54 protein-coding genes and 2 pseudogenes (2 of these 56 only partly in view) are annotated in these 56,760 nt (G+C 63.3%); 27 read left to right on the top strand and 29 right to left on the bottom strand.

Translation table 11 applies throughout. The features are described 5' to 3' along the window. Positions 1–209, bottom strand: the beginning of a protein-coding gene (locus tag NE850_RS19860) for an alpha/beta fold hydrolase (protein WP_007181460.1). The gene continues 1,228 nt to the left of window position 1, outside the view; only the first 209 of its 1,437 coding nucleotides appear in the window; the start codon lies at positions 207–209; the stop codon falls past the left edge of the window. A 176-nt stretch (positions 210–385) separates the two neighbouring features. Here NE850_RS19860 and NE850_RS19855 point away from each other — a divergent pair, with 176 nt between their 5' ends. Continuing rightward, complete coding sequence (locus tag NE850_RS19855; protein WP_310699294.1) at positions 386–958, top strand: TetR/AcrR family transcriptional regulator; 573 nt, start codon at positions 386–388, stop codon at positions 956–958. A 1-nt stretch (position 959) separates the two neighbouring features. On the opposite strand, the gene NE850_RS19850 is transcribed toward NE850_RS19855, so the two are convergent. Then, entirely contained in the window at positions 960–1,877 is a 918-nt protein-coding gene (locus NE850_RS19850; RefSeq protein WP_035518563.1) for a LysR family transcriptional regulator, read from the bottom strand. A gap of 115 nt (positions 1,878–1,992) precedes the next feature. Between NE850_RS19850 and NE850_RS19845 the strand changes: the two genes are divergently transcribed. The 9 genes and pseudogenes from NE850_RS19845 (at position 1,993) to NE850_RS19805 (ending at position 10,946) form a co-directional block, all read left to right on the top strand. Then, complete coding sequence (locus NE850_RS19845) at positions 1,993–3,081, top strand: alkene reductase (protein ID WP_007181463.1); 1,089 nt, start codon at positions 1,993–1,995, stop codon at positions 3,079–3,081. 119 nt (positions 3,082–3,200) lie between these two features. Continuing rightward, positions 3,201–3,947 carry an SDR family oxidoreductase gene (locus tag NE850_RS19840; protein ID WP_310699293.1) on the top strand — a complete coding sequence of 249 codons (747 nt, stop codon included), beginning with the start codon at positions 3,201–3,203 and terminating at the stop codon, positions 3,945–3,947. 120 nt (positions 3,948–4,067) lie between these two features. Beyond that, positions 4,068–5,048, top strand: a complete 981-nt coding sequence (locus NE850_RS19835) for an alpha/beta fold hydrolase (RefSeq protein WP_007181465.1) — start codon at positions 4,068–4,070, stop codon at positions 5,046–5,048. Positions 5,049–5,141: 93 nt separating this feature from the next. Further along, a pseudogene (locus tag NE850_RS19830) lies at positions 5,142–5,600 on the top strand (S1C family serine protease); the annotation flags it as partial. 65 nt (positions 5,601–5,665) lie between these two features. Next, entirely contained in the window at positions 5,666–6,562 is an 897-nt protein-coding gene (locus tag NE850_RS19825) for a LysR substrate-binding domain-containing protein (RefSeq protein ID WP_035518564.1), read from the top strand. Between the two features lie 111 nt (positions 6,563–6,673). Beyond that, a complete protein-coding gene (locus tag NE850_RS19820) occupies positions 6,674–7,891 on the top strand; it encodes a CoA transferase (RefSeq protein WP_310699292.1) in 1,218 nt (405 codons plus the stop codon). A gap of 10 nt (positions 7,892–7,901) precedes the next feature. Then, the gene (locus tag NE850_RS19815; protein WP_007181468.1) at positions 7,902–8,678 is read left to right on the top strand and encodes an enoyl-CoA hydratase-related protein; all 777 of its coding nucleotides are present in this window, start codon (positions 7,902–7,904) and stop codon (positions 8,676–8,678) included. Positions 8,679–8,724: 46 nt separating this feature from the next. Then, positions 8,725–9,552 carry an enoyl-CoA hydratase-related protein gene (locus tag NE850_RS19810; protein ID WP_035518051.1) on the top strand — a complete coding sequence of 276 codons (828 nt, stop codon included), beginning with the start codon at positions 8,725–8,727 and terminating at the stop codon, positions 9,550–9,552. A gap of 23 nt (positions 9,553–9,575) precedes the next feature. Continuing rightward, the gene (locus NE850_RS19805; RefSeq protein WP_007181470.1) at positions 9,576–10,946 is read left to right on the top strand and encodes an MFS transporter; all 1,371 of its coding nucleotides are present in this window, start codon (positions 9,576–9,578) and stop codon (positions 10,944–10,946) included. Positions 10,947–11,050: 104 nt separating this feature from the next. On the opposite strand, the gene NE850_RS19800 is transcribed toward NE850_RS19805, so the two are convergent. From NE850_RS19800 to NE850_RS19790, 3 genes are read right to left on the bottom strand one after another with little or no spacing between them, the layout of a single operon-like run. Then, a complete protein-coding gene (locus tag NE850_RS19800) occupies positions 11,051–11,665 on the bottom strand; it encodes a hypothetical protein (protein WP_310699291.1) in 615 nt (204 codons plus the stop codon). 50 nt (positions 11,666–11,715) lie between these two features. Continuing rightward, the gene (locus NE850_RS19795) at positions 11,716–12,489 is read right to left on the bottom strand and encodes a molybdopterin-dependent oxidoreductase (protein WP_165186233.1); all 774 of its coding nucleotides are present in this window, start codon (positions 12,487–12,489) and stop codon (positions 11,716–11,718) included. A 2-nt stretch (positions 12,490–12,491) separates the two neighbouring features. Continuing rightward, positions 12,492–13,085, bottom strand: a complete 594-nt coding sequence (locus NE850_RS19790) for a cytochrome b/b6 domain-containing protein (protein ID WP_165186230.1) — start codon at positions 13,083–13,085, stop codon at positions 12,492–12,494. Positions 13,086–13,673: 588 nt separating this feature from the next. Here NE850_RS19790 and NE850_RS19785 point away from each other — a divergent pair. Beyond that, the gene (locus tag NE850_RS19785) at positions 13,674–14,249 is read left to right on the top strand and encodes a DUF308 domain-containing protein (protein ID WP_035518053.1); all 576 of its coding nucleotides are present in this window, start codon (positions 13,674–13,676) and stop codon (positions 14,247–14,249) included. 552 nt (positions 14,250–14,801) lie between these two features. Here the strand turns inward: NE850_RS19785 and NE850_RS19780 are convergent. The 5 genes from NE850_RS19780 to NE850_RS19760 form a co-directional block, all read right to left on the bottom strand. Beyond that, positions 14,802–16,532, bottom strand: a complete 1,731-nt coding sequence (locus NE850_RS19780; protein ID WP_007181474.1) for a cyclic peptide export ABC transporter — start codon at positions 16,530–16,532, stop codon at positions 14,802–14,804. Between the two features lie 66 nt (positions 16,533–16,598). Then, positions 16,599–18,620, bottom strand: coding sequence for a Fe(3+)-hydroxamate ABC transporter permease FhuB (gene fhuB / locus NE850_RS19775; protein WP_310699290.1), 2,022 nt, complete (start codon positions 18,618–18,620; stop codon positions 16,599–16,601). Then, a complete protein-coding gene (locus NE850_RS19770) occupies positions 18,617–19,570 on the bottom strand; it encodes an ABC transporter substrate-binding protein (protein WP_007181476.1) in 954 nt (317 codons plus the stop codon). The genes fhuB and NE850_RS19770 overlap by 4 nt, the downstream gene beginning before the upstream one ends. A gap of 1 nt (position 19,571) precedes the next feature. After that, positions 19,572–20,426, bottom strand: coding sequence for an ATP-binding cassette domain-containing protein (locus NE850_RS19765; RefSeq protein ID WP_007181477.1), 855 nt, complete (start codon positions 20,424–20,426; stop codon positions 19,572–19,574). Between the two features lie 18 nt (positions 20,427–20,444). Then, positions 20,445–22,640, bottom strand: coding sequence for a TonB-dependent siderophore receptor (locus tag NE850_RS19760; RefSeq protein ID WP_310699289.1), 2,196 nt, complete (start codon positions 22,638–22,640; stop codon positions 20,445–20,447). A gap of 258 nt (positions 22,641–22,898) precedes the next feature. On the opposite strand from NE850_RS19760, the gene NE850_RS19755 reads away from it, so the two are divergent. Beyond that, positions 22,899–23,708 carry a helix-turn-helix domain-containing protein gene (locus tag NE850_RS19755; protein ID WP_007181479.1) on the top strand — a complete coding sequence of 270 codons (810 nt, stop codon included), beginning with the start codon at positions 22,899–22,901 and terminating at the stop codon, positions 23,706–23,708. Positions 23,709–23,713: 5 nt separating this feature from the next. Beyond that, positions 23,714–23,926 (top strand): annotated as a pseudogene (locus tag NE850_RS19750) (hypothetical protein); the annotation flags it as partial. Between the two features lie 85 nt (positions 23,927–24,011). Here the strand turns inward: NE850_RS19750 and NE850_RS19745 are convergent. Both NE850_RS19745 and yghU read right to left on the bottom strand, forming a co-directional pair. Further along, the gene (locus tag NE850_RS19745) at positions 24,012–25,274 is read right to left on the bottom strand and encodes a multidrug effflux MFS transporter (protein WP_007181480.1); all 1,263 of its coding nucleotides are present in this window, start codon (positions 25,272–25,274) and stop codon (positions 24,012–24,014) included. A 382-nt stretch (positions 25,275–25,656) separates the two neighbouring features. Beyond that, positions 25,657–26,532: a glutathione-dependent disulfide-bond oxidoreductase gene (yghU, locus tag NE850_RS19740; RefSeq protein WP_007181481.1), complete on the bottom strand. Its 876-nt coding sequence runs from the start codon at positions 26,530–26,532 to the stop codon at positions 25,657–25,659. A 241-nt stretch (positions 26,533–26,773) separates the two neighbouring features. Between yghU and NE850_RS19735 the strand changes: the two genes are divergently transcribed. The 6 genes from NE850_RS19735 (at position 26,774) to NE850_RS19710 (ending at position 35,713) form a co-directional block, all read left to right on the top strand. After that, positions 26,774–29,122: a PAS domain S-box protein gene (locus NE850_RS19735; protein WP_165186219.1), complete on the top strand. Its 2,349-nt coding sequence runs from the start codon at positions 26,774–26,776 to the stop codon at positions 29,120–29,122. Positions 29,123–29,367: 245 nt separating this feature from the next. Continuing rightward, on the top strand, positions 29,368–30,378 hold the full coding sequence (coxB, locus tag NE850_RS19730; RefSeq protein WP_165187463.1) for a cytochrome c oxidase subunit II: 1,011 nt from the start codon (positions 29,368–29,370) through the stop codon (positions 30,376–30,378). Then, positions 30,375–33,026: a cytochrome c oxidase subunit I gene (gene ctaD / locus NE850_RS19725; protein ID WP_310699288.1), complete on the top strand. Its 2,652-nt coding sequence runs from the start codon at positions 30,375–30,377 to the stop codon at positions 33,024–33,026. The genes coxB and ctaD overlap by 4 nt, the downstream gene beginning before the upstream one ends. 16 nt (positions 33,027–33,042) lie before the next feature. Beyond that, positions 33,043–33,372: a hypothetical protein gene (locus NE850_RS19720; protein WP_007181486.1), complete on the top strand. Its 330-nt coding sequence runs from the start codon at positions 33,043–33,045 to the stop codon at positions 33,370–33,372. Further along, on the top strand, positions 33,369–34,319 hold the full coding sequence (locus NE850_RS19715) for a cytochrome c oxidase assembly protein (protein ID WP_007181487.1): 951 nt from the start codon (positions 33,369–33,371) through the stop codon (positions 34,317–34,319). Before NE850_RS19720 ends, NE850_RS19715 begins: the two co-directional genes overlap by 4 nt. After that, entirely contained in the window at positions 34,316–35,713 is a 1,398-nt protein-coding gene (locus NE850_RS19710) for a cytochrome c (RefSeq protein ID WP_007181488.1), read from the top strand. The genes NE850_RS19715 and NE850_RS19710 overlap by 4 nt, the downstream gene beginning before the upstream one ends. 240 nt (positions 35,714–35,953) lie before the next feature. Here the strand turns inward: NE850_RS19710 and NE850_RS19705 are convergent, their stop codons facing one another. After that, positions 35,954–36,358 carry an NUDIX hydrolase gene (locus NE850_RS19705; protein WP_051059009.1) on the bottom strand — a complete coding sequence of 135 codons (405 nt, stop codon included), beginning with the start codon at positions 36,356–36,358 and terminating at the stop codon, positions 35,954–35,956. Positions 36,359–36,576: 218 nt separating this feature from the next. Then, entirely contained in the window at positions 36,577–37,461 is an 885-nt protein-coding gene (locus NE850_RS19700) for a DUF72 domain-containing protein (protein WP_035518575.1), read from the bottom strand. A gap of 171 nt (positions 37,462–37,632) precedes the next feature. On the opposite strand from NE850_RS19700, the gene NE850_RS39515 reads away from it, so the two are divergent. Together NE850_RS39515 and NE850_RS19690 are read left to right on the top strand one after the other, a co-directional pair. Next, entirely contained in the window at positions 37,633–38,139 is a 507-nt protein-coding gene (locus NE850_RS39515) for a hypothetical protein (protein ID WP_007181491.1), read from the top strand. A gap of 15 nt (positions 38,140–38,154) precedes the next feature. After that, positions 38,155–38,427 carry a DUF2964 domain-containing protein gene (locus NE850_RS19690; RefSeq protein WP_405044867.1) on the top strand — a complete coding sequence of 91 codons (273 nt, stop codon included), beginning with the start codon at positions 38,155–38,157 and terminating at the stop codon, positions 38,425–38,427. Positions 38,428–38,451: 24 nt separating this feature from the next. Here the strand turns inward: NE850_RS19690 and NE850_RS19685 are convergent, their stop codons facing one another. The 3 genes from NE850_RS19685 to NE850_RS19675 all read right to left on the bottom strand — a co-directional run bounded on the left by NE850_RS19685 (position 38,452) and on the right by NE850_RS19675 (position 39,747). Further along, entirely contained in the window at positions 38,452–38,928 is a 477-nt protein-coding gene (locus NE850_RS19685; RefSeq protein ID WP_007181493.1) for a hypothetical protein, read from the bottom strand. Between the two features lie 35 nt (positions 38,929–38,963). Continuing rightward, the gene (locus NE850_RS19680) at positions 38,964–39,338 is read right to left on the bottom strand and encodes a DUF3564 domain-containing protein (protein ID WP_007181494.1); all 375 of its coding nucleotides are present in this window, start codon (positions 39,336–39,338) and stop codon (positions 38,964–38,966) included. Between the two features lie 73 nt (positions 39,339–39,411). After that, entirely contained in the window at positions 39,412–39,747 is a 336-nt protein-coding gene (locus tag NE850_RS19675) for a hypothetical protein (RefSeq protein WP_007181495.1), read from the bottom strand. Positions 39,748–39,973: 226 nt separating this feature from the next. Here NE850_RS19675 and NE850_RS19670 point away from each other — a divergent pair, with 226 nt between their 5' ends. Both NE850_RS19670 and NE850_RS19665 read left to right on the top strand, forming a co-directional pair. After that, positions 39,974–40,258, top strand: a complete 285-nt coding sequence (locus NE850_RS19670; RefSeq protein ID WP_085954203.1) for a DUF1488 domain-containing protein — start codon at positions 39,974–39,976, stop codon at positions 40,256–40,258. Positions 40,259–40,360: 102 nt separating this feature from the next. Beyond that, positions 40,361–41,347: a zinc-dependent alcohol dehydrogenase family protein gene (locus NE850_RS19665; protein WP_007181497.1), complete on the top strand. Its 987-nt coding sequence runs from the start codon at positions 40,361–40,363 to the stop codon at positions 41,345–41,347. Between the two features lie 75 nt (positions 41,348–41,422). Here NE850_RS19665 and NE850_RS19660 read toward each other — a convergent pair whose 3' ends face one another. The 7 genes from NE850_RS19660 to NE850_RS19630 all read right to left on the bottom strand — a co-directional run bounded on the left by NE850_RS19660 (position 41,423) and on the right by NE850_RS19630 (position 47,332). After that, positions 41,423–42,211, bottom strand: coding sequence for a helix-turn-helix domain-containing protein (locus tag NE850_RS19660; protein WP_007181498.1), 789 nt, complete (start codon positions 42,209–42,211; stop codon positions 41,423–41,425). After that, the gene (locus NE850_RS19655) at positions 42,204–42,635 is read right to left on the bottom strand and encodes a response regulator transcription factor (protein ID WP_007181499.1); all 432 of its coding nucleotides are present in this window, start codon (positions 42,633–42,635) and stop codon (positions 42,204–42,206) included. The genes NE850_RS19660 and NE850_RS19655 overlap by 8 nt, the downstream gene beginning before the upstream one ends. 216 nt (positions 42,636–42,851) lie before the next feature. Continuing rightward, on the bottom strand, positions 42,852–43,502 hold the full coding sequence (locus NE850_RS19650; RefSeq protein WP_007181500.1) for a response regulator transcription factor: 651 nt from the start codon (positions 43,500–43,502) through the stop codon (positions 42,852–42,854). Further along, the gene (locus tag NE850_RS19645) at positions 43,499–44,845 is read right to left on the bottom strand and encodes a PAS domain-containing sensor histidine kinase (protein ID WP_007181501.1); all 1,347 of its coding nucleotides are present in this window, start codon (positions 44,843–44,845) and stop codon (positions 43,499–43,501) included. The genes NE850_RS19650 and NE850_RS19645 overlap by 4 nt, the downstream gene beginning before the upstream one ends. 282 nt (positions 44,846–45,127) lie before the next feature. After that, positions 45,128–45,955: a universal stress protein gene (locus NE850_RS19640; RefSeq protein WP_165186209.1), complete on the bottom strand. Its 828-nt coding sequence runs from the start codon at positions 45,953–45,955 to the stop codon at positions 45,128–45,130. Beyond that, positions 45,952–46,458 (bottom strand): universal stress protein, encoded by a 507-nt coding sequence (locus NE850_RS19635; RefSeq protein ID WP_007181503.1) that lies wholly within the window; start codon positions 46,456–46,458, stop codon positions 45,952–45,954. The genes NE850_RS19640 and NE850_RS19635 overlap by 4 nt, the downstream gene beginning before the upstream one ends. 37 nt (positions 46,459–46,495) lie before the next feature. Next, positions 46,496–47,332 (bottom strand): universal stress protein, encoded by an 837-nt coding sequence (locus NE850_RS19630; protein WP_007181504.1) that lies wholly within the window; start codon positions 47,330–47,332, stop codon positions 46,496–46,498. A gap of 227 nt (positions 47,333–47,559) precedes the next feature. On the opposite strand from NE850_RS19630, the gene NE850_RS19625 reads away from it, so the two are divergent. Then, positions 47,560–48,075, top strand: coding sequence for a flavodoxin (locus NE850_RS19625; RefSeq protein ID WP_007181505.1), 516 nt, complete (start codon positions 47,560–47,562; stop codon positions 48,073–48,075). 83 nt (positions 48,076–48,158) lie between these two features. Here the strand turns inward: NE850_RS19625 and NE850_RS19620 are convergent, their stop codons facing one another. Both NE850_RS19620 and chrA read right to left on the bottom strand, forming a co-directional pair. After that, positions 48,159–49,790 (bottom strand): oleate hydratase, encoded by a 1,632-nt coding sequence (locus NE850_RS19620; protein ID WP_007181506.1) that lies wholly within the window; start codon positions 49,788–49,790, stop codon positions 48,159–48,161. Between the two features lie 157 nt (positions 49,791–49,947). Further along, a complete protein-coding gene (chrA, locus tag NE850_RS19615; RefSeq protein ID WP_310699287.1) occupies positions 49,948–51,165 on the bottom strand; it encodes a chromate efflux transporter in 1,218 nt (405 codons plus the stop codon). A gap of 252 nt (positions 51,166–51,417) precedes the next feature. Here chrA and NE850_RS19610 point away from each other — a divergent pair, with 252 nt between their 5' ends. The 3 genes from NE850_RS19610 to NE850_RS19600 are packed head-to-tail and all read left to right on the top strand — an operon-like array spanning position 51,418 to position 53,374. Further along, positions 51,418–51,771 carry a hypothetical protein gene (locus tag NE850_RS19610; protein ID WP_007181508.1) on the top strand — a complete coding sequence of 118 codons (354 nt, stop codon included), beginning with the start codon at positions 51,418–51,420 and terminating at the stop codon, positions 51,769–51,771. Positions 51,772–51,811: 40 nt separating this feature from the next. Then, on the top strand, positions 51,812–52,285 hold the full coding sequence (locus NE850_RS19605; RefSeq protein ID WP_007181509.1) for a universal stress protein: 474 nt from the start codon (positions 51,812–51,814) through the stop codon (positions 52,283–52,285). Between the two features lie 48 nt (positions 52,286–52,333). After that, positions 52,334–53,374 carry a zinc-dependent alcohol dehydrogenase family protein gene (locus NE850_RS19600; RefSeq protein WP_165186203.1) on the top strand — a complete coding sequence of 347 codons (1,041 nt, stop codon included), beginning with the start codon at positions 52,334–52,336 and terminating at the stop codon, positions 53,372–53,374. Between the two features lie 153 nt (positions 53,375–53,527). On the opposite strand, the gene NE850_RS19595 is transcribed toward NE850_RS19600, so the two are convergent. The 3 genes from NE850_RS19595 to NE850_RS19585 all read right to left on the bottom strand — a co-directional run. Beyond that, positions 53,528–54,163, bottom strand: a complete 636-nt coding sequence (locus tag NE850_RS19595) for an acetate uptake transporter (RefSeq protein ID WP_007181511.1) — start codon at positions 54,161–54,163, stop codon at positions 53,528–53,530. A 121-nt stretch (positions 54,164–54,284) separates the two neighbouring features. Continuing rightward, complete coding sequence (gene acs / locus NE850_RS19590; RefSeq protein WP_007181512.1) at positions 54,285–56,261, bottom strand: acetate--CoA ligase; 1,977 nt, start codon at positions 56,259–56,261, stop codon at positions 54,285–54,287. A 333-nt stretch (positions 56,262–56,594) separates the two neighbouring features. Next, a protein-coding gene (locus NE850_RS19585) for a nitroreductase family protein (protein WP_007181513.1) crosses the window boundary here: on the bottom strand, positions 56,595–56,760 show its 3' portion. Its footprint extends 521 nt past the window's final position; the window shows 166 of its 687 coding nt (coding positions 522–687); its start codon lies off the right edge, out of view; its stop codon occupies positions 56,595–56,597.

Below are 56,760 nucleotides of genomic sequence, written 5' to 3'. Positions count from 1 at the left end.
AAGCCCGGCAGATCGGGCGCGATGACGCGGTACTTGTCGGCGAGCCGTTCGATCAGGCCGCGATACTGATGGCTCGAGGTCGGGAAGCCATGCAGCAACAAGACGGTCGGCGCATCGGCTTGCCCAGCCTCGCGATAGAAGATCTTGAGCGCCGAACCGCTGCGGCGGTCCGTGACGGAAACGGTTTGAAACTTGGCAGAGGTCGACATGATAAAGCTCTCAGGGTGACAAGGAGAACGCGCGGTCGCACCGAACTATGCGATACTGAACCGAACGATCGGTACAGTATAGACAGAAGGCAGTGATCGTCAAGTGGATTTTCATGGGATAATTCTCGAAACCCTTGAACCGTACCGAATGATCGGTACTCATTTCGGAGCATTGAATGCCTCCTGCCGCAGTCTCGAAAGACGAAATCGTCGACCGGCTGTTCAACGTTTTCCGTGACCAGGGCTTCGAGGGCGCGTCGCTTGCCGACTTGTCCCGAGCAACGGGACTGGGCAAATCGAGCCTCTATCATCATTTCCCGAACGGGAAGGAGCAGATGGCGAAGGCCGTGCTCGAGCGCGCGACGGCGTGGATCGACGCCGAGATCCTGGCGGCGGCACAAGGCTCAGGATCGCTGAAGGCGCGCGTACGCAGGATCGTTGCCACGTTCGACAAGCTGTATTCGGGCGGGCGATCGCCCTGTGTTCTGGGTCAACTGGCGGGCTCGGAAATCGGCGCCGAGGCGCGTCAGGATCTGCGCAAGGCGTTTGCTCACTGGATCGGCGCGATCGAAGTGCTGGCGCGCGACAGCGGCATGCCGCCTGTGCGGGCGCGGCACTTTGCGGAAGATTGGGTGGCCCTGGTTCAGGGCGTGCTGACCCTGCAGGCGGCGAGCGGGGATGCGGGCCCGTTCAAACGGGCCATGAACACGCTGCTCGATCTGACGAAGGACGAAACGTCTCGTTCCTGATTCATGACGGTTTGGCAAACCGGGACAGGGATTCCCTGAGCCGGGGTGTCACGAAGTCGAGAAAGCGTCGCAGTTTGAGCGGCATCATGTTGCGGGAAACGTGGACGAGCTGGATCGGCACCGGATCGAATTCGAAGGCCTCCAGTACGATCTCGAGCTTGCCGGCTTCGATAGCCTCTGCGACGTGGTAGTGCAGCAACTGCGTGAACCCGAGACCGCGAACGGCGGCAGCGGCGGCCGAGTCGGGTGACGACACCCGGAGCCTTGGCGCAATCGGGATGGTGACAAGCCGTTCCGTATCGGGGCACCGGAAGGTCCAGTCCGGCGATAGCATCGGACCGTTGAACACAACGCACGGAAGTTCTGCCAGATCGGCAGGCACCCGGGGCACGCCGCGTTCTGCCAGCAACGCGGGGCTGGCGCACACAACCGGGCGAAACGCGCCGATTCGCGTTGCGATCATGCTGCTGTCGGGCAGCCTTCCGATACGCACCGCCAGATCGACATGCGCGTCGACCAGATCGACATTGCGATCCGACTGGGTCAGTGTGACGTCGATTTCCGGAAACAAGTCCAGAAAGTCCATGATCTCCGGCAGCACATAGAGTCGTCCGAGGAGTACCGGCGTTGTGATCGTGAGTTCCCCGCGCGGCGCCGTGAATTCTCCCGTCGCCTCACGTTCCTGTTCCGCAACCAGTTCGAGAATCTGTCGAGCCGTAGTCGCATAGGCGACTCCTGCATCCGTTAGCGCCAGCTTGCGCGTCGTACGCGTGAGTAGGCGCGTGCCGAGTTGTTCTTCAAGATCCGTGACCCTGCGCGTAAGCGTTGGCACCGGCACGTTCATTTCCCGCGCGGCGGCCGAGAAACTGCCTTTCTGAATCGCGGCGAGCAGCATCGTCATGGCTTCGAGTCGGTCCACGTCACTTGTCCATTTTTTGAGGAAATCAAAATCGATTTTAGTGGATTCAACATCAATGCGTTGGACGGCATGATGCGGCATTCGCGATAACGATTCGTTTCCAAAGGACTTGTTCATGCAGCCCTCCGATCTTTTCTCCCCCGGTGCGCTCGGTGGAATTCACATCCCGAACCGTGTCGCTATGGCGCCGCTTACGCGGGCTCGAGCCGATCTCGATGGCGTGCAGACATCTCTCGCCGCCGAGTATTACAGTCAGCGCGCATCTGCCGGACTTATCGTTGCAGAAGCAACTAATGTTTCGCGGCAAGGCCGAGGTTATGCCTACACCCCTGGCATCTACACGGAAGCACAAGCCAGAGCATGGCGTCAGGTGACCGATGCGGTCCACGATGCCGCCGGCACGATCGTGCTGCAGCTCCTGCATACCGGACGGATTTCGCACGTGACTCTCCACGAGGGGGCGCGTGCTCCCGTCGGACCCTCGGCGATTCAGGCTGGCGGCACCGTGTTGACCGCCGCCGGCATGCTGCCGCCGTCCATGCCGCGCGCGCTGCAGACGGACGAGATTCCCGGTGTGATCGACGAGTACCGACATGCGGCCCGGATGGCGGAGCAGGCCGGGTTCGACGGCGTCGAGATTCACATGGGTAACTGCTTCCTGCTCGAGCAGTTCCTGCGGGACGGCACAAATCGTCGGGACGATCAATACGGCGGTTCGGTCGAGAACCGGCTGCGTCTGCCTGTCGAGGTCGCGGAGGCCGTGGCCGAGATCTGGGGCGCCGGGCATGTGGGCGTGCGATTGTCTCCGGTCAAGACCACGATCGGTGAAACGCCGCTCGACAGCGATCCGCAGTCGACCTATGAGCGGCTTGCCGAACGGCTCGGCGCTCTGGGCCTGGCCTATCTGCATTGCATCGAGGAGCGTGCGCCGGCCGGAACGGCGGGAGCTTTCGACTTCCAGTCTCTGCGTCGCGCGTTCGACGGCGCGTATATCGCGAACGGCGGCTACGATCGCGCGCTGGCGGCCGCCGCGATCGCGACCGGCCATGCAGATATGGTCGCTTTCGGCAAGGCGTTTATCGGCAACCCCGATCTGGTCGATCGGCTGCGTCTGGATCGGCAGCTGACGGAAGCGTCTGCGAAGACATACTACGGCGGCGGTGCGAAGGGCTATACGGATTATTCCCGGTATCAGGCCGGCTGAGCCGGGATGCTTTGCGCGGCCGGCGGCCGCGACATGATTTCCTCGTCGTCACCCGAATGGCGGCATGTCCATTGAGGGATATCAGTATTCCTCTTTAATATCTGTATGAAGGAAGCAAAATGAAACTGAAGAACAAGGTTGCACTGATCACCGGCGGTACGTCGGGCATCGGCCTGGAAACCGCGAAGCTGTTCCGCGCGGAAGGCGCCTCGGTCATCGTGCTCGGCTCGAACGCGGAGCGCCTCGCGGCAGCCGGCAAGGAAATCGGCGGTGATGTGCTGCTGCTGTCCGCCGATCTGCGCAAGCCGGCCGATATCGAACGCGCCATCGAAGCCGCGCGCGCCAGTTTCGGCCGCATCGACGTGGTGTTCGCCAATGCCGGTGCCGGCAAGGTCGCGCCGCTCGAGGCCGTCACCCCGGAACTGATCGACGAACATTTCTCGCTGAATTTCACGGGCCTGTTCCTGACGGTGCAGAAGGCTGTTCCGTTCATGCAGAACGGCGGCAGCGTGGTGGTGACGACGTCGTTCCTCGACACCGTCGGCATGCCAGGCCTGTCTCTGCTGGCCGCAACGAAGGCGGCCGTCCGGTCGCTGGTCCGCACGCTGGGAGCAGAGCTGGCCCCGCGCGGTATCCGCGTGAATGCCGTGAGCCCGGGCGCGATCACGACGCCGTTCTACGGCAAGCTGGGTCTTACCGACGAGCAGCTCGCAGCAACCGCGGCCGCCATTCAGGCCAGGGTGCCGCTGCAGCGCTTCGGCGAGTCGATTGAAATCGCCAGGAGTGCGGTGTTCCTGGCCAGCGACGATTCGTCATACACGACGGGCGTTGAACTGGTGGTCGATGGCGGGCTGACGCAATTCTAAGAATCAGCTCGAATTCCCGATCGAAGCACGGGGCGGGTTCTGCTGGCATTTCCTGCTGGTGGTCCTCGTCGGAATCGTTCGGAGTTCAGGTAAAGCTTTTCAAACAGGCAGAACTTCAAGATGAAAGCGCGAATTCTTCTGGCAGCGGCGGTCGCATTGATGACAAGCCATGCGGTGCAGGCAGCACCCCTGGAGTCCATTTCGAGCACGACGTCCTATCATCGTGTCACAGTCGATGGGATACGGATCTTCTATCGGGAGGCCGGTCCGAAGGATGCGCCGACGATCGTATTACTGCATGGGTTTCCGTCGTCGTCGCGTGAATTCGACCCGCTGATTCCGTTACTGGCTGCGCACTATCACCTGATCGCGCCGGACTTTCCGGGTTTCGGGCAGAGCGATGCACCGTCTCCGACGGCATACACGTACACGTTCGACCATCTGGCACGGACGACCAGCGAGTTGCTCGATCAGATCGGAGTAAGTCGCTACAGCCTGTACCTTCACGACTACGGTGGGCCAGTCGGCTTCCGGATCATGGTGGCGCACCCCGAGCGCGTGCAAACGCTGGTCATCCAGAATGCGAATGCCTACAGGGAAGGGCTAGGCGTGAAATGGACGGGCATCGCCCAATACTGGGCCGATCCCAAGGCACACCCTGAAGTGCTGGATACGTTCATCTCGTTTGCTGCGACCGAGCAGCGGCACACGGCCGGGACGCTGCATCCCGAGCGATACGATCCCGATACGTGGACTGACGAGTATGCACATCTGTCGCAATCCGGTCAGCGCGAGATCCAGGGCGCTCTGCTGTACGACTACCGGACGAATGTCGCTTCGTATCCGGCCTGGCAGGCGTGGCTGCGTGAACACAAGCCGCCGACCCTGGTGGTGTGGGGCAAGAATGATCCGTCGTTTATCGCGCCGGGGGCTGAAGCCTACGGGAGGGATCTGCCCAGAGCGGAAATTCATCTGCTCGACGCCGGGCATTTCGCATTCGATGAACAGGTCGACGAGATCGCAGGCCTGATGCTCGATTTTCTGAAAAAAACGGCTACTGATCGTAGTCCGGACGCGGCGGCAAGCTTTGTCCTGCCTTAACGGCGCGAGGTCACCCAGATGGGCATACAGTTGCCACCAGGCATCGCACCGGGCAATCCACTCGCGCCGTTTCTCACGCGCCGTGTGATCGGCAACCGCCAGGAAGTCACCCTGGGCTCCGGCTTTATCGTCAGCGCCGACGGCAACATCCTGACCAATCGCCACGTAGTCGGCAACGCCGGTGTGGTCGACGTGAAACGGACCGACAAGCGGGAGTTCAGGGGACAAGTGATCGGCAGCGATGCGCTGTCCGATGTCGCAGGAATCAAGATTGACTCGGACAGCTTGCCGATAGTAACGACCGGCAACCCGAGTCGTGCTGACGTAGGCGATTAAGGACTGTCATTCGTGATACCGATCGACGTTGCATTGGATGTGAAGGACCAATTGTTAAAGGCTGGCCAGATGAGCCGCGGACGTCTCGGTGCCGCAGTTCAGGAAGTGAGCCAGTCGATTGCACGCTCATTCGGCTTGTCGAAACCGGACGGGGCGCTGATCAGCACGGTCGAGTCTGGTGGGCCGACGGCGAGGGCGGGGCTCCAGGCGGGTGACGAAACATTCCCAGCACACGCGATTTTGCGCCAGAATTCCGAATGCCGATTCCTCCCCCGATGTTCATGGACCGTTCCGCGCCGCTACCCTCCCTTAATTCCATACGTGCTTTTGAAGCAACGGGGCGTCTGCTGAGCGTATCGAAAGCAGCGAACGAACTCGCCGTGACACCGGCGGCTGTGAGCCGACAGGTGAAGACGCTGGAAGGCTTTCTCGGTGTGGCATTGTTCGAGCGCGTCAAAGGACGGCTCGAGCTGACTTCGGCGGGTGCGCGCTATCTCGCCGAACTGATGCCGTTCTTTGCGGGCCTGCGACAGGCGACCGACAGCATTCGTACGGCAGGGCGACGCTCGCAGGTACTCAAGATTCGTTGCCCCGCCACGTTCGCGGTCCGCTGGCTGATACCGCGGCTCGCCAGTTTTCACCGGCAGCATGACGACGTCGACGTGCAGCTCACCACTTCGTCGGCGCCGCTCAACTTCGAGCGCGAGGATATCGACGGCGGAATCCAGCTCGGCGATGGCAACTGGCCTGGTCTTTCTGCTCAGAGGCTCATTCCCAATGAACTCGTACCCGTCGCCGCGCCATCGCGCAAAGTGCGGGCGCGAAGCAGACTGCAGGGGGAGACGCTGTTGCACTCGCTCGCGCGCGCCGATGACTGGGCGCTATGGATGAAAGCGGCGGGGTTCGCGCTCGACGGGCGTCGTCGCGAAATGCGCTATGAGACCTCGCTGCTAGCGTATCAGGCCGCCATCGAAGGACATGGCGTGGCGATCGCGCAAAAGGCGTTGGTGCGGGCAGAACTCGATAACGGGCAACTGGTCGCGCCATTTCGCCTGGAGCTCGACCGTGGCGCTTATACGTATTACTTCGCATGGCCGGCCACGCGTCGCCCGTCCGCGGCATTAACGACCTTCCGCGACTGGCTGGTCTCACTCGTGCAGACCGCCGGCACCTTTTAACAAAAACTCAAAGCCCCGTTTCGAAAAAGTCGATTGTTCCTGTGATGGCGCGAATCTAATCTGCGCCTATGGTTCGACGCAACGTCGGACCCGGAGACAGGACCACGACGAATGATTCGAGACAGTTTGAAAGACGTGCGCGTGCTCGACTTCTCGCACGTGCTGGCGGGACCGGTGTGTTCGATGACGCTTGCCGACCTCGGCGCCCACGTCGTCAAGATCGAGCCGCCCGGCGGCGAAATCGGCAGGCAGATCGGTCCGCCGTGGCAGAACGGCGTGAGCCCGGCGTTCATGAGCGTCAATCGCGGCAAGTACAGTCTCGCCATCGATCTGAAGACCGATGCCGGACGGCGGACTATTACGACGATGGTGCGCAAGGCGGACGTGCTCATCGAGAACTTCCGGCCGGGCGTCATGGCCGCGATGGGACTCGGCTACGACGCGCTTCGCGCCGTCAATCCGAAGCTCGTCTATTGCTCGATTTCGGCGTTTGGGCAGCGCGGCGAGAGCACCGGGCGGCCGGGGGTCGATGGCGTGATACAGGCCGTCAGCGGGCTCATGAGCACGCTCGGTACGGCGCATGGCGATCCTCTGAAGGTGCCGGTGCCCGTCGCCGACATGATGGGCGGCTACCTCGCCACGATCGCCGTGCTCGGCGCGCTGCACACCGTGCGCACGAAAGCGGTGGGGCAGCACCTCGACGTGAGCCTCTACAACTCGACGCTGATGCTGCAGCAGATCGCGTTCGCGGCGTTTTTCGCTTCGGGGGCCGATCCGGAGAAGGTCGGGAGCGCGGCGCCCTATGCCTGTCCGAACGAAGCCTTCCGTACCCGCGACGGCTGGATGATGGTCGTGGCCTACCATCCAGGCCGCTGGAGCGCGTTGTGCGAATTGCTCGATGCGCCCGGTCTCGAAACCGACGCGCGCTTCGCCACCAACGATGCCCGCGTACTTCACCGTGCGCAACTGCACGGCATTCTCGACGCGCATTTCGCCCGGCGCAGCACCGCCGAGTGGATCGACATGCTGTCGGCGCGAGATATTCTCTGCGCGCCCGTGACGACTTACCGCGAAGTCATCGAGACGACGGAGTATCGGGAAAGCGGCATCGCCCGTACTGTCGCGCATCCGGTGGCGGGCCGCGTAAGAACACATGGCTTCGCACTCGGGCCTTCCGATGCGCCTGCGCCGGACGAAACACCGGCTCCGATGACCGGGCAGCATACGCTCGAAATGCTCGGCTTCTATGGGATAGACGAAGACGAAGTCGCGGCGCTGCTGAACGCCGGCGTGATACGCGCAAGCGCGGCTCATGCCGGGACGGCGTAGGAGAGCCAGCATGGAACGACAACTCATACGAAGCGAGCGGCGTGGAAAGGTCGCGCTCGTGCGGCTCGCGTCCGATAACACGTTGAACCCCCTCACGGACGCGCTGATCGACGCACTCGTCTTGGCGATGCAACACATCGAGTCCGATCCCGCCGTGCACGCGACCGTGCTGACGGGTTCGGAAAGGGCGTTCGCGGCGGGCGCCGATATCGTCGCCATGTCGAAGCTCGACTACGCCACGGCATTCTCCGAAGACTATATCGGCCGCAACTGGGACCACTTTCGGGCGCTGCGCAAGCCGGTCGTCGCGGCGGTCGGGGGTTACGCGCTCGGCGGCGGATGCGAGCTCGCGATGATGTGCGACATCGTGATCGCGGCGCGCAATGCGATGTTCGGTCAGCCCGAAATCAAGCTCGGGATCGTGCCCGGCGCGGGCGGTACGCAGCGCCTGCCGCGCGCGGCTGGCAAGTCGACGGCGATGCTCGCCTGTCTCACCGGCGAATCGTTGACGGCAAGCGAGGCGCTCGCGTGCGGACTGGTGTCGAAAGTGGTCGAGCAGGAAGTGCTGGTCGATGAAGCGTTGCGGATCGGCGAGCAGATTGCCCGGCATTCGCTGCCCGTCATTCTGGCCATCAAGGAAGCCGTCAATCGCTCGTTCGAATCGTCGCTGGCAGAGGGACTGTTGTTCGAACGAAGGCTCTTTCATGCCGGCTTCGCGCTCGCCGACCAGAAGGAAGGCATGGCCGCGTTTCTCGGCCGGCGTAACGCCGCGTTTTCCAACCGATGAAGCGCCACAACCCCGGATTCAACTCAGGAGGCAGACCGTGCAGGAAATGGGACTGAATGAAGCGCCGCTCGTGCGCTACTCAGTGGAAGAGGGCGTGATGACACTCACGCTCGATGGCGCCGCGAATGGCAATGCGCTCACGGTGGCGATGACCGAAGCGTTATCGGACGTGCTCGAAAACGTCAACCGGCGGGACGACGTGCACTGTCTCCTGTTGCGATCGTCGTCGAAGCACTTCTGCACGGGCGGAAACGTCAAGGACATGCAGAGCGGCAAGGATCTGATGGACGGCGGCATCGAACAGGTGCGTGAGCGCCTGCGCAGGAGTCTGCACCGGATCACGCGCGCGCTGAACGAACTGGAGGTGCCTTCGATCTGCGCAGTCAACGGTGCCGCGGTCGGCGCAGGCTGCGACCTCGCGCTGATGTGCGATATCCGGCTCGCGGGAACGCGGGCTGTCTTCGCGGAAAGCTTTCTTCGGCTCGGCCTTGTGTCGGGCATCGGTGGCGCATGGTTTCTGTCGCGCATCGTGGGGCCTGCGAAGGCGCTTGAATTGACGCTGACCAGCGAATTCATCGATGCCGAAGCGGCGAAGCGACTCGGCATCGTCACAAGCGTTTATCCCGATGACGCGCTTGAGCGCGAAGCGCTCGCGCTCGCGCAGCGCATCGCCGGCAGTCCGCCGCTCGCGCTGCGTATGGCGAAAAAGCTGGTGCGCGAGTCGTCGCAGTGTACGTTGTCCGCCGCGCTCGAAATGGCGGCGAACATGCAGGCCATTCTGCTTTGCGGGAGCGAGCACAAAGAGGCGGTATCCGGCTTCCTTGAACAGCAGGCTCGACAGAAATCGAAGCGGACTGAATGCGGCGCCGCCTGACACATTCATTGGAGGAGACAAACATGATCACCGGACCTCGCAAGGTTCATCGTCGTCCCGGCATGTTGCGGATCATCGTGACATCCAGTCTGGGAACGATGCTCGAGTATTACGACTTCTTCGTCTACGTCGCGTTGACCGCAACACTGACGCATCTGTTTCTTCCGTCCGCCGACAAGTCCGTGGCGGCACTCGCCGGTGTCGCCACCTTCGGCGTCGCCTATGTGGCACGCCCGCTGGGAACCGTGATCTTCAGTCCTATGGCCGACCGGGTCGGCCGCAAGAAGACCTTCGTGATCACCCTCGCGATCATGGGAGTCGCCACCGTCGGCATCGGTTGTCTGCCGACCTACGCAGCCGCCGGCATGGCCGCGCCTGTCGCGCTTCTCACACTGCGCGTCGTGCAGGGCGTCGCGATCGGCGGCGAGTACGGCTCGGCCGTCGTGTACGTCATGGAACATGCGCCCGAAGGCCGCAAGGGTATGGCGACCAGCGTCCTGCAGGGCACGGCGAGCATCGGCTTGCTGCTTGCGCTGGTCGTCGTGTCGGCGCTGAAGCTCTCGCTCGATGCGGCCAGCTTTCTGGCCTGGGGATGGCGTGTTCCGTTCCTGATCTCGGCGCCGATCGTGGCCGTCGCTACGTGGATACGGCTGGGCATGACGGAGACGCCGGTGTTCGCGGAGATGCGGGAGGCGGGCCGGCTGTCGAAGCGGCCCTTGCGGGAGACACTGTCAAACAGAACTTCCTGGAAAGCCATTCTGGTTGCGATGTTCGGCGCGCAGGGCGGCACGTCGGTGTCGCTCTACACGTCGATCGTCTACATGCTCTATTTCCTGCAAAACGTTCTCCAGGTCGAACCGACGCAGGCGAACCTGTGCCTCGGTGCCGGCATCCTGATTGCCGCGCCGCTGTACCCGGTGTTCGGCAAGCTGTCGGATATCTTCGGGCGCGCGCGCGTCATGTTGATCGGCATCGTCATGTGGATCGCCATTGTTTATCCGGCGTTCGCGGGCATCAGGGCAGGCGTGGCGTCGTCACAGTGGATCGCAGTCTCGCTGCTGATCGCCGTGCTTGCCGTGCTGACCGCAATGATCATGTCGCCGCTGCCCGCTTTTGTCGCCGAATGCTTTCCTCCACAAAGCCGAACGACCGGGTTCGGCCTCGCGCAACAACTCGGCAACGTGATGTTCGGCGGGTTTCTGCCATTGATCAGTCTGTCGCTCGTCAATCTGACGGGCAATCCGCTCGCGGGCGTCGGGTATTCGGTCGTCTCGCTGTTGCCTTGTCTCGTCGTGACGTGGATCTGGGGCCTGAAGCAGGATGCGCGGATGAGAAACGCGCATGGCGGCGGGATGCCGGCGCATCCCGCCGCTGAGACGATGACCACCCGCTGAGCCAGGCACGAGCCAGGCGCGAGCCGGTGGCCTGACGGGAAACACAGGTCCGAAGATTTCGGTCGAGCGGCGCCAGGCGGAAGCACGCCGCACTCCTTGCAGCGTTACATCGGCGGGGCGACGCCGTCCTTTTCGACAACGACGAGTTTGCCGTCATAGGTGCCGACGGTCTTCGGAGTGGCTACGACGAAAACCTTCTTGCCCGTTGTCAACTCAGCGCGGGTTGCCGGAATAAGCGTTACGACCGGTACGTTCGCCGGCACGGTGATCGTGTTGGTGCCGCCCTTGTACGACAGTTTGAGATCACGTCCGCTGGTGCCTTGCACCACAGTATCCACGTTGGCGTTCGTCATCGTGCTGTTGGCGCCCAGATCCCACGCGTAGTGGCCTTCGCCGGTCCCACGCGCGGCTTCCGGGAAGACCAGCACTTCCTTTGCTGTCAGCTTGCCATCCGGACCGGGCATGGCGGCCGCACCGACGTAAGAGCCCGGCTTGATATCGGAAAGCTGGATCGGCTTCACGGCGTTCACACCGGACGACTCCTGCATGTCGATGGTCACGGTGTCCCCGCTGCGCCGATGCACTTTGAGCGTGCTGCCTGCGAATGACACAATTTCGCCGCGGATTCGTTCGGGCTTGTCGGCGGGGGATTGGGCGAATGCTGCGCCGGCGAGCGTGAGCGCGGCAAAGGAAACGGCGAGCTTGAAACGTGTGGACATAAGTGCTCCGAGAGGTTGGTTGAGGTGAGAAGATATTTGCGACGTGTGGTTCAGGATCCACCGAACCAGTTGTAGCCCTGGTTTTCCCAATAGCCGCCGGGGAATTCGTTGGTGACGGAGATGGCGACGATGTGCTTCGGGTTCTTGTAGCCGAGCTTGGTGGGCATGCGAAGCTTCATGGGGAAGCCATACTTCGCGGGCAGAATGCTGCCGTCATAAGTCAGCGTGAGCAGCGTCTGCGGATGCAACGCCGTCGGCATGTCGATACTCGTCCAGTAGTTGTCAGCGCAGTGGAGCGCGACATATTTTGCGGTTGTATCGGCGCCGGCCAGCCGGAGAAAGTCGGCGAATCGCACGCCGCCCCATTTGCCGATCGCGCTCCAGCCTTCGATGCAGATATGCCGCGTCACCTGGCTCTGCTGCGGCAATGCATGCAGTTCGTCGAGCATCCAGACGCGTTTGCCTTTGACGAGACCACTGAGTTCGAGGCGGTAGGTGCGTGTGTCGACCTCCGGCACCTGGTCGATGTCATAGTAAGCATTGAACGGGAATGGCCGCGTGATCATCGATTCCGGATAGGTCGGGGCCAGGTTGCGCGGATCGAACAGCAGGGCTTGCGCGCTATCGTTGAATGAAGACATTCTGCGCAGCATGGTGTTGACCGATCTGTCGTTCGTCAGATCGCAGCCCGACAGCAGCGCGAGTCCGCCCAGGGTCAGGATTCGTTTGCCGAACAGGCGGCGCGCGGACGATTGGAGCTCCTTTTCTGCATCCTTGATGATGGATGCGGCGTCGGGTCGCTGTACGGATTTTCGTGAAGTCATGGTTAGCGGCCCCGAATCATGGTGAGCAAGGATCGCGGCACCAGCGCAACCATCACGACGTGTATCGTGAAGAAGCCGACCAGCACGCTCATCGCGACAAAGTGGACGATGCGGGCGTTGTCAAAGCCTCCCATCAAGGTACGGAGGAGCGGTAACTGAACCGGCTTCCAGATAGCCAGGCCTGATAACACCACGAGCACGATGTCGGTGATCACGACGAGATAGGCAAACTTCTGCACTGCATTGTATTGGCTGAGATCAGCATGACCGAGCTTGCCGCGCAGCGCGGCCACCAGGTCGGTGGCAATCGCGCGAAGGCCGAGGGGAAAGAATTTTTTGCGCAGGCGTCCCGTGATAACGCCGAGGATCAGATAGGCGGCAAAGTTTGCGACCAGTATCCACATGACCGCGAAGTGCCAAAGCAGCGCACCACCTAGCCAGCCGCCCAGCGTGATGGACTGCGGAAAGCGGATCGCCCTGAAGATGGGCGACGCCTCGTACACTTGCCAGCCGCTCAGGCACATAACGATGACAGCGGCCGCATTGATCCAGTGGAAGATGCGGACCCATACGGGATGTATCGTTGTGTGCTTCAAGGTAACCTCACTGTGGACGGTATTGAAAGTGGAAAGCGTGTCCTGCGGCTGTCGGCGGCGAGCGGAAAACAACTGCGCATCGCGCCTGTCCGCGCAGACTCAGCTCGAATCCGGGCTCGTGAAAGCGAATCACGTTGCGCGGTCGTCATCTGGATCCGTGTATCTTGGTTCCGGATAAGAATCGCATCCGGCGAGGCGCAACGGTATCGGTCAAATGACCGACCCGGGTGCAGTCTTCCGAGGCGCTGAGGGCAAGGTGCACGCGTGCTGATTGACCATAAGGCCGTGTTGGCGCATGGGCTCCGCACTGCGGCTGAGCAGACGGCGCCAAAGCCGAATTTGCGGACGGCCATAGGCTTTTGTTCGCAGACTGCCGACTGCACGGCGGCGAGCATTCCGGGATCGGTCATTTGACCGATCCCGTTGGGGCGGCAGACCTGAGACTATTGTCTTTCTCGGGCTCCCGGTAAGCCACGATGCGCCACAGTCGATACCCCAGGCGGTCGTTCGCAGCGCACCGATGCGCGCCGACAGCATGGGCAGATATCCATTTTTATTATCGTTCTACCGATCATTATTGGAGTGTGAATGATGGATCGTCACGCAGCTACTGCGCGGACTCACAACGAGCGTTGGTTGAAGCACTATTACTTTGTCCGGGCAGCGTTTTCGGCTGTTTGGGTTGTGCTTGCCTTTTCTGTCGGGCAGTATTCCCCGGGCATTGCGGCAGCTTTGCTCGTCGCCTACCCTGTATGGGATGCGCTGGCCAACTATGTCGATATGTCACGTAGCGGTGGTCCCTTCGAAAATCGCACGCAAGCACTCAACACGGCGGTGAGCCTGGCAACGGCGGTCGCCGTCATCGTCGCGCTGCGGCTAAGCATGACCGGTGTGCTTCAGGTAGTCGGCGTTTGGGCTGTGTTATCCGGTTTGCTCCAACTCGGAACTGCAATGCGGCGCTGGAAGAATTTTGGCGCGCAATGGGCGATGATACTGAGCGGTGCACAGTCGTCGCTGGCTGGCGTGCTATTCATAGTGCAAGCGCACAAGCCTACGCCTGCCGCGATCGTCAAGGTGGCCAGTTATGCCGCGGTGGGGGCCATTTACTTCCTGGTCTCGGCGACATGGCTGTCCGTGAGTGAAATGCGGCGGAAGGTTTCCTGACGCTCTGAGCAGCAGTCCACTGATGCGACGCTACCTGTCATTTGCGTCAGTGGACGCGCGCTGGATCTGTCTGCGCTGTTAATGGCTGCTAGCCCGCGCCGCGTCATCGACGCACGCCAAAGGCCCAAAACGTGGTCGTTTTTTTACGGTTTGACAACGAAAGATGGGTGCCCGATGCGTCGGCCGGGACTGTTCAGCCGCGCCCTACCCATTGCTGCGGGGCGCTTGCAAGCGGTCGGGCGCGAGGTTTTCTGGTTCGTGAGGATATGCACATTACCGATCGGAGCAAGGACGTCGTCAAATCGGGCGGCGAATGGATTGCGTCAATCGAACTGGAATGATTTAGACGATGACAGTACCGACATTTCTTCCTCGGAGGGCCTTGTCCGATACCGTCAATTTGATCGTTAGCGATGCCTCGCATTGGTAACGATCGACGCCCAGTCAGTTTTTCGTCCATCCGAATGCGTGGATCGATTTGACTGGGTGTGCAATTGAGACCGCTGCGCTGGGGATTTCGACCTATCGGTAGTGGGCGGCCGCCATACCGCATCACGATGCATTCGCGGCAATCTGAGCAGCGGCCTGCACGCGTAAGGGCCGAACCTCCTCGACGATGTGACCTTCTTCGAGCCGGATGTAGCGGTCGGCCGCACTGAAGTAGCGGTCGTCGTGCGAAATCACGATCAGGGTCTTGCCCTGGCGTTTCAGGTCAGGAAGGATTTCGGTGTAGAAGATGCGCCGGAAAGTCGGATCCTGGTCGGCGGCCCACTCGTCGAGCACCATCACCGGGCGGCGTTCTAGGTAGGCGTGCACGAGAGCGAGCCGCTTGCGCTGCCCGGTCGACAGATCGGTAGTCGTGAACGCGCCGTCGCGCACCGAGACCTTGTGCGCGATCTCGAAACGTTCCAGGTACTTCTGTGCGTCGGCGGTGAGGGTGGCTTCGCCGGGAATCAGCGTGTCGAACAGGTAATAGTCCGAGAATACCGCCGAGAAAAGCTGGCGATAGTCGTCGAGATGTTCGTCGCGCACCGCTTCGCCGTTGAGCAGCAACTGTCCTGCGTCAGGCTGATACAGTCCGAGCAGAAGCTTGATCAGCGTGGTCTTGCCGCAACCGTTCTCACCGACGATAAAAAGCGTCTCGCCGCGTTCGATCGTGAGGCTGACCGGCCCGAGTTCGAAGCCGCCGCCGACGCTATCCGTTCCGCTTGTTCCTCTATCCGCGGCAGAGGCGTCGCGTTCGTCCTGCGGTCTGGCGAAGCGATAGCGGGCACCGGCGAGCGCGATCGTATCGAGCACGTCGGCGAGCCGCCCGGGCGAGCCGGTTTCGTGGCCAGCGACGAGCGACGGCTCGCGGGTCGAAAACCGTGCGGAGAGCTCGGCGATGCGCTGAAACGCAACTTGCGCGCGGCCGATCGCCGGCAGCGCGCCGACAATCTCCTGGACCGGCCCTTTCATATACAGCAGGACCAGCACGAAGCCGGTGATGATCGTGCGATCCGCGCCCGGCGACCACGTCTGCAACGTCAGCATCAGACCGACCACGATAAAAAACAACAGCGAACCGAATGCATTCGCGCTGACGAAGACATTGGCGGCGCGCACGCGCAGCCGGAAGATCGCCTCGATGGTGCCGGACAGTTCGTGTTCGTAGACGAAGCTGCGGCGCTGGCCGTTCAGGCGCAGCTCCTTGGCGCCTTCTGTGATCGAACGATAGTATTTCTGCAAACGGTCTTCGGCTTCGCGCGCCGCGCCGAAGCGGCGAATCCCCACGCGCCGTGCCAACGTTTGCACGATCGAGCCGAGCGCGATGGCGACGAGCGCGATGACCAGCAACACGGGCGACAACACAAACAGATAACCGAGACAGCCGACGATCGTCGCGGTGGCGATGGCGAGGCTCGAGAACATGAAGGAAAACGAGCTGATCGTATCGATGTCCTGATTCAGTGCGGTGATCAGCCGATGGCTGCGAAACTGTTCGATCTGACCGATCGGGGCAGCCATGATTTTCTCGCACAGATTCTTGCGCAGCATCGCGATGACCCGCTGGCCGACGAGATTGTTGCCGATGTCCGAGATGACTTCGCCCGCGAGCACCAGCACGCACAGTCCGGCGAAGCTCCACAGCAGGGTCGGCAAGGCCGCGGCGCCGTCATGCAGCGTGCGATTCGTTACTGCCAGCAGGGCGGCGGTGGCGATGCCGCTCGCGGCGCCCATTGCCGTGGCGAGTACGGTAATCGGCCAGAGTCGCTTAAGCAATCTGAGCAGTTCCGCAAGCATCGTGTTCTCCTGGAATATCTGAAGTTCTGGTGCAAAAAGATTGAATGGTGGGCAGCGCGGCATGGCTTAGCGACGCCGGCCGAGCAGCCACATCAGATAAGGTGCGCCGATCAAGGTCGCGACGAGGCCCGCCGGCAGCTCGCGCGGCATCAGCAGCGCACGGCCGAGCCAGTCGGCGGTGACGATCGTCACCGCGCCGATCGGCGCGGCCAGCAGCACCTGCTGCAATGGCCGGCGCGCGCCGAGAAGACGCGCGAAATGCGGCGCGGTCAAGCCGACAAAAGACAGCGGCCCGACCACCAGCGTGGCGGCTGCCGTCAACAGCGCGATCAGACAGAGCAGCGCGAAGCGGGCGCCGCGCGTCGATACGCCGAGCGCGCGCGCCGATGCTTCGCCAAGCGGCAGGATCTGCAACCAGTGATTGCACAGTGGTGTCAACGCGCACAGGACGACGCACAGGACGAGTGCGAGCGTCGCGTCGATTGGGGTGATCGTGTAGGTGGAGCCGGCGAGCCATTGCAGCAGCATCGCCGCTCGCTCGCCGCCGCTCGCGATCGCCACCGCGACCACTGCCTGGAACAACGCGCCGATGGCAATGCCCGCCAGCAGTACGCGATCGGGCGCGAAGCGCGAGCGTTGCGAAAACCAGAGGATCGCGAGCAGGGCGGTCAAGGCGCCTGCTGCGCTCGCCGCGATACGCTCGATGTGTCCCGCGTCATTCGCTCCGATCGCCAGCGCGATCAGACCGAGCGCGGCGCCGGCGCTCACGCCGAGCACTTCGGGGCTGGCGAGCGGATTGCCGGTCACCCGTTGCATCAGCGTGCCGGCTACCGCGAGCATGGCACCGGCAGCAATCGCGGCGGCCGCGCGCGGGACGCGCCAGATGGCCACGCGCGACAACTCGTCGAGACTGCTGAAATGCCAGCCATGCGGACCGTGGCCGAAATCCAGCGCGAGCGCGGAGACGACGAGCATGAGTAGCGCGATGCCAAAGAAACGCCGCCGCAGCGAAGCAAAGGGCACTGCATGACTGCGGGCGATGTCTTCGCTGCCGGCGGGCAACCGCGTGGCGCGATGCATCCGGGCGAGTAGCATCAGCAGCAGCGGTGCGCCGAACAACGCGGGCGCCGCGCCGGTCGGAATCAGATCGCCCATTGCGCCGGACAACTGTTGCACCGCTTGATCAGTGAGCCACAGAATCAGCGCACCGCACAACGGCGCTATCAGCAGACGCTGCAACAGGCGGCGCGCGCCCGCCATCTGTGCGAGCGCGGGCGCGGCCAATCCGACAAAGCCGATGACTCCGACCGCACTGACTACGGCCGCGCTCAGCATGACTGCCAGCGCCAGCGCGACGAGCCGCATGCGGCGCAGCGACAGGCCGAGACTGCGGGCATTGGCGTCGTCGAGGCCGAAGAGCGTCATGGGCCGCAACAGCAGGAGCGCGATCCCGCTACCGATGGCGAGACGCGATGCGAGCGTCGTCACGTTGCTCCAGTCCTGCTGGATGAGCGAGCCGCCGCCCCAGATGAACAAACTCTGCAAATACGGTGCGTAAAACAATTGGAGCGCGACGCCGATCGATCCGCAATACAACGTAACGACGAGCCCCGCGACCGCGACTGTGACCGGTGCGAGCCCGCTGCGCCAGGACAGGCCTAACACGATGACTGCGGTGATCAGTGCTCCGCCGAGCGCGACCCACTGGCCGGCGCCGCCGAGCAGCGCGGGCGCCCAAAGCGTGGCGACCGTCAACGCGAGTTGCGCGCCGGCCGAGACGCCGAGTGTCATCGGCTCGGCGAGGGGATTGCGCAATACCTGCTGGAAGACCGTGCCGGCGAGTCCCAGAATGGCGCCGGACAACCAGCCGACCACGAGACGCGGCAGCCAGCTATCGTGGACGATGATCTGCTGGATGTCGTGCGTATCCGGCGACCACAGCGCCTGCCACCACAGCGACGGCGGCAGAATCGCCGAGAGACTGTCGATGCTTAGCGCAACGGCTGCGGCGAGCACGAGCAAAGTCAGCACGGCGGGCAGCCACGGACGTATCGCGAGATGCGGCACGTGTGTGCGGGCGATATTCATAGGCGTGTCTGCGTTCCCGCATCGGTTTTTGCTGCCGGGTCGCGCGTGAGCGCTGCAGTCAGCACCTCCGCAAAGCGCGCGGCCGAAGGCAGCATGCCGAAGCCCCAGAACGGCGGTAGCGTGGCGACACGTCCCGCGGCAACCGCGGGCAGCGCGTGCCACAAGCGATTCGAGCTCAGCGTGCGCGCGACACCGCTGGGCAGCGGATCGAAATAGAGCACGTCCGCCGTGGGCGATACGGCGAGTTTCTCGAGCCCGGCCACGCCGATGCCCCAATAGTCGGTCGGACCATGCCACGCATTGGCGACATCGAGCGCGTCCATCACGTCCTGGAACAGGCTGCGCGCGCCGTACACGCCGATATGCCGGCCATCGAAAAAGCGGATCAGATAGAGCGGCCGCTGCGGACCGGACGCTTGCAGCCGGGCGCATTGCGCGGCGATTTGCGCGCGGCTTCCGGCGAGCACTCGCTCAGTCGCGTCGATCAGCGCGTGGCCCGCACTGGTGCGGCCGCACAGTTCGGCCAGTTGCAGCGTGACGTCCTGCGAGTGGCGATAGGGCGCGCCGGCGTCGGTATAGACGGCGAATGCACGCACCGGCGCGATACGTTCGAGCATCGCACGCTGTGATTCCTGGCTCGAGTTGATGAGAATGAGATCGGGCGCGAGTTGCTGTAAAAGTTCGAGGCTCGGCGCGAGACGCAACCCGACATCGGCTACGTGTGCCGGCACGAGCGGGGCGACTACGCTATCGTTATAGGCATCGATCTCGGCGACACCCACGGGATTGATGCCCAGCGCCAGCAGCGTTTCGACCAGTCCCCAGTCCAGCACGATGAGACGCGGCGCCCACGCCGGCGTGGTGAGATTGGCGGCCGCTCGCGCGCGGGCTAACGGCGTGCCGAGCAGAGGCGCGAAGGCGGCGGAGCGGAGAAAATCGCGGCGTCGCATATCAGCGCGCGACGCCAAGCCGTCTACCGTTATGCGGATGCACAACGATATCCATCTGAATGCCGTAAATCGACTCGAGCACGTCGGCGCGCATGAGCGCGTCGGGCGTGCCGCTTGTCAACAGGCGGCCGCTATGCAGCGCGATCAGTTCGTCGCAGAAGCGCGCGGCCAGATTGATGTCGTGCAACACGATGACCACCGTCAATGCGTGGCTGTCGGTCAGTTCGCGCAGAAGCCGCAACACCTCGATCTGATGCGCGATGTCGAGCGCGGATGTGGGTTCGTCGAGCAACAGGCACGAAGCGCCTTGCGCGACCAGCATCGCGAGCCAGACGCGTTGTCGTTCGCCACCCGACAGATGATCGGCCAGTTGCGACGCAAAGCGCGCCGTGTCGGTGAGATGCAGCGCTTCGTCGATTTTTGCGTGATCCGCCGCGCGCAGGCGGCCGAGCGCGCCGTGCCACGGATAGCGGCCCAGCGCGACCAGTTCGCGCACCGTCATTCCGGTGCCGGCGGGCGGGTTCTGCGGCAGGTAGGCCACCTGCCGCGCGAAGTCGCGGGCCGGCCACGCGGCGACGCCGCTGCCGTTCAGGCGCACGGTGCCGCGTGTGGGCGCCTGTTGACGCGCGAGCAGCTTGAGCAAGGTGCTCTTGCCGGAGCCGTTGTGGCCGATCAACGCGATCATGCGCTCCGCGTTCAACGAGAGGGTGAGCGGTTGCAGCAGAACCCGGCCGTCGACTTCGAACGACGCGCCGTCGAGCTGGTACAACACGCGGGGCGTTGCCGGCCCGGTGTTGTCGTGGTTCACCAGGCTCGCCGGCTGCTGTTCGAGATGCTGCTGGGTCATGTCGTTCAACGCGCTCCTCCTTTTTGCTTACCAGCGGTAGCGGGCGGTGGCGAGGACTTCGACGCCGTCGCCGTAGGTACACGTCGTGCCGCTCAGGAAGGAGGCGACATACTGGCGATTGAACAGGTTTTTCCCATTGAGCGAAAACAGCCAGTGCTGGCCGGTGTCGTAGTGAACCGCTGCATCGAACTGTGTGCTGGACGGTACGCGCAGCGAGTTCGACTGGTCGTAGCTCGAGCCGATGTAACGCACGCCGGCGCCAAAGCCGAGGCCGCGCAGATCGCCGCTATGCAAGGTGTAGTCAATCCAGGCCGACACCATGTTCTTCGGCATGCCAAACGGTACTTTGCCTTGCAACGGCGTCGTGTCGCCGGCAATGGTTTGCGTCGAATCCGCGGACTCGGTCGTCACGTCGTTCAGAAATGTGTACGAGGCGACGAGGTCGAGGTTGTCGGACAGACTGGCATGTCCTTCGATCTCGAAGCCGCGTGCGCGCACTTCGCCTGCCTGGGTGCTGAAGCCCGGGTGGAGGGGATCGGACGTCAGGACATTGCGTTCGGTCAGGTCGAACGCCGATGCCGTGATGAAACTGTTATAGCCGGGCGGCTGGTATTTCACGCCGACTTCGTACTGCTGCGCTGTGGTCGGTTTCGCCGTGCCGCCGCCGTAGAGTACGCCGGCCTGGGGATCGAACGATTTCGCAAAGCTCGCGTACGGGGCAATGCCGTTGTCGAACAGATAGACGACGCCCGTGCGCCACGTGAACGCGCGCGCCGATTGCGCCTGGTTGTAGTTCTGGACCGGGTTGTTGTCGTCGGCTGACGACCAGTCTTCACGCGCGCCGATCAGGAAGCGCCATTTGCCGTAGGCGATCTGGTCCTGCGCATACAGCCCGAATTGCTTCTGGCGGATGAAGTCGTCGGATGTGTTGTTGGGCGTGGTCACCGGCAGATAGACCGGCGCGAACACATTGAGCTGCGGCGCCAGTCCCAGACCGACGTTCTCGCGATACAGCACGCGCTGGAAGTCGAAGCCGAACAACGCGGTGTGCGCGAGCGGCCCCGTGGAGATTTTTGCCTGGACCTGGTTGTCTACCGTGAAGAATTTCGCGTTTTCATCGTTGAAGAACGCGTAGCGATTCACGTTGGTGGACGAGCCAGGCGCGAAGCCGAGCGGGAACACGTTCGCGAAGTCGTCGGTCACGTAGGTGTAATTCAGCTTCTGGCGGAATGTCCAGACTGGGTCGAAGCGGTGTTCGAATTGATAGCCGATGGAGTATTGCGTCTTCGAATGATGATCGAAAGTCGGATCGCCCAGGTTCGTGTGGGTCGAGATCCGGCCGTTGGGCGTGTCCATAATGCTGCCGATCGCGGGCACGAAATTGTAGTAGCCGACATCCGGATCGCGCTGGTACTTTGCGAGCACCGTCAGCGTCGTGTTCTCGTCCGGCTTCCAGGTGATCGCCGGCGCAAGGTAGACACGCTTCTGCTTGACGTCGCTGACCTGGGTGTCGGTATCGAGGCCGACGCCGGTCAATCGGTAGGACAGCTTGCCGTCCTGCGTGAGGGCGCCACCCAGGTCGAAACCGAATTCGGCCCGGTTGTGGCTGCCGGTGGTGACGAATACTTCATGGATCGGCGTCGTGGTCGGCATCTTGCTGACCAGATTGGCGATGCCACCGGGGTTGGCCTGGCCATACAGCACCGACGACGGGCCTTTCAGGACGTCGATGCGCTCCAGCCCGTAAGTGTCGAAATTCGGGATTGCGTAGCCATAACTCGCATCGCTCGGCAGGCGCCAGCCGTCGAGAAACTGCTCGAGGTAAAAGCCGCGACTGAACAGATAAGGCGCGCCCGCCGTGGAGTTGCCGCGCAATTCGGGCAGCACGCCGGCCGTGTAGCGCAACGCCTCCGCCACACTGGCGGCTCCCTGCGCGGTCATCTGATCGCGCGTCACCACCGACACAGACTGCGGTGTCTCGATCAACGGCGTGTCGGTCTTGGTCGCCGTCACGGCAGTGACCGGCACATAGCCGTCGGCCGAGCCGACGCGCGAATCGTCGCGATTGCCCCTTACCGTGACCGTTGGCAAGGTGGACGGATCCGCGGCTTTAGTGGCCGCGTCGTCGAGTGACGTTTGTGCATACACCGCTGAAGTCCCACTCAGCAGGCAGAACAGCAACGCATTGTTCAGCGCGGTCGATCCGCGTACCCCGGTACTCATGTTGGTTCCTCAATTGGCTGTTAATAATAGTGAGAATGATTCGCAATAAAATATAAGCTGCTGTTTTGGCTAGCTCTTGATGGCTATCGATACGTCTTCAAAACGAGTGGGGGGTACCACGGAAGTGCGGGCACGTTGTTCAGGCCGCATGTCACTATAATCTGATAGCCTGTCGTCAGTCAGGACAACATTCACATAAAAGTGGACAAAATTGGCAGAATTAATGTATTTCTTAACGGATGGGTGTTAAATTAAGTCATGGTCCGGCCTAAACTGCAAACCTTCGGCGACGTTTTTGCCGCCCGAAAAGTGATTGCGCAGGCGATCGACTACGTCGACGGAACGCATGAAATCGCCCACATTCACCATCGCGCGCAACTGGTCTACGCAACCAGCGGCATCGTCCGCGCGATTACGCCACTTGGTCTGTGGATGCTGACGCCCGGCAACGCCCTGCTGATCGGATCGCAGATCGAGCATGAATTGCATATGGTCGGACAGGTTTCTATGCGCACGCTGTACATCGAGCCGGCTTCGCTCGCGCCGCAAAAACAGGAGTGCCGTGTGATTCCGGTCGGCGATCTGCTGCGCGCCACGATTCTCGGCATGTTCGATTCAGATCCCGACGAAGCCGGCGAGAGCCGCACGGCCCTGATCGTGCCGTTGATCCTGCGTCTTCTGGAAGATGCGGCGGACGCCGCAGACGGCGCGCGCACCGCGCGCCTGCCGCTGCCTGCCAATGTCCGCCTGCGGAACATATGTGAAAGCCTGATCGCGCAACCCGCCAGCAACGACACGCTGGAATTGTGGGCGGACCGGGTCGGCGCCAGTTCGCGCACGGTCGCGCGGCTGTTTCGACAGGAAACCGGCATGAGCTTCGGGCAATGGCGCGAACAGTTGCGCCTGGCCGAGGCGATGTCCAAACTTTCGGTCGGCCACGCGGCGAGCCAGGTTGCGCAAGACCTGGGTTATGCCGACGTGCGCACCTTCACCGTGATGTTCAGGCGCGCATTCGGCAGCACGCCCCAGCAGTTCCGCCAACAGTTCCGCGAACCGCTCGCTATTTGATGTAGCGCGGGCGTGCGTCGCGCGGGTTTCTCGACCTAAAGCGCACCCAGGCGTTTCTCTCGAACTTCGGATCGATCCGGTAACACTTCGCAATCAAGAGACATTTGCTGCGCGCGTCTCTCTATCGCAAACAGCTCGCTCAGCGTTTTCAGGGCCTAACGGTATCGGTTGACGGTCTACGCCCGAGGAGGGTTCTGTGCTCACCGACGTTCAGTTAGGCGCGCTGAAGCCTGACTTTTTCAACAGCGTCCGCCAACCTCCGTCGTAAGCCGACTTCGGCGCAAGCCTCCGTAGACGACGTACTTACACCGCTTCGCCGCTCCCGCGCGCGACGGCTGCGGACTGCGGTTGAGCCAGATGGCGTAGCAGCTTCGTCACCATCCCCACGACCGTAAGGGCGAGGACCACAAAAAACACCGCCAATGAGGTCAGTTCCTGCACCGAAACAAAGCCGGCCAGTCCCATCATCGCCGACGACACGAGCAGCAGTGCGCACCCGAGGATCGCGCTCGTCAGGCCCGCGATGTGCGGGAACAGCGAATTTCCCTTGGCCATCAGAGTCGGATACATTGCGCCTGCGCAGAACCCCATCACAAGCACGGGCAGCGCGAGTGTCCACACACGCAGGCCGACTGTCAGCGCAAGAATCAGCATCGCAATCGACGCGCCCGCCATCACGCGGGCACCGATGCGCAGCCGCTGCTCTGCATTCGGCAGACGCGCGCCGTACACGCGATTCGAAAGACCGCCGAGGAAGTACATCGCCCCGATACCGAGAGCGAGGTAGCCGAAAAAAGTCGGCGGCTTATGCAACGTGTTCTGCACCATGAATGGTCCAACGATATTGAACACGAGCAGGATGCTGTAGCAAAGACCTTGCGCCAGGAAGCAGCTTTGGAACACGGGGCTCGACAGCACCTTACCGGCGTTCGCCATCAGCGTGCGCGGCGCGAGGTGCACCGGCTGCACCAACGTCTCGCGGTAGCGCCACAGCAACCCCCACATCACCAGCGAATAAACAAGCAGAAAGACGAGGCAGGCCTGCCAGCCGAACCAGGTTTGCAGGTGCGCGCCGATCACCGGCGCCACAATCGGAGCGAGCCCCCATGCGATCGACATGTAGGTGAACGCGTGCACCAGCGCTTGCCCAGTGAACGAATCGGTGATGATCGCCTTCGCGAGCAGGTTCGTGGTGGCGATACCGAATCCCTGCAGACAGCGGGCAAGAATGAATGTTTCCAGGCTTGATGCAGCAAGTGACAGCAGACAGCCGAGCGTGTAGATCACGAGCCCGAAAGCCAGCACGCGTTTGCGCCCATAAGCATCGGCTACCGGTCCGAAGACGAGCTGGCCGAGCGCATAGGCCACCATGTACCCGGACACGCTCGACTGGATCGCCTGAGGTGATGTCGCAAAGAAATGCGCCATTGCGGGTAGCGCGGGCACGTAAATGTCGATTGCGAGTTGTCCAGCGGAGGCGAACAGGCAGATCAGGAACAGCAGGAAGCGCGGCGAGTTCGGTGTGCGTGTGGGAGAGGTAGAGCAGTCGGTGATAGTGTGGTTCATGACAGCATAAAGGGAGCAGATTCTGGTGACGGGAACGGGCGCGATCGCCCTCGCCGTCGCGGCGGCGATGCCTGGAACATTGGCGCATGAGGTCGCGGCGGCGTCGGGTGGGACGCTGGCCCGCTGCGCATCGGGCATCCGTCGGGCACGCTGGCTGTCGCCGCCGGGGTGCAGCAGGCAGGCTCCCGATGGACCGTTGTGAAAGCAAGTGTCAGCGGCAGCGCGCGTCGTCTGATGGCCAGGGGGTTGACGCCCCGGCGTGACAATGCCCGGCATTGCGGATTGCGGGAGCTTCGCAAAAGCCCTCGCACACGGTATCAACCTCACAAACGGGCACCCACACCCGTGCCCATAGCTCACCCCATGACCTTGCCCAAAGCCGCTACTTCTGCGCGGTCAGGACGTCCTGCGTGCTCGTCTCGAAGTCGCTTGCATCATGACGTTCGTGCAATTGATCTGAAAGCTCACCGAACACGCGGTTGACCTTCCGTCCCCGACGCACCGCCGGACGTTCGCCGATCGCATTGGCCCAGCGCTGAACATGCCGATAGTCCTGCACCGACAGGAATTCGGCCGCCTCGTAGAGCCAGCCCTTGACGAGGCCGCCGTACCAAGGCCAGATCGCCATGTCGGCGATCGTGTACTCGCTGCCCGCCACGTATTCGTTTTCCGCGAGCCGCTTGTCGAGCACATCGAGCTGACGTTTTACTTCCATCGCGAAGCGGTCGATCGCATATTCGATTTTCGTCGGCGCGTATGCGTAAAAATGGCCGAGGCCGCCGCCCAGATACGGGGCGCTTCCCATCTGCCAGAACAACCATGACAGGCATTCGGCGCGCGCGCCAGGTTCGGTCGGCAGAAAAGCGCCGAACTTTTCGGCGAGATACAGGAGAATCGCACCGGACTCGAAAACCCGGATCGGCTTGGGGCCGCTGCGATCCAGCAGCGCGGGAATCTTGGAGTTCGGATTCACGGCCACGAACCCGCTGCCGAATTGCTCGCCTTCACCGATCCTGATCAGCCACGCGTCGTACTCCGCGCCGCTGTGACCGCTCGCCAGCAGTTCTTCGAGCATCACCGTGACCTTCACGCCGTTCGGCGTGGCCAGCGAGTAGAGCTGAAGAGGATGGCGGCCGACCGGCAGTTCCTTCTCATGCGTTGCCCCCGCGACAGGGCGGTTGATGTTCGCGAAGCGGCCGCCGTTGTCCTTGTTCCAGGTCCATACTTTCGGCGGCACGTAATCGGCGCGGTCACTCATGCTCAAGCTCCTTGTGTCCGGGGGGACAAGTGTTTTCGCAGAGAGATTAACAAATCGGCGGGGAACGCGCTGGCGGTGCTCAACGCCGGCGTGGGGATCAGCCGGGGCGGTTGCAACGGTTTGCCTTGCATGACGGCGCATGGTTATTGGTAGGCAAAGTCTCTCGCGGTATAGTGCGACGATTACGATCAGGCGCTTGCTTCGCGTTCACTGACGAGCAACTCTGGGAGAAAGGAACGCCATGATGAATTCGCCCCTGTTCGATGGGCTCGACTCGAACTGGTCAGTCAGGTGGGTGGAATCCGTCTCCGATTACGCGATCTTTGCACTCTCACCGGACGGCCGGATCCAGAGCTGGAATCCCGGCGGAGAAGCCATTTACGGATACCGGCGTGACGAGGTTCTCGGCCAGCCGCTGGACATCCTCTACACAGAGGAAGACCGCTCGAGGGGGCTGCCCGCGGCAGGTCTGGAGACCGCGCGGCGGACCAATCGCTACGACACCGAAGGATGGAGAGTGCGCAAGGACGGCACCGTCTTCTGGGCGAGCATGGTGACGACCACCTTGCGCGCGGAGGATGGTCGCATTACAGGCTTCGCGAAGATCGTGCGGGACATGACCGACAAGAAGACCGCGCACGACGCGGTTCTCGAAAGTGAACGGCATTTTCGTATGCTGGTTCATGGTGTGACGGACTACGCGATCTATATGCTCTCGCCGGAGGGCATCATTACCAACTGGAACCCGGGCGCGCGACGGATCAAGGGCTACGCGGCGGAAGAAGTCATTGGTTCACATTTTTCGCGCTTCTACACCCCCGAAGACGCCGCGGCCGGGTTGCCTCAGTACGGCCTCGCAGTCGCGGCGCGCGAGGGCCGTTTCGAGGCCGAAGGCTGGCGCGTCAAGCGCAATGGTGAGCGCTTCCTCGCACACGTCGTGATCGACGCGATCCGCGACGACGACGGCACGCTGGCGGGATTCGCCAAGATTACCCGCGACATCACCGAGCGCGCGGAAGCCGCCCGGCTTCTGGAAGAAACCCGCGCGGCACTCTTCCAGTCGCAGAAAATGGAGGCGATCGGCAAGCTCACCGGCGGCGTCGCGCATGACTTCAACAATGTGCTGCAGGTGCTGCGGGGCAATCTCGAACTGCTGGAACACCGGCACGGCCGCGACGGATGGACCCGCGAGCGGCTCGAAAAGGCGATCGACGCCGTGGAACGGGGCGCGAAGCTGGCGTCGCAACTCCTTTCGTTCGGACGCCAGCAGCCGCTGCAACCGGTCGTGATCAATCTGGCGCCCGCTATACGGGGCATGGACGACCTGCTGCGCCGCGCGCTCGGCGAGACCGTGGAGGTCGAAACCGTCGTGGCCGGCGGCTTGTGGAACACGCTCATCGACATTCACCAGCTCGAAAACGTGCTGCTAAACCTGGCGATCAACGCGCGCGACGCGATGCCGGAGGGTGGCAAGCTGACCATCGAACTATCCAACGCGATGCTCGACGATCATTACGTCGCGGGGCTGCCCGACGTGCCGCCGGGCCAGTACGTGCTGCTTGCGGTAACCGATACCGGTACGGGCATGCCTGCCGATGTGTTGCAGCGAGCCTTCGATCCATTTTTTACCACCAAGCCGGAAGGTCGGGGCACCGGCCTTGGACTGAGCACGGCGTATGGCTTCGTGAAACAGAGCGGCGGCCACATCCGCCTGTACAGCGAGGTCGGGCACGGTACGACCGTCAAGATTTATCTTGCCCGGTCCATGGGAACAGCAGTCGAACCGCCCCAGCGGACCAGCGTCACGTTGCTGAGGGGCGCGGAGACGGTCCTTGTTGTCGAAGACGACCGCAAGGTGCAGTCGACGGTGGTCGACACGTTGTCGGGTCTCGGCTATAGCGTGCTGAAAGCGGACGACGCGGAGCAGGCGCTGGCCGTAATCCGCAGCGGAGTCCATATCGACCTGGTGTTCACCGACGTCGTCATGCCGGGTCCGCTCCGCAGTCCCGACATGGCCGCGCAGGCGCTTCAGTTCCTGCCACGCCTGAAGGTGCTTTTTACATCGGGCTACACGCAAAATGCGATAGTTCACGGCGGCCGGCTGGATCCGGGCGTGGAACTGCTGAGCAAGCCCTACTCGCGTGAACAGCTGGCTTACAAGATCCGGCAGCTGCTTGGGCCGTTCACCGAGCCTACCCGCCTCGACGCGCAGGAGCCGGCCGCGCGAAGCGATGGCGCCGCCGCCCTGCGCGTTCTGCTGGTGGACGACGATCCCGAGTCCACCGAGGCCATCGGCGCCCTGCTGAAAATGCTGGGCCACGAGCCTGCGATGACCGATTCGCCGGAACAGGCGCTGAACTGGCTGAAAACCGGATCGTTCGACATTCTGATTGCGGACCTTACGATGCCTGCCATGCCGGGCATAGAACTGGCGCAAAAGGCTGTGGGGTTGCGGCCCGAGCTGCGAGTGGTGTTCGCGTCCGGCCGTGAGATGCCGGACGTACCGGGGTTGGACTTCGTCTGGAAGTCACTGCGAAAGCCTTACGCGCTGGAGGATCTGAGCGCGGCGCTGGAGGCGTTGCGTCAATAGCGTTCGGCACTTCAGGGGGCGTCTTCGGGCTCGAAGCGGCGCCGGAGCGTGCCGATGACGCGCTTGTCCGCATGCAGAGCTTGTCCGGCATGAGGTAATCCGCTTACGCCAGGCGCGATCGTTTTCCCCTGGAGCGTGGGACAGGAACGGAAAATGCTCACGCAGGGCGTCTGCGAGTCGAGTTCCATCGAATGACTGCTCACCTGCATGCGCCACTAATCCGAAGCCGTCTCATGCGTATCGGAATGCCCGGAGGCGGTCTTGCGCTGTTTGCACGCACCGGGCACGCGGAGATCGTCGCGCCGCAAGACGCGCTTCATCCGGCCGGCATTCAGGCCGCGTACATCCTCGGGCTGTGGCATGTCACGTTGATCGTGTGCGGCGTGGTGTTCGCCGCGGTGCTTGCCGCCGTGCTGATCGCGCTGATGCGCCGTTCCGGCGGCCCCGACCGTCATGCGGCCGACGGGCAGATGCCGCACGAGCGCCGTGCGCAGAGCGCGATCGTGCTGGCAAGCATGGTGTCCGTGGTTTTGCTGCTTGGACTCGTGGTAGCAGACGTGTTGACGGACCGCGCGCTGTCCCGCCTGCCGGTCGGCAATGCCTTGCACATTCAGGTGACGGGCGAGCAGTGGTGGTGGAAGGCGGATTATCCCGGCGACGCCGGGCATCCCGGCTTCGCGACCGCCAACGAGTTGCACGTTCCGGTGGGACGGCCCGTGATCGTGTCGCTGAAGGCGAGCGACGTGATCCACAGTTTCTGGGTGCCCAATCTGCACGGCAAGAAAGACATGCTGCCGGGCATCGATTCGACGATCGAATTCCGTGCCGATAAACCGGGCGTCTACCGCGGACAATGCGCCGAATTTTGCGGCGCCGAACATGCGTTGATGGCGATGCTGGTGTTCGCGCAAGCGCCCGCCGATTACGAATCATGGGCCGCGCGGCAAGCCGCGCCCGCTTCAGCCGCCGCGGACATGACGACCGTGCAGCGTGGGCTGCAAATCTTCGAGCAGTCGAGTTGCGCGAACTGCCATAGCGTGCGCGGCACGTCGGCGCGCGGAACCGTGGGACCGGACCTCACGCATCTGATGAGCCGTCAGACGATCGCTTCGGGCGTGCTCGCCAACACGCCGGGCAATCTCGCCGACTGGATCCGCGATCCCGGCGCGACCAAGCCCGGCACCACCATGCCGGCCGTTCCGTTATCTGCGCCCGATCTTCAGGCGCTGGTCAGCTGGCTCGCCACACTACGATGACGGCGCCCGACAATTCCCCCCGCCAGCGTTCCGACCTGCTGGTGAAGGACGGACCGGATGCGCCCGCCGGGACACGTGCCATGCTCGCCGAAACCTGGAGCGATCCGGCCGGATTCGTCGGCTGGTTCTCCGCCGTGAATCACAAGACCATTGCGCGCCGTTTCATCGTCACCACCTTCGTTTTTTTCCTGCTGGCCGGCTTGCTCGCGCTCGTCATGCGCACGCAGCTCGCACGCCCAGGCAACCGTCTGGTTGGACCTGATCTGTACGACGAACTTTTCACCCTGCATGGCACGACCATGATGTTCCTGTTCGCCGTGCCGGTGATGCAGGCGGTTGCGAGCTACCTGATTCCCTTGATGATCGGCGCGCGCAGCGTGGCGTTCCCGCGCATGAACGCCTACGCGTACTGGGTTTTTCTGTTCGGCGGGCTGACGCTGTACGTCGCCTTCGCGCTCGGGGCCGCACCGCGAGCGGGATGGTTCAGCTACGTGCCGCTCGCCGGCCCCGACTACGCAACCGGCAAAGGCACGGACATCTGGGCCCAGATGATCACCTTCACCGAGCTTGCCGCTTTGCTCGAAGCGGTGATCCTCATCACGACCATTCTGAAGATGCGTGCGCCCGGCATGTCGCTCAACCGGCTGCCGCTCTTCGCATGGGCGACGCTCGTCACGCAGTTCATGATTCTCTTTGCGATGCCGTCGATCATGCTGGCAAGCACGGCGTTGATTCTCGACCGGCTGGTGGGCACCCAGTTCTACAACCCGGCGCTCGGCGGCGACGTGCTGTTGTGGCAGCACCTGTTCTGGTTCTTCGGCCACCCGGAGGTGTACCTCATTTTCATTCCCGCACTCGGGTTCATGTCGTCGATCATTCAGACCTTCGCACGGCGCCCGGTGGTCGGCTATCCGGCGATGGTGCTGTCGCTGATCGCGACCGCGTTTCTCGCCTTCGGCTTATGGGTGCACCATATGTTCGCCACCACGGTCCCCGAACTGGGCAAGAGTTTTTTCACGGCGGCAAGCGTGCTGATCGCGGTGCCCTCGGGCGTGCAGATTTATTGCTGGCTGGCGACGCTGCTGACTGGCCGTCTTCAACTGAAGGCGCCGCTGCTTTTCGTGTTGGCGTTCTTCTTCGTTCTGGTGCTGGGCGGTATGACCGGCATCATGCTCGGTTCGGTCGCGCTCGATCTTCAGGTGCACGACACTTATTTCGTCGTCGCACATCTGCATTACGTGCTGATCGGCGGCGCGGTGTTTCCGCTGTTCGGCGCTTTCTACTACTGGTTTCCGAAAGTCACCGGTCGCCTGCTCGGCGAGCGGCTTGCGCGCTGGCATTTCTGGCTCTTCTTCATTGGCTTTAACGTCACCTTTTTTCCGATGCACTGGCTCGGCCTGCATGGCATGACGCGGCGCATCTGGACCTATCCGCAGGGTCTCGGCTGGGGGCCGATGAATATGAGCGCGACGCTGGGCGCTTACACGATGGGCGCCGGCGTATTGCTGTTTCTCGTGAACGTGCTGAAGAGCCGCGGGCATGGCGAGCGCTCGCCGGCCGACCCGTGGGGCGCGAGCACGCTCGAATGGAGTGTGCCGAGCCCGCCACCGCCGCACAATTTCGACGTGTTGCCCGTGGTGCATGGACGTGATCCGTTATGGGAACCGGTACGGCAGCCGGCGACAGTCTCCGGTCTCGCGGCGGGCGCGCGCGAAGTGCTGACCACGAGCGCGCTCGACGCGATGCCGGAAACCCGGCCGCTTTTCCCGACGCCTTCCATCTGGCCGTTTCTCAGCGCCGTCGCGACAACGGTCTTCTTCATCGGCTCGATCTTCACGCCGACAGCCGTGTGGTGGGGCAGCGTGCCGGTCGGCGTGGCGATGGTCGCGTGGTTCTGGCCGAGGCGCGGCAACAATGCGATCGCGCGGGCGCTGGAGCGCTTGCCCTGGGATGACGAGGTGTCACGCCGGACCGGCGACGTACCCGCCGATGCGGGCGAGGGGCCGCGAGTGAAACTGCTCGAACCGGGCGAAAGCGACACGGCGCAGGCGGCTTCGACACTCGAAGTGCGCCAGCTCCCAAGCTTCGGCTTCAGTCATCGCAGTTTGATGTGGTGGGCAACTGCGGGGCTCATGGCGATCGAAGGGACGGTGTTCGCGATCGCAGTCGCCATGTACTTCTATTTGCGCGGCGTGAATGCAGCGTGGCCGATGCATGCGCCGCCGCCTGGCTTGCTGTGGGGCACGGTCAACACGGTGATTCTGCTGGCGAGCCTGTGGCCGAATCAACTGGCGAAGCGCGCGGCGGAACGTGGCGATCGTGTCGGAGCCCGAATATGGCTGAGCGTGTGCCTGGCGTTCGCGGTGGCGTTTCTGGTCGTTCGCGGTTTCGAGTTCGCCGCGTTGAACGTCATGTGGTACGCGAACGCGTATGGCTCCATCGTCTGGTTGCTGCTGGGCTTGCATACCACGCATCTGATCACGGACACAGTGGACACGGCCGTGCTCGCCGCGCTGCTGTTTACCGGACCTTTCGAGGGCAAACGGCTTCTGGATACGAGCGAGAACGCGATTTACTGGTACTTCGTCGTACTGAGCTGGCTGCCTATCTATGCGGTGCTGTATCTCGCGCCGCGCATGCACCTGTAGAGCATGGAGCGCGACCATGAATATCTGGCTCGGTCTGCTCGCGGCGCCCACGGTGGTGCTCGCCACGCAAAGCATCAATTACGCGCTGATCCGGCTGGTCTGCGGGACGGGTGCGGTCTGGCCGCTTCATCTGGTGAGCGCGCTGGCGTTCGGATTCTGCGTGCTGTCGTCGTGGCTTGGCTGGGCGAGCTGGCGCGCGCAGGGGCATGCGGACGCTCCGGCTTACGCGTCGCGGGCGTCGCGCGGCGCTTTTTTCGCGCTGATGGCGATGGTTGTCGGCGCCCTCAGCGCGGTCGTTCAACTCGCGATGTGGTTTCCGCAATGGGTTCTCCCGCCTTGCCGATGAAGACACTTGCCGAACGCGCCGCCTTGACGCTCCTGCTGACCGGATGCCCGCTTGCGCGTGCCCATGTTTTGAGCGACGCCGAGCGCTCGGCGCCTTCGTTCGGCTGGAGCTTTGAGGCTTGGGTGATCGCGTTGATGGCGGTGAGCGCGCTCGCGTACGTGGCGGGCTACATCCGTTTGCAGCGTCGCGGCGGCAGGCTCGGGCGGGCGGCGCGGGCGCGCCGGCTGTGGCTGGCGGCATTCGTTGCCGGTTGGGCCACGCTCGTGATTGCGTTGATGTCGCCGCTCGATACGTTAAGTGGCGCGCTGTTTTCCGCGCACATGGTGCAGCACGAATCGATGATGCTGATCGCGGCCCCGTTGTGCGTGCTCGGCCGCCCGCTCGGCGTCTGGATCTGGGCGTTGCCGCGCGCCGCGCGGCTCCAGGTCGCACGCGCGGTGCGAACGCCGGCCGTCGCGCATGCGTGGCGGACGCTGACCGCACCGCTGACCGCCTGGCTGCTGCACGCCGCCGCGCTATGGGCATGGCACGCACCAACGCTGTTCGAGGCCGCGCTCGCGCATCCGTTCATACACACGTTGCAGCACGCGAGTTTCCTGGTGAGTGCACTGCTTTTCTGGTGGACCGTATTCGGCGACGGCGCGCGGCGGCAGTCGGGCGGCCACGCCATGCTCTCGCTCTTCACGACGATGGTGCACACCAGCGCGCTCGGCGCATTGATCACGCTTTCGCCCGGCTTGTGGTATCCGTCGTACGTCGAGACGTGCAGCGCGCTGGGCGTCGATCCGCTACAGGACCAGCAACTCGGCGGGCTCATCATGTGGGTTCCGGGTGCCGCCGCCTACTTGGCTGGCGGGCTTGTGGTGGCGGCCCGCTGGCTTGCTCGCGGCGACCGTTCGCCGCTTTTCACGCGACGGGCGGCCAGTGTGAAGGACGCCGCGCAATGAAGCACAGCCGGAACAACCGCAGCCTCAAGACATTCACGTCTGCCGTTCTGGCCGTCCTCTGCGTATGCGTTGTCGGGTGGATCAGCACATTGGGAAACCACGCCAACGCAACGGGCGAGGCCGATCAGGCCGGCGGCCGGCCCGACTCCCGCACGCCGGCGCCACCGGAGAAACGGTCCGCGAGCAGCGTGGCCGCGGCGACGCTGGCTCGCGGTGAATATCTCGCGAAAGCCGCCGATTGCGCCGGTTGCCATACGGCGGCCGGGGGCGGCGCCCCTTACGCGGGCGGTCTTGGCCTCGCGTCGCCGTTCGGCACCATCCAGTCGAGCAACATCACGCCCGACCCGCGATACGGCATCGGCCTATATACCTATGACGACTTTGAACATGCGCTGCGCAAAGGCGTGGCGCGAGGCGGCAAGCGGCTTTATCCGGCCATGCCTTATACGTCGTTCTCAAAGCTCTCCGATGACGACGTCCACGCGCTTTACGCGTTCATGATGCATGGCGTGCCCGCGGTGCCGAAGCCCACGCCGCCGTCGGACGTAACGTTTCCATTCAACCAGCGCTGGGCGCTTCGATTCTGGCAAATGGCGTTCGCGCCGCGCGACCCGTTCTCGCCCAAAACGGACCATGACGCGCAATGGAACCAAGGTGCTTACCTCGTGCAAGGAGCCGGACACTGCGGCGCCTGCCACACGCCGCGCGGCTCCGCTTTCGAGGAGAGCGGCTACGATGAGTCTTCGCGCGACTATCTGACGGGCGGTGTGAACGACCACTGGTTCGCGCCCAACCTGACCGGCGACGCAGGCTCAGGTCTTGGCCGCATGAGCGAGGGAGACATCGCCGCATTTCTCAAGACTGGACACGGGGCGGGGGCGATCGCCTACGGCAGCATGGTCGAGCACATCGAGGACAGCTCGCAGTATCTGAGCGATGAAGACCTGGAAGCCATCGCCCACTACCTCAAATCGTTGCCCGCGCAGCGGCCGTCGGGCACCTATACGCCGGGCAGCGATGCGGCGCGCTCGTCCGCGAACGGAAATCGGATTGCCGATTCGCTCCCGGTCGGCTTCTACGTGTATCGGTCGTTTTGCGCGAGCTGTCATCGTGACGATGGCAGCGGCGTCACGCACGCATTTCCGACGCTCGCCGGTAATCCTTCCGTTCTCACGGAAGACACTACTTCGCTGATTCGCCTGCTGGTGGAGGGGGGTAATAGTCCCTCCACGCTCACGGGCCCACCCAGGCAGGCCATGCCGGGTTTTGCGACCACGCTGACCGACGTCGAAATTGCTCTGGTGCTGACGTATATTCGCAGTGCGTGGGGCAACCACGCGCAGCCTGTCACGGCCAACGACGTGGCCACGTTGCGCAAGGAAATCCATAAGTAAGCGAGTAAGCGGCGCGCGGCGTGACCACCGCGCGGATGCTGCCGGCAGACCTGCCGGCCCGAACGCTCAGGCCTCGGGGAGCGGGCGAACTGCGGCACTTCTTTCTCGCCGCTAACGCGTCATTTTTTCAAACGTTGAAAAAGCGTGGCGTGACATATGCTGCATACCACAGCCATAACGCGCAGCCTCGTACGCGCCGCCGCGCGTTACGCGGTCGTCCGACGTGCAGGAAACCGCTCATCAGCACTGCTCGCCTCGCATGACCTTCGCACCATGCCAGCTCAGGAACAACTCGACGATCGCCCGAGTCGGGATACTGGCCGGCAGCGCCGCTATTTCGGTTGGACTGAACCAGTCGCACCGCGAGATTTCGTTGCAGGGCTCAGGTGACACGTCGGGCGCGAGGTCCGCGACAAACACATGATGCCGTTTCGCGAGGCCGCCAAACTGGAAAAGGTAATCGAGCCTCGACTGCACGATGGATGTTTCCTCTTTGAGCTCGCGGAGGGCCGCCTCCAGTGGAGATTCGGAGATTTTGATTGTGCCGCCCGGCAGCGACCACCGCGAGGGCCACGCCAGGCGCGTTCGGGCTACGAGAAGAATCCTCCCGTCGCGGATGCAGATGACGGTCGATCGATCTTTCATTGTGTTCCGTGCTGGGGATTGACGCAAAGCGGGTCGCAGTCGGCTCGCAAGCCGCAGCCGCGAATAGCATTTCGGGAATTGGTTCAGAGGCAACTAACGTGCCGGGTCCGACATGCCGCGGACTAGCCCGTCGATCTGAAAATACGAAGACAATGCACCCGTCGCGTTCGCCGTAGTCAAAGCCAGGATTACGGGTCGTGGATCACCGTTTGCGCCGGCTACACGCCGAGCCGTTTCATCAACCGCTGCGCGTCGAAGGGCGCATGTGTTTTCGCGTCGTTGTCGAAATAGCAGTACACGTCCCGCCTCGCAAGCGTGCGAGGGTGAAGATGCGGCGCGATCAGCCGCGCATCGTCCGGCTGTGAGCCGCGGCGCCATGCGTCGATCCGGGCGGCCCAGCGGTTCAACGCTTCGTCCCCGTAGGCGCCGGAGTATCGCGATTCGGTGCCATGTAGCCGGATATAGACGAAGTCGGCGGTGAGGTCTTCCGCCAGCGGCCACGCTTCGGTGGAGTCGGAGACCACCAGCGCGACATCGTAGTGTCTGAGCATCCCGACGAAGGCCGCGTCGAGAAAACTGGCGTGGCGCACTTCCACGGCGTGGCGCAGTGTCTGCTTCGGTTCAATCGAGACGTGCGGTGTCTTGACCCGCTCATCGTGCTGCCTGGCCAACGAACCTGCGGCGGCGGTGTCGCGAGGCAGCAAGCGTAAAAAACGCTCCATGCCCGCAGGCTCGAACGAGAAGGAGGGCGGGAATTGCCACAGAATGGGGCCCAGTTTTTCGTTGAGCGCGAGGAGTCCCTGTGCGAAAAAGTTGGCGCTTGCAACGTGTGCGCTCTCGTCGCGGAAACGCAATAAGTGCGTCAGATACCGCGCGCCTTTCACGCTGAAGACGAAATCGTCAGGCGTCCCGGCATACCAGCGCCGCCAACTGTCGAGCGACTGAAGGCTGTAGTGGGTACCATTGATCTCAATGGTCTGGAAAAGCGTGGACGCATATTGCAATTCGGCGGCCTGTTTGAGGCCGTGAGGATAGAAGCTGTCGCGCCATCCCTTGTAGCGCCAGCCGGAAATACCGATGCGTGCGTTGCCGGGTTGTTTCATGGAATACGTCGCGTGGTTGCCTGCGTAGACTATCTTCATGCGAAATGAGCAACGGCCGTTCCCGGCAGGGCCGCGGGAAAGATCGCGCGGACGTTGTGGCCGGCGCAAGTCCATCCGTTCCGGCGTCCGTTTGCGAGCGAACACAGCGAATTCATCAAGGAGTAGAAACGCATGCCAAAAGCCGCCGCAGCGACTCCGTTTCATGTTTTCGAGCGTGTGGTCATCAGCCTGTATGACGGCGGCGTGCTGTCGCCAGCGGTACTGGAGCGCGTCATTGGCGCGTTCGCGCAAGCGGATGCCAACTGGAAGACCGCTCCTCATGCCCGTTCCGTCGACGGCCGCTCGCTGCATGAAATCGTCGTGCTGACGATGCTACCTGGCGAGGCCCCGCAATCGCCTTCGGACTCGTTCATGACCGTCGTCGAACATATCGCCGGCGTATCGGTGCCGACACGCACTGGAAGTGCAAATGCCGAAGACGGTCAGCGGGCACGCGCAAAAAACAGAAAAAAACCGAGTGCGGACGAAGATTCCGGCACAGATGAACTCCTTGCGCAATTGTCCGGCAGCGCGCAGCCGGACAGCCGGCACCGCTCAAAAAAGGCCAATCCGCCGGCGCGTTCGAACAGCTTCAATCCATTCCTGAATGCAGCGTTGCCGCGTACAAAGAAATCGTGACGGCCACGGCAATTGATGCTCGTCAAACCCCACCAGCCCGCAAGGCCGATGATGTCTTCACCACTCCGCTCAGACTTCATGGAGGACATCATGGTCCGCTCAGAAAATAGAATCGTTTTTTCGGCAATCGCCGTATTTGTGGCACTGGCAGGTATCGGGGCGTCGATTCGCGGTTTGCTCTTCGACGAGCCGCCGGTGTTTCACTACGGCGTCGCGGCCCTGATCGTCGGCGTTGCGTGTTTTGTCATGCTGCTCAATTCGACAGCCGACGGCGACAGCCATAGTTAAGCGATTAGCGTTGCGCGGCACCGGTCATGCAAGATCCGTCCGGTGCCCGCACTTTGTCGCTCCGGAAGGCCCGGCCGGCTCCACGGGCGCGAGCCGCAACGAGCCCCAGCCGAGCGGCGCAAACACATGGCCGCCGGCCAGTTCGACCAGTTCCACGAATTTTTCGAGCGATACACCCGCGGCAATTCGCACCGGCGCGTTGTTGATGAAGTCCTGCGTGCGCAGCCAGGGCGCGTCGCCGCGGTTGATTTCGTTGACGCTGCGCGCGCAACCGTCGTACCCAGCGTCGGGCGGCAGCAGCGGCCCGTCGAACGCAACTGTCAGAATCTGCTGCGCCGCGTCCTCGTAGGGCAGGCCGGCGTGCTGTTCATAGGGCGCGCGTTCCCAGCCGTCGCCCCATTGCTCGGTGAGCGGCAAGCGTGTGAAATAGGCCCACGGCACACGCACGAAGCAGAGTCCGTACGCGTGACGGACACCGTCCAGATCGGTGGTCAGTCCCATGACGATGGCCTCCCGTAGGTCGAGACATCAGCGTTTCACATGTCGCTGTCGGAGGCGAACAGGCCGTGTTCCGGCTGCACCTGTTCGTTGTCGATACATTGCACATGCCAGTGGCCGGTCATCAGGGTGCGGCCGCGTTCGGCGCACCATTGGGCAGGTCCGGTTTCGCCTTCGAACGGCCCATCGCGGTCATTCAGATCGAGCCCTTCCAGCACACAGACGGGCGTCGTATCGTGCGGCCCGCATACGAGCGTATTGCCGCAATCCATGTGCAGCGTGCCCCATTCGGGCAGTTCGAGCCCGAGATGGCCTTCACGCGACCATTTCCGCGCGTCCTTGTCGAGCCACAGGATTGCAAATGCCATCGGATGGACACGATCGAACGTGTCGAGGTGGACAGTGAGACGCATGAAAGTTCTCCGAAACGTACGGCCGTCGTTCAAGCGAAGCGGACCGCGACACATCGCGGTCTCGAAGGCGGGTTCATTGACTCAGTACCCATTGCACCAGCGTATGCGCATCGTCCGCCGACAACGGGCCGCCGCGGTCGCCCGGCAGCGGCATCGCCATGTCGCCCCAATGTGCTTTGCCGCCGAGCCGCAGTTTGTGCTCGAGCATGAACTGCGCATTCGGCACGTTGCGATAGCGTTCGGCGATCTGCTGGAACGACGGCGCGAGGAACGGCGCATCTCGGGTGTGGCAAAACATGCAGTGCTGCTGATCGACCAGCGCGGTCGGTTCCGGCTCGGCACGCGCGGCGCCGGATGCCAGCGCTAACGCCGCACAGGCGGCCAGGCAGCTTCGGAATAAGGCAATCACGGCATATGCTCCAGCGCGGGGGATGACTTCAGTGTACGGGGACCAGGTTGGGTGCCGTTGACTTCGGTCAACCAGGACGGAATGCCTGAATTTGACGTCGCGCGCATTGGTCCTATGCTGCTGACAGGCGGGCGACCCATAGGTCGCTCCGTCCCGAAGCGTGGCGCGCGGCGCGTAGGCGCGCGAACACGACCGGTCCAGCCTCGCACCCTGCGCAACGAATCAGGTGACGGTCATGAAAATTCATTTTCCTGAAGAACGTCCGGAGTACTGTGCGCGCGATCTCGTCATTGCATTTCCGGCCGAAGTGGACGGCGAACGTGTGCAGTGCGCGATTACCGCCGAAGCGCTCGAAGACCATTTCGGCGCTGCGTCGCTGCGCGAGGAGGATCTGATTGCCGCGTTCGACTCGAACCGGCATCCGATCGAACGCGCAGCGAGGCAGTTGCTCCACGAGATCGGCGGGAAACCTGTGCTGATGCATAGCGGCTACTTCCGCTTTTGCGAGTGATTGCCCGCAGCGCAGCCGGCGGTGGCTGCAGTATCTTGTCGCGATGCTTGCCGCGGCGGGACTTGATAGGTACGCTGGCTTACCAGGTTTGAGGAGAACCGTATGCGTGCGATGGTGTTCGACGGTAGCTCAGCGTTGTTGCGTGAGCAGGAGGTGCCGGACCCGAAGCCCGGTCCCGGGCAACTCCTGATCCAGATTCACGCCTGCGGCGTGTGCCGCACCGATCTTCATCTGGTTGACCATGAGCTCGAGCATCCCAAGCAGCCCGTGATTCCGGGCCACGAGATCGTCGGTACGGTGGCCGGGCTCGGCGCGGGTGTGACGGGCTTTGCCGTCGGCGACCGGGTGGGTGTGCCGTGGGTCGGCCACACTTGCGGGCATTGCCGCTACTGCCTGTCGGCGCGGGAAAATCTTTGCGACGAGCCGGGCTTCACGGGCTATACGATCGACGGCGGTTATGCCGAGCGCACCGTCGCCGACAGTCAGTATTGCTTTCATCTGCCGGCGCAGTACCCGGATATCGAGGCGGCGCCGTTGCTGTGCGCGGGTCTGATCGGCTATCGCACGTTGAAAATGGCGGGCGACGCCCAGCGGATCGGCATTTACGGTTTCGGCGCGGCGGCGCATATCGTCGCGCAGGTCGCGCGTCATCAGAAGCGCACGGTGTATGCATTCACGCGCCCAGGCGATCGCGCAGCCCAGCAGCTCGCGTTGCGCCTTGGCGCGACGTGGGCGGGCGGCAGCGACGAAGCGCCTCCCGCCGAGCTGGACGCCGCCCTGATTTTCGCGCCCGTCGGAGCGCTCGTTCCGCAAGCATTGCGCGCGGTGGCGAAAGGAGGGACGGTAGTATGCGGCGGCATTCACATGAGCGACATTCCGTCATTCCCGTATGCATTTCTGTGGGGTGAGCGGAACGTGGTGTCGGTCGCCAATCTGACACGGGAGGACGGACTTGCCTTCATGCAAGTTGCTACCGGGCAGCGCCTTGAAATCGACACGACAACTTATGCGCTGACGGATGCGAACCGGGCGCTGAGCGATCTGCGGGATGGCAAGTTAACCGGCGCCGCAGTGCTCGTAGTCCGTTAGCCTGTTAGCCCGTTTAGCGCGCGGGCAGCCTTTCCCTGGCGCCCGCTGCGTGCCGGCGGCGGTCCCGACCGCGAATCAAACCCGCACGAGACCGTCGTGGTCGAGAATCCGGATATTCTTGCCGTGTGCATCGAGCAGTCCGTCACGCTGGAATTTGGAGAGCATCCGGCTCACCGTTTCGAGCTTGATGCCGAGGTAGCTGCCGATTTCCTCACGCGTCATGCGCAGATAAAACTCGGCCGGCGAATAGCCGCGCATTCTCAGGCGGTCCGACAGATTCAGGAGGAACGTCGCCACGCGCTGCTCGGCGGACATCGTGCCGAGCAACATCATCTGCGATGATTCGCGCACGATCTCGCCACCCATCATGCGGTGCACGTGTTGCTGGACGGCCTTGACCTCGCGGCACATGGCTTCGAGCAGATGGAACGGGATGATGCACATCTTGCTGTCTTCGAGCGCGATGGCGTCGCAGTTGTGGTGACCGGAGCACACGCCGTCCAGACCGAGAGAGTCGCCGGCGAGGTGAAAGCCCGTCACCTGTTCGCGGCCGTCGCGGTGCATGACGACGGTCTTGAACGATCCCACGCGCACTACGTAGATGCTCTGGAACGAGTCGTTCGCGCGATAGATCGTCTCGCCCTGTTTGATCGTGCGCGACGGGCAGATCAGCGCTTCGATCCGTTGCAGTTCCGTGGGCGTCAGACCTTGCGGCATGCAGATCGAGCGCATCGAGCAGGCCGTGCAGCCCAGTGTGTCCTTGCGCGGCGCCTGCACGGCGATCGGCACTACCCGGGGAGCGGGCGACATCGGCGGGAAGACGACTGCAGGCGCGGGGACGGAATAGGCGAGGACGTCAGACATGATGTGCTCCGGATGGTAGAAGGGCGCGCGTGCGATGTTCGCCGGCGATCCGCTGGATCGTGTTTCGCGCGAGATCAAATTCGCTGGTCTTGTCGAAAAAGTAGTGGGCACCGCTCATCAGGCAGGCGCGCCGAAACCACGCGCCCGAGTGGTTCGTCAGCACGATTGCGATCACATGGGGCATTTTTTTTGCCAACGATGTGAGCAATTCCATGCCGGTGCCTCCACTCAGATGCAACTCCGTCACGACCAGATCAGCCGCGCCAGTTTCGATGCCCGTGAGGGCTGCGCCGGATTCCTCGGCTTCGCCGACAATCTCCACGCCGTCCAGCGCGCCGAGCAGTGTGGCCATACGACGCCGCACCGATACTGCGTTGTCGACCAGAAAAACTCGGAGGGTGGGGTTCTCAGGGCTTGAGTTCATGGCTCGAAGTATCGGCCGCGCTGTCTCAAAATAAAATCGGCGCGGAATGAACTTCGAGTAGGTGGGCGTGAAGGTTTGTAGGGAGTTTCCTACAGGGGGCTAGGATGCACCAGGAGAGCCCCTGGGTGATAAAGGGTGACGCGTGTGGCGCGGATTCGGCAGAGAGCGCGCCTGCGCCCGCGTCATGGCCCGCGGGCGCAGGCGATGCGGACTCGTCTAGATGTCGCCGTCTTCGTCGCTGACCAGTTTGTGTCGCATGGCATAGCGCACGAGTGCGGCCTCGTGCGGCATCTGCATTTTTTCCAGGATGCGCGTTTTGTAGGTGCTGACGGTTTTGCTGCTCACACACAACTCGACTGCGATTTCCGTGATCGTCTGACCTGCGGCAATTCGCTTCAGAACGTCGAATTCCCGATCGGACAGACGCTGATGCGGCAGCAGATCGACGGGTTCGTTCAGGCTTTGTGCGAACCGCTCGGCCATTGCGAGGCTCACGTAGACACCGCCGGCCGCGACTTTGGTCACGGCAGCCACCAGTTCGGCGCTCGCGCTTTCTTTCGTCAGATAACCGGACGCACCGGCCTTGAACGCGCGCACCGCGTATTGCTGCTCGGCGTGCATGGTCAGCACGAGGATACGCAGCGTGGGTTTTTCCTCCTTGATCTGCTTGATCAACTCGACCCCGTTGCGCCCGGGCATGGACAGATCGAGCACCAGCACGTCGGCGGGCCGCTCGCGGATCAGCGCGACGGTGCTGGCGCTATCGTCTGCTTCGCCGATTACTTCGAAGCCGCTTGCGCCCTTGAGGATATGGCGCAGACCGTCGCGCACCAGCGCGTGGTCGTCGGCAATCAGGACGCGGGTCATGTTTGCATCTCCTGCATCTGCACGGTTTCTGCCGGAATGGTGACGGTAAGCGCAAAGCCATGGCCATGCGCGGTATGAATGTCGACTGCGCCGCCGAGCATGTGGGCGCGTTCGCGAACGCCGAGCAGGCCGAAGGACTTGGCGCCCGGCTCGGCCGTGCGATGCACGCCCTGGCCATTATCGGCGATGCGCAGCACGAAGGTCTGATCGCCCGCGCGCAGGCTCAGCGTGACCAGCGTGGCATCGGCATGGCGCGCCACGTTAGTCAGCGCTTCCTGCACGATCCGGAACAGCGCGGTGGCGCCTGCCGGGCTGAAGCGCGCGTCGCCGGTCTCGATGTCGCGCTCCACGTCGATGCCGTAACGGTTGGTGAAGTCGGTTGCGAGCCACTCGATTGCGGGAATCAGGCCGAGGTCGTCGAGCATGACCGGCCGCAGATCCGCCGCAATGCGGCGCACCGAGGCCACGGTCACGTCGATCAATCGGCGCATGCCTTGCAACTGCTCACGTACCGGCGCGCTTGCCGCGCCGTCCAGCGCCTGTTCGACCGACGAAATGTCCATTTTCAGCGCGGTGAGCTGCTGGCCGAGATCATCGTGCAGTTCGCGCGCAATACGCGTTTTCTCGTCTTCGCGGATGTTCTGCAAATTGGCCGACAGCTCGCGCAGCTCCTCACGCGCCTGGCGTTGAGCACGTTCCGCTTTGACGCGCTCCGTGATGTCGCGCAGCATGACCGTATAGAGGCGGATGTTGCCGTCGCGGATCTGCGAAATCGAAGCTTCGAGCGGAAATTCCTCGCCGTTGGCGCGCAAGCCCGCCAGCACGCGCTGTTTGCCCATCTGGCGGTCCGACACGCCCGTTACGCCGAATTGCGCGACATGCTGCGCATGCGCCGCCCGAAAGCGATCGGGGATAAAACGGGCCAGCGGCGCGCCGATCGCGTCCATCGAGGAGCAGCCGAAAACCTGCTCCGCCATCGGATTGAAGATGACGATCCGCTGCTGCTCGTCGATGGTGATGATCGCCTCCATCGACGAACGGATGATCGCCATCATGCGCGCTTCATTCACGGCAGACTGACTGTTCCGGGCGTTTTCCTCGCCGCGTGCGGAGAGGCCGTCGCGCCGCGCGCGCAACAGCAAAAACACGCTCGTGGCCAGAAGCAGGGCGGCGGCGACGCAAATGAGCAGCGCCGGGTCGAACCAGTGCCGGGCGCTCAGCATGGCGGCGAGCGTCACGACGAACGCGGCAGCGGCCGCTGCTGCGGGCCGTGCCGCAAGTGAGCCGGTTCGCTCGCGCAAAACGGCACTGCGCGATGGGGGCGTCTTACCGCTGACGGGCATGTGCATCTCTTTGGAATGACTGCGGACAAGGATCGGACGAGCCGCCCGACGACGTCGGTACGGCGGCGCGCACGGCAAGCACGTCTGTTCCGGGTGGTTCTATGGTTTTTCGTACGGCCACAGGCCGGGGAAACACCGCGCGGAAAGTTTGTGTTTGCGCTCATTGTCCGTGAAACGCCGGGTTCATGCCAGTCCCGCCGGCTGGCGCGGGGCGTGGATGGCCGGCTGATTGCCCCTGGAGCCGGCGCACCCGCCTGGTATCGAGGTATATCGAGGTGTCGCTCAATGCGACATCAGCACGGGCACGGTCATAGACTGAAGCATGGTGCGCGTAACGCCGCCAAGCAGCCGTTCCTGCGCCCGCGCGTGGCCGTAGGCACCCAGCACCAGCAGATCGATGTGGCGGTTGGCCAGCGTATTGAGCAGCATGGCACCGGTGTCGACGCCGGACACTTTCGGCATGGCCGTGAACCCAGCCTCGATGCCGTGCCGTGCCAACCAGGCTGCCACGTCGATGCCGGTCGGCTCGCCGTAATGAGGATGACGCTCGACTTTCACTATCGTGACAAAACCGGCGCCGCGGATGAGCGGCAGCGCGTCGGTCGCGGCCCGCGCGCATTCCCGGCTGCCGTCCCACGCGATCATCACATTCTCGATCTGAGGCCGCACCGGTCCCGCGTACGGCAGCACGATTGCCGGCCGCCCCGAGCCCATGATCACGTCTTCGACGAAATCGCGCGCGATGAATGCGTCCCGGTCTTCCGGGTCGTCCTGGCCGAGGATCAGCAGATCCGCATGGCGCGCATGCAGAATCGCGGTCCCGGTCGGCGCTCCGTCGGGCGCGCGCCATTCGACGCTGCGTCCGGCGCGATCCGCCGCGGCGAGGAAAGCCGCGTGCGCGCTCCTGAGGCTCTTATCCCGTTGCGCTTCGCGGCTGGCGGTCCAGATGTCCTCGCCGTGCAGAAAGAGCGGCCCTGCGGGATCTTCGCAAACCAGGTAGAGGCCGATCAGATGGGCTTCGTGGCGGGCGGCCAGATCGAGCGCATAGTCGAGCCGGGCCGCGCTGTGGGTGCTGTCGTCGAGGTGCACCAGCAGGGTTTTGCAGTTCATGAGGGATCCTTGACAGGCTCGGCCGTGACCCGGGCGAGACTTGCGGCAGGCGCCGCACAATGCGCGGAGATCAGCAGCACCGGACAGGTGGCGATGCGCAGAAAATGTTCAGCGACGCTGCCGAGCACCAGCCGTCGCACACCACGCCGGCCATGCGTGCCCAGCACCACGACGTCGGCATTGAATTCCTGCGCGGCGAGCTGGATGCGGTGCGCGATGTCGTCGCCCGTGAGGTCGGTTTCGACCATCCGCGACGGCCCTTGCACGCCCGCGCTGGCCATCAGCGCGGTGGCGTCGGCGAGCACGTGCCTGCCTTCCTCGACGAGCGCGTCGCGCACGTAGGACGGGTCGTAGCCGGGCACGTCGTAGGACATCAACGGCACGTCCACCACGTAGAGCGGCTGCAGTCGCGCGCCCGAATCGCGCGCCAGTTCGATCGCGGCAGCCAGCGCGTGCGACGAGGTTTCGCTGCCGTCGACGGCAACCAGAATCTGTTTATACATGGCGAACACTCCAGAATAAGAAGGGTAGCTGCCGCGCTCAGTGCGACATCAGTACCGGCACGGTCATCGAGCGGAGAATCGTGCGCGTGGCGCCGCCCATTACCAGTTCACGCCAGCGGGCATGGCCGTAGGCGCCCATCACCAGCAGATCGGCGCCGCTGTCGGCTACCTGCGAGAGCAGCACCTCGCCGACCGATCCGCCCGGCCCGGTTTCGATGTCGGCGACCTCGACGCGCACGCCATGCCGCGCGATCACGGCGGCGATGTCCGCGCCGGGAATGCGGCTGCCTTCGCCGTCGTTTGCGCCGTTGACGGTGAGGATGGTGGTGCTGGTCGCCGCCTGCATGAACGGCAGCGCGTCGTGCACGGCGCGCGTGGCTTCGCGGCTGCCGTCCCACGCGACGAGCACCCGGCTGCCTGTCGATCTTTCATTGCTGGCATAAGGCGCGAGCAATACCGGACGACCGCTCGACAAAACGAGGTTTTCCGGGAAGAAGTCGCCGACATACGATTCCGGATCCCCCGGATTGTCCTGGCCGGCGACGATCAGGTCGGCGCAGCGGCCTGCGCGCGGTATGGCGAGACTGGCCGGCTCGTCGATGGCGAGCCACTCGCCCGACACGCCTGCGCGCCGCAATTCGGCGTGAAACAGGCGTTCGAGCGCAGCGCTGCGCTCCGTGCGCATCTCCTCGTGCGTCCGGTAATACTCCGCGGTGCCGGCCATCACGTAGAGCGAACGCGGGTCCGGCGAGAATACGGCGAACGCGCCGATCAGATGCGCGCCGAACTGGTTGGCCAGACGCAGCGCGATTTCGAGCCGCGGATGGGCGCGCTGGCTGGTGTCCAGATGAACAACGATGGTTTTGTAGCTCATGACAGTCGCTCCGGAGGAAAAGGTGACGCAAAGGTGACGCGCGAATCGGTGAGCTTGAGTCTATGAACGGTGGCGCCGGTCTCATTGACGCAGATCAACGGCGCCGCCAGCGCGGTGCGTGAAAGCGTTATTTGACCTGCGTCATGAGCCGGCGGCCGGTCCCACTTATGCTCCCGACATGTATGGCGTCATGCGCGCCTGAGCGTTTTTCCCGGAAGGAGCGAGTCATGTCTGAAGCCCGTGTTCTAGTCGTTTTCTTTTCGCGTACCGGTACCACGCGCACGCTCGCTTCAACGCTTGCCACGATGCTGTCCGCCGACCTCGAGGAAATCTGCGATTACACCGAACGGCGCGGCGCCTGGGGATATGTGCGCTGTCTTGCCGACTCGTGGCGCAAGCGGCCCGCCGAGATCGTCCCGGCAGGGCTCGACCCCGCGCAATACGACCTCGTAGTGGTAGGCACGCCCGTCTGGGCGGGCGCGGTATCCGCGCCGGTGCGCGCGTATCTGTTCGAAAACCGGTGGAAGTTCAGACATGTCGCGTTTTTTTGCAGTCTGGGCGGCCTCGGCAGTCAGGCCGCTTTTGACGAGATGCGCGAGCTGGCCGGCAAGGCGCCGGTCGCGCAATGCAAGGTGCGCGCCGCCGAGGTGCACCGCGGCGCTGTGGCTGCGGTGCTGGTGCCTTTCATGACCGTGCTGAAGCGCCATCTCGTCAATTATGAAGCGCTCGCATGGACTTCCTGATCCGCACTCCCCTAAGGACGCACACGCCGCACGCCGCGTGAAGCTTCGGCGTACGGCACACGGCGCGAAGCCTGCCTTGCCGTCTAGCGGCTGTGCAATGCGGAAACCGCGCCATACAGCACGCGCGGATCGTGCTGCCCTTTGTACACCGCCGGAGCAGACTTGTTCAAGCCGAGCAGCGTGTACACAGCAGTCTGCGCGGAACGTACCGAATATTCGACCGTGAACACGACGTCGTTCGGCAACTCGCAAAACTGTCCGACGAACGCGAGATTAGCCCAGCCTTCGGGCGCCACTTGCGGCCGGTCGCCGCGCTTGCGCCGCAGGAACTGGCTGGTAATGAACGGCATCAGGCACGGAATGCAGATGGCGTCGTCGAGAATACGCGGGGCTTCGGCCTGAATCTGCAGGTGGCCGAGGAGCTCCGTCATGATTTCGCGGCCGGTGCACTCCGCCATCGGTTTGCTGACGAAGTTGCCCGGCCGGTCGATGTGCAGCCCATAGCCCCAGAAGACCTCGACGTCTTTCGGCTGGCCCAGGAAATGCGGCTGGTGAGGCAGCACGATCGAGGCAAGCCAGTTCGATTGCGGGAAGGTGATCAGGCCGCCTTCGCCGGGCACGTTGCCGGTCAGATCGCGGACCAGACGGAACAGCGTTCTATCGTGCAGCGTCGTGGTAAAGGAGAGCCACCTGGATTCGTCGACATGATCGGCGAAGACGGAAGGATGACCAAACTCGGAATGCCCCGCGGCGATGGTTTTCCACAGCGCCCACGCGCCACTGCTGTCGTCATGATTGAGCACGGCCGGTTGATTCGTGCCGCCCAGGCTCGATCCTGCCGTCATTGAACCGAGCGTGACGATGACCTTGTCCTGTGTGCCCACCGCAATCTCGACACGGCGGTTTTCCTGTTCGCACACAATGCCGGCGACCCGGTTCAATTCACCGCTTTCGTCGTAATGCAGATCGACGACACGCGTGTTGGTGCGAAATCTCACCCCGCGTTCGTCGAGCCATTTGCGCAGCGGCCGCACCATCGAATCGTACTGGTTGTAGACCGTGCGCATGATGCCGTGCAACTGGTTGAAGCCCGACGTCATGTGCGCGAAACGCAGCAGGTAGCGCCGGAATTCGGCGGCGCTGTGCCAAGGCTGGAAGGCGAACGTCGTGCACCACATGTACCAGAAGTTGGTTTCGAAAAAGTCCGGCTCGAAGTGGTCGGAAATCCGGCTGTCGCCAAGCATGGCTTCCGGCTCGATCGACAGACGCCCGAGCGTGAGCAGATGCGTTTCCGCAAGCCCGTATGAGGGCGTGTCCTCGCGCTGGCCGTCGCGCACGAATCGCGCTTTCGACGAAGTGCGGATCGTTTCGTTCCAGTCGAAGATTTCCTTCGTGACGCTGCTGCGGCCGTCCAGCGTGGGGATCGAGTCGAACAGGTCGTAGGTGCACAGATACTTGCTTTCGAGCATCCGTCCGCCGCGCACGACATAGCCTTCCTGTGGCGAGCCGGCGCCGTCCAGGCTACCGCCCGGTTTGTCGAGTGCTTCGAGGATCGTGATGCGGGCGCCGGGTATGTCGGCGTCGCGAATCAGAAAGGCGGCGACCGCCAGCGACGCAATACCGCCGCCGACGAGATAGAAATGTCCGGAGGCGATGGCTTCGTCGCGGGCGGGATCCGCGGCCGCTTGCGTGGCCGGGTAGTGGGAATTGTTCATGTGATGCTCCCCGTGGGGTAATGGCCGTGGACGTATTGCTGAACCATACCCGCACGGCGGAACATGCTCGTTGAGTTGGATCAACGCCGTGCGACGGGGCTCGCCGGTGCGGTATAAGGGCTCCACGCGCACGTTCGGCAAGCGGGCGGAGCCGGCTTCACACGACCCACCACGCGAGCGCGACCGTTATCAACACGACCGCCCACGACGGCACTCGCCACCAGCCGAGCAACACCTGGGCCGCGACGACCAGCGCGAAATCGCGCGCGGTATGCACGGCGCTGGTCCACACGGGGTCGTACAACGCGGCGAGCAGGATGCCGACCACGGCGGCGTTGATACCCGCCATGGCGCGGCGCATCGACGCGAACGCGCGCAGCTTGCCCCAAAGCGGCAACGCCGCGCCGACCAGCAGGAAAGAAGGCAGGAAGATCGCCACGGTGGCGATCAGTGCGCCCGCGATCCCTGCCGGATGACCATTGCTCGTAGCACCGAGAAACGCGGCAAACGAAAACAGCGGGCCGGGGACTGCCTGCGCCGCGCCGTAGCCCGCCATGAAGGTGTTCGCGGGAACCCAGCCATGCGGCACGACGACCGCTTCCAGCAATGGCAACACCACGTGGCCGCCGCCGAATACCAGCGAGCCGACCCGGTAGAACGCCGCAAACAGATCGAGCGGATAACTGTGAAGATAGGCGGCTGCCGCGGGCAGTCCGAACAGCAGCAGGACGAAGGCCGCGAGGCAGGCGAGCGCGCCCGCTCTGGACCCGGGCATGCCGGGCGGCGCACCGGGCACCTCGGTCGACGAACTCAGCAGCGCAGCGCCGGCAAGCCCTGCGGCGACGATCGACGCGATCTGCCCGAAGCCGGCGCCGAACAGGATCACGGTGATCGCGGAGGCCGCCGCGATCGTCGCGCGTGTGCGGTCTGGGCAGAGCATGCGTCCCATCGACCAGACTGCCTGGACCACCACCGCGACCGCCGCGATCTTCAGCCCCCGCAGAAGATGAAGCGAGGTCGTATCCGACAGAAGCGTGAAGCCGTATGCAAAAGCGACGAGCAGGAGCACCGACGGCAGCGTGAAGCCGACCCAGGCCGCGAGCGCGCCGGCAATGCCGCCGCGCAGCCGGCCGATGGCGATGCCGACCTGGCTGCTGCCCGGACCCGGCAGAAACTGGCACAGTGCGACCACGTCGCTGAATGTGTGTTCGTCGAGCCAGCCGCGGCGTCCGACGAACTCGTCGCGAAAGTAGCCGAGATGGGCCGCCGGGCCGCCGAACGAAGTCAGGCCGAGCCTCAGAAAAATGCAGAAGAGCGCCCACGGTGAGCTATGTGCCGGTAGGGCGAGGGGCGTCTCTGTATGCGTGTCGTGCATGGGAAAGGTCGTAACAGTTAAGCCGCGTTGGGCTCCAGAAAATAGCACACGCGGCATATCCCGGGGCCAGGCCGTCTCGCGAACGCTACCGCGTTCAAACACGCTGCCGCGCAGGCTGTGCGGGTCTGGCACCCCGTTGATGCAGGTCAATCGCAAGGCGCCAATAGTGCCGATGATCTCTCAATAGGCTCGTTGCCCATGTGGCTTCGCTGCAGCAACGGTCGACAGCAGGACAGCACGCGCGGAGGCCGCATGGGAATTGATATGCAGATCGTCTACCTCGGATTTGCGGGATCCGCGCAAATCGAGTCCGAGGCAGCCGCACAACTGGTGAGGCTCGAACGGTTCGGCGGATCTATCTCGGGTTGCCATCTCGCTCTCGAGGCCATTCACGCGAGGGCGTCGAAGGACATGCCCGACGCGCGACGCACGGTGCCGGACACGGCGCTGAACCACACCGTGTTCGACGCACGTCTCGATCTGGTGCTGCGCACCGGTGAACTGGTGCCGCTCGAGCATCGGCAGGGGCCCGATCCTGACCGCGTGATACGTGCGGCCTTCGATGCGGCCGAACGGCTTCTCCAACAGGGCATCACGCGCAGTTGATTCCCAACGGACGTTCCAACGTTTTTTTCAGGAGTGAGTCATGTACGAAAACATCGTGGTGGCCCTGGACGGCAGCGGAGCCTCGAAGTGCGCGCTTTCCGAGGCGATCCAGCTCACGAGGCTCGCGCGCGGCAAATTGACGGCGGTCTACGTGCTGGATCAATCGGCGGCCTTCACGTACGCGGGCGCCTGCGATCCGCATCTGCTGACCGACGCCGCGCGGCAAGTCGGGCAAAGCCTGCTTGACGGCGCGCTTGCCCAGATGCGCGAACTCAACGTCGCGGGCGAAGCGGAAATCGTGGAGACCCAAGGCATCGCCGAGGACATTGCCGGTGCGTTGATACGCTGTGTGCAACGCCGCGGCGCCGACCTGCTCGTGATGGGCACGCACGGACGCCGCGGTTTGCGGCGCATGGTGATCGGTAGCGTGGCCGAGCGCTGCGTGCGCCTTGCGACGTGCCCGGTACTGCTGATCCGTGAAGAGGCGAAGACGGAGCATGACACCCCGGCCTGAGCGTGATGCTCATCTCGCGGCGGCCTTGACTGACCAATGAGGTAATCCATGAAAGCACTCGTGTATCACGGTCCCGGAAAGAAGTCGCTCGACGAGCGGCCCATGCCGCAGCTCGCCAGCGCCACCGACGCCATCGTCAAGGTGACGCGCACGACGATCTGCGGTACAGATCTTCACATTCTGAAGGGCGACGTTCCGACGTGTCAGCCCGGCCGCATTCTCGGTCACGAAGGGGTGGGCATCGTGCAGCAGGTCGGCGCCGCGGTCAGTTCGTTGAAAGAGGGCGACCACGTGCTGATCTCGTGCATTTCCGCATGCGGCAAGTGCGACTATTGCCGGCGCGGCATGTATTCGCACTGCGCGACCGGTGGCTGGATTCTCGGCAACCGTATCGACGGTACGCAAGCGGAATACGTGCGCATTCCGCATGCGGAGACGAGTCTGTATCCGATTCCCGCCGGCGCCGACGAAGAAGCGCTGGTGATGCTGTCCGACATCTTGCCGACCGGCTTCGAATGCGGTGTCCTCAACGGTAAGGTGCAGCCGGGCAGCACCGTGGCGATTGTCGGCGCCGGCCCGATCGGACTGGCTTCGCTGCTCACCGCGCAGTTCTATTCGCCGGCCCAGATCATCATGATCGATCGCGATGAGCGCCGCCTCGAGGTGGCGAGCCGTTTCGGCGCGACCGCGTGTATCGACAGCCGGGTGGCCGAACCGGTCGTGGAGGTCATGAAACTCACCGGCCACGTCGGTGTGGATTGCGCGATCGAGGCCGTCGGGGTGCCAGACACGTTCGAATTGTGCCAGGCGCTGGTAGCGCCCGGTGGTGTGATCGCCAATATCGGCGTGCATGGGGTGAAGGCGGATCTGCATCTGGAATCGCTGTGGGATCGCAACATCTCCATTACGACGCGCCTCGTCGATACCGTCAGCACGCCGATGTTGCTGAAGACAGTGCAATCCGGCCGGCTCGATCCCGCCAGACTGATCACCCATCATTTCCAGCTCGACGACGTGTTGAACGCCTACGACACCTTCGGCCGCGCGGCGGATTCGCATGCGTTGAAGGTGATCATCGAGATGGCGTAGCGTAGCCGCGGGCGGTGTTGCGTCGACGGTCTGGTGACGCGATGGAAACGCAGAAAAGCCCCCCACAAGCTCAATGTGCCGCAGCGCCGCCCAGGATGGCGAAACGCTGCGGCAACCAAAGGCAACACAAAGTGCCGTCAGCAGCAAGCCTCATCACGCATTGCGCAGCTTTTCCTCGATCGACAGGCTCAGCGGCAACTCTTCCTGAATCGACAAGGTCAGAGCAAGTCGTTCGCTCGCGACACCTGTAGGCAATACCACGTGCCCATGAGTCTCGTTGATGATTTCCGCGGCCGACAGATAGAACGCCAGCAGCGCGGTAAGCATTCCCAGGTAGCCGCCGGCGTGATGCAGCCATTCGAGTCCGGTCCATTCGCTCGCGGCGAGCACGAAGAACGTGATCCATAGCGAGAGAAACACCAGTTGCAGCACGCGTGCGGCTCGCCACGTCGCCACCCACATATAAAGCGTAAACACGCCCCACAGAAACAGATACCAACCGATAAACGCTGCCGGCACCGTGCCGTGCAGAAACAGCACGAATAGCGCCAGCGACCACCAGAAGGCGCCGTAACTGAGGAAAGCGGTCGCGCCGAAGGTATTGCCGCGGGGAATTTCCATCAGCCCGGCGAGCGCCTGGGCGGTGCCGCCGTACGCGAAAGCGACGGCAAGCACCATCCCCATCGCGTTGCCGCTGAACCAGCCGGCGTTGATCATGCTGAGCAGCCACGTTGTCAGTGCGAAGCCGGCGAGGCCGAGTGAAGCGGGATTGGGAGCCTTGATGTTCATGATGACATCCTCCGTTCCATGCAGGAACGCTGAAAATTGGGTTGCGCGCGCGCACGTACGGGTGCACGCGCGACATCGGATCGCGGCGGGAAGAGATGCGCGATCCGTGATCGCTCGCGTGTCAGGCGGCGTCGGCGAACTGTGAAATGACCGCGGGGTTTTCCACCGTCGACGTGTCCTGCACGATGACTTCCCCTTTGGCCACCGAGCGCAACAGCCGGCGCACCACCTTGCCGGAGCGCGTTTTCGGCATGGCGTCGCCGAAGCGGATGTCCTTCGGTTTGGCGATCGGGCCGATCTCCTTGCCGACCCATGCGCGCAACTCATCGGCCACGCGCTTTGCGTCGGCTCCGGAGGGCCGCTCTGCCTTGAGCACCACGAACGCCACGATCGCCTCGCCGGCGGTCTCGTCGGGACGCCCAACCACCGCGGCTTCGGCCACCAGCGGATGCGCGGCGAGCGCCGACTCGATTTCCATCGTCCCGAGCCGGTGGCCGGAAACGTTCAGCACGTCGTCGATACGGCCGGTGATGGTGAAGTAGCCGGTGTCGCGATCACGGATGGCACCGTCGCCCGCGAGATACAGCTTGCCGCCGAGCTCTTCGGGGAAATAGCCTTGCCGGAAGCGCTCCGGATTACCCCAGATGGTTCTGATCATGGAAGGCCAGGGCTTGCGGATGACCAGCACGCCACCGTTTCCGTTCGGCACTTCCTGACCGGTTTCGTCGACAATCGCCGCGTCGATACCCGGCAACGGCAATGTGCACGAACCCGGCACAAGGGGAGTGACGCCCGGCAACGGGGAAATCATGTGGCCGCCTGTTTCGGTCTGCCAGAAGGTGTCGAGCACAGGACAGCGCCCGCCGCCGACGTGCTGTGCATACCACGTCCAGGCGCTAGGATTGATCGGCTCGCCGACCGTGCCGAGCAGGCGCAGACTGCTCAGGTCGAAGCTGTCCGGGTGCACCGAACGATCGGCATCGGCGGACTTGATGAGCGAGCGGATGGCTGTCGGCGCCGTGTAGAAGATGCTGACCTTGTGACGCTGGATCATGTCCCAGAAGCGTCCCGCGTTCGGGTAGGTGGGTACGCCTTCGAAGATCACCTGCGTCGCGCCGACCGCGGTCGGTCCGTAGCAGATATAAGTGTGACCGGTGATCCAGCCAATGTCCGCCGTGCACCAGAATACATCCGCCGGTTTGATATCGAAGGTCCACTTCATTGTCACTGCAGCCCACAGCAGGTAACCGCCGGTGCTGTGCTGGACGCCTTTGGGCGTGCCCGTCGAGCCGGACGTGTACAGCACGAACAGCGGGTGCTCCGCACCGACCCACTCGGGCTCACAGGTGTCCGGCTGCGCCGCTTCGAGTTCGTGCAGCCATGTATCGCGGCCGGCAATCCACGGAATCTGGCCGCCCGTGCGCCGGTAGATGGCCACCGTCTTGATGCCGGCCGTGCCGGCCATTGCGAGCGCTTCGTCGACGATCGTTTTGAGCGGCAGTGTCTTGCCGCCGCGAACCTGCTCGTCCGCGGTAATGATCGCGCACGCGCCGATATCCACGATGCGCTCATGCAGCGACTTGGCGGAGAAGCCGCCGAACACCACCGAGTGCGGTGCGCCGATGCGTGCGCACGCGAGCATTGCGACCACGCCTTCCACCGACATCGGCATATAGATCGCCACGCGGTCGCCTTTCTTCACGCCGCGGGCACGCAGTGCGTTGGCGAGCCGGCATACGCGGTGATACAGCGCCTGATAGGTGACATGCGTGACCTTGCCGTCGTCCGCCTCGAACACGATCGCGGTTTTCTCCGCGAGTCCGTTGACGAGGTTGCGATCGAGGCAGTTGTACGACGCGTTCAGTTCGCCGTCTTCGAACCAGTGATAGAACGGCGCGTCTGTGTCGTTCAATACTTTCGTGAATGGGCGGCGCCACGTCAAATGTTCTCGGGCAAGACGTGCCCAGAACGCTTCGTGATCCTGGCTCGCTTCGGCAACGAGGGCGCGATAAGCCTCCATGCCGTCGATGCTGGCGTCCCGGGCAAGCGGGATCTGCAACGCGGTGGAGTTGGGCGGGGCGGTATCGATGGTAGACATAGTCTCCTCCAATAAAACATGAAGGGATGAAGCGCTTGGAACGCTTCACCGATTAGGGAGGGCTCTTGTTGGCCATGAGTGCCGGCGCCTGAGCCTGCATTGCGGCGTGGACCGGGCGACGCTGAATCAGCGTGGGTGTGGGATCACTATGACGGGGTGGCGGATAGCGCTATTGATGCACGTCAACTGGGAAGCGCGGCATCTCTCACGTTCATGGCGAGATTTCAACCGGCGACACGAAGCGCGGCAGTCGTGATGAAAATCAATCGCGTCGGCACCGCGAGGACGATGACCTCGTGTTTCATTGCGCGATTACTGCCGCAATGAAACACGTCAAAGCGCGTCAGCCGTACCGGCGGGCGCGGATAGATCGAAGTGCCCGACGGTTTGCGCGAGAACAGGCAAGCTGCCGCGCGAGAGGTGCATCTCGGCGCCCAATGCGCTGCGATTGAGCCAGCTTCGGGCGGCGACCGCGAGGCCGGCAGCGGCGCAGAACAGG

The sequence above is a fragment of the Paraburkholderia sp. USG1 genome (assembly GCF_031570135.1).
Classification (GTDB): domain Bacteria; phylum Pseudomonadota; class Gammaproteobacteria; order Burkholderiales; family Burkholderiaceae; genus Paraburkholderia; species Paraburkholderia dioscoreae.
Note: the sequence above shows the minus strand (reverse complement) of the source record. Positions and strands in the feature narration are given on the sequence as shown.

Coding starts and splice junctions, on each gene's coding strand:
- NE850_RS19755 (WP_007181479.1), top strand. CDS start 22,899: ATGGTCCGGCCTAAACTGCAAACCTTCGGCGACGTTTTTGCCGCCCGA.
- chrA (WP_310699287.1), bottom strand. CDS start 51,165: ATGCACGACACGCATACAGAGACGCCCCTCGCCCTACCGGCACATAGC.
- NE850_RS19620 (WP_007181506.1), bottom strand. CDS start 49,790: ATGAACAATTCCCACTACCCGGCCACGCAAGCGGCCGCGGATCCCGCC.
- NE850_RS19720 (WP_007181486.1), top strand. CDS start 33,043: ATGAATATCTGGCTCGGTCTGCTCGCGGCGCCCACGGTGGTGCTCGCC.
- acs (WP_007181512.1), bottom strand. CDS start 56,261: ATGTCTACCATCGATACCGCCCCGCCCAACTCCACCGCGTTGCAGATC.
- NE850_RS19605 (WP_007181509.1), top strand. CDS start 51,812: ATGTACGAAAACATCGTGGTGGCCCTGGACGGCAGCGGAGCCTCGAAG.
- NE850_RS19645 (WP_007181501.1), bottom strand. CDS start 44,845: ATGCCCGTCAGCGGTAAGACGCCCCCATCGCGCAGTGCCGTTTTGCGC.
- NE850_RS19780 (WP_007181474.1), bottom strand. CDS start 16,532: ATGCTTGCGGAACTGCTCAGATTGCTTAAGCGACTCTGGCCGATTACC.
- NE850_RS19610 (WP_007181508.1), top strand. CDS start 51,418: ATGGGAATTGATATGCAGATCGTCTACCTCGGATTTGCGGGATCCGCG.
- NE850_RS19745 (WP_007181480.1), bottom strand. CDS start 25,274: ATGAACCACACTATCACCGACTGCTCTACCTCTCCCACACGCACACCG.
- NE850_RS19595 (WP_007181511.1), bottom strand. CDS start 54,163: ATGAACATCAAGGCTCCCAATCCCGCTTCACTCGGCCTCGCCGGCTTC.
- yghU (WP_007181481.1), bottom strand. CDS start 26,532: ATGAGTGACCGCGCCGATTACGTGCCGCCGAAAGTATGGACCTGGAAC.
- NE850_RS19705 (WP_051059009.1), bottom strand. CDS start 36,358: ATGAAAGATCGATCGACCGTCATCTGCATCCGCGACGGGAGGATTCTT.
- NE850_RS19770 (WP_007181476.1), bottom strand. CDS start 19,570: ATGCGACGCCGCGATTTTCTCCGCTCCGCCGCCTTCGCGCCTCTGCTC.
- NE850_RS19835 (WP_007181465.1), top strand. CDS start 4,068: ATGAAAGCGCGAATTCTTCTGGCAGCGGCGGTCGCATTGATGACAAGC.
- NE850_RS19655 (WP_007181499.1), bottom strand. CDS start 42,635: ATGAACTCAAGCCCTGAGAACCCCACCCTCCGAGTTTTTCTGGTCGAC.
- NE850_RS19600 (WP_165186203.1), top strand. CDS start 52,334: ATGAAAGCACTCGTGTATCACGGTCCCGGAAAGAAGTCGCTCGACGAG.
- NE850_RS19640 (WP_165186209.1), bottom strand. CDS start 45,955: ATGAACTGCAAAACCCTGCTGGTGCACCTCGACGACAGCACCCACAGC.
- NE850_RS19680 (WP_007181494.1), bottom strand. CDS start 39,338: ATGCGTCTCACTGTCCACCTCGACACGTTCGATCGTGTCCATCCGATG.
- NE850_RS19825 (WP_035518564.1), top strand. CDS start 5,666: ATGGACCGTTCCGCGCCGCTACCCTCCCTTAATTCCATACGTGCTTTT.
- NE850_RS19625 (WP_007181505.1), top strand. CDS start 47,560: ATGTCTGAAGCCCGTGTTCTAGTCGTTTTCTTTTCGCGTACCGGTACC.
- NE850_RS19735 (WP_165186219.1), top strand. CDS start 26,774: ATGATGAATTCGCCCCTGTTCGATGGGCTCGACTCGAACTGGTCAGTC.
- NE850_RS19760 (WP_310699289.1), bottom strand. CDS start 22,640: ATGAGTACCGGGGTACGCGGATCGACCGCGCTGAACAATGCGTTGCTG.
- NE850_RS19715 (WP_007181487.1), top strand. CDS start 33,369: ATGAAGACACTTGCCGAACGCGCCGCCTTGACGCTCCTGCTGACCGGA.
- NE850_RS19685 (WP_007181493.1), bottom strand. CDS start 38,928: ATGGGACTGACCACCGATCTGGACGGTGTCCGTCACGCGTACGGACTC.
- NE850_RS19845 (WP_007181463.1), top strand. CDS start 1,993: ATGCAGCCCTCCGATCTTTTCTCCCCCGGTGCGCTCGGTGGAATTCAC.
- NE850_RS19805 (WP_007181470.1), top strand. CDS start 9,576: ATGATCACCGGACCTCGCAAGGTTCATCGTCGTCCCGGCATGTTGCGG.
- NE850_RS19700 (WP_035518575.1), bottom strand. CDS start 37,461: ATGAAACAACCCGGCAACGCACGCATCGGTATTTCCGGCTGGCGCTAC.
- NE850_RS19660 (WP_007181498.1), bottom strand. CDS start 42,211: ATGTCTGACGTCCTCGCCTATTCCGTCCCCGCGCCTGCAGTCGTCTTC.
- NE850_RS19815 (WP_007181468.1), top strand. CDS start 7,902: ATGGAACGACAACTCATACGAAGCGAGCGGCGTGGAAAGGTCGCGCTC.
- NE850_RS19650 (WP_007181500.1), bottom strand. CDS start 43,502: ATGACCCGCGTCCTGATTGCCGACGACCACGCGCTGGTGCGCGACGGT.
- NE850_RS19820 (WP_310699292.1), top strand. CDS start 6,674: ATGATTCGAGACAGTTTGAAAGACGTGCGCGTGCTCGACTTCTCGCAC.
- NE850_RS19795 (WP_165186233.1), bottom strand. CDS start 12,489: ATGACTTCACGAAAATCCGTACAGCGACCCGACGCCGCATCCATCATC.
- NE850_RS19855 (WP_310699294.1), top strand. CDS start 386: ATGCCTCCTGCCGCAGTCTCGAAAGACGAAATCGTCGACCGGCTGTTC.
- NE850_RS19635 (WP_007181503.1), bottom strand. CDS start 46,458: ATGTATAAACAGATTCTGGTTGCCGTCGACGGCAGCGAAACCTCGTCG.
- NE850_RS19665 (WP_007181497.1), top strand. CDS start 40,361: ATGCGTGCGATGGTGTTCGACGGTAGCTCAGCGTTGTTGCGTGAGCAG.
- ctaD (WP_310699288.1), top strand. CDS start 30,375: ATGACGGCGCCCGACAATTCCCCCCGCCAGCGTTCCGACCTGCTGGTG.
- NE850_RS39515 (WP_007181491.1), top strand. CDS start 37,633: ATGCCAAAAGCCGCCGCAGCGACTCCGTTTCATGTTTTCGAGCGTGTG.
- NE850_RS19690 (WP_405044867.1), top strand. CDS start 38,155: ATGCTCGTCAAACCCCACCAGCCCGCAAGGCCGATGATGTCTTCACCA.
- NE850_RS19800 (WP_310699291.1), bottom strand. CDS start 11,665: ATGTCCACACGTTTCAAGCTCGCCGTTTCCTTTGCCGCGCTCACGCTC.
- NE850_RS19840 (WP_310699293.1), top strand. CDS start 3,201: ATGAAACTGAAGAACAAGGTTGCACTGATCACCGGCGGTACGTCGGGC.
- NE850_RS19810 (WP_035518051.1), top strand. CDS start 8,725: ATGGGACTGAATGAAGCGCCGCTCGTGCGCTACTCAGTGGAAGAGGGC.
- fhuB (WP_310699290.1), bottom strand. CDS start 18,620: ATGAATATCGCCCGCACACACGTGCCGCATCTCGCGATACGTCCGTGG.
- coxB (WP_165187463.1), top strand. CDS start 29,368: ATGCCCGGAGGCGGTCTTGCGCTGTTTGCACGCACCGGGCACGCGGAG.
- NE850_RS19785 (WP_035518053.1), top strand. CDS start 13,674: ATGATGGATCGTCACGCAGCTACTGCGCGGACTCACAACGAGCGTTGG.
- NE850_RS19630 (WP_007181504.1), bottom strand. CDS start 47,332: ATGAGCTACAAAACCATCGTTGTTCATCTGGACACCAGCCAGCGCGCC.
- NE850_RS19710 (WP_007181488.1), top strand. CDS start 34,316: ATGAAGCACAGCCGGAACAACCGCAGCCTCAAGACATTCACGTCTGCC.